Annotated in this window: 45 protein-coding genes; 29 read left to right on the plus strand and 16 right to left on the minus strand. The window is 70.3% G+C overall.

Annotated elements, in window-relative coordinates:
* The first annotated feature begins 53 nt into the window (after window positions 1-53).
* The 18 genes from ACN6LB_RS05455 (at window position 54) to ACN6LB_RS05540 (ending at window position 16,649) form a co-directional block, all read left to right on the plus strand.
* On the plus strand, window positions 54-1,211 hold the full coding sequence (locus ACN6LB_RS05455; RefSeq protein WP_445024792.1) for an LCP family protein: 1,158 nt from the start codon (window positions 54-56) through the stop codon (window positions 1,209-1,211).
* A 170-nt stretch (window positions 1,212-1,381) separates the two neighbouring features.
* Window positions 1,382-1,603, plus strand: a complete 222-nt coding sequence (rpmE, locus tag ACN6LB_RS05460) for a 50S ribosomal protein L31 (RefSeq protein ID WP_100595864.1) — start codon at window positions 1,382-1,384, stop codon at window positions 1,601-1,603.
* A 139-nt stretch (window positions 1,604-1,742) separates the two neighbouring features.
* The gene (gene prfA, locus ACN6LB_RS05465) at window positions 1,743-2,819 is read left to right on the plus strand and encodes a peptide chain release factor 1 (RefSeq protein WP_356138843.1); all 1,077 of its coding nucleotides are present in this window, start codon (window positions 1,743-1,745) and stop codon (window positions 2,817-2,819) included.
* 39 nt (window positions 2,820-2,858) lie between these two features.
* A complete protein-coding gene (gene prmC / locus ACN6LB_RS05470; protein ID WP_356138845.1) occupies window positions 2,859-3,704 on the plus strand; it encodes a peptide chain release factor N(5)-glutamine methyltransferase in 846 nt (281 codons plus the stop codon).
* Window positions 3,705-3,757: 53 nt separating this feature from the next.
* Window positions 3,758-4,405 (plus strand): L-threonylcarbamoyladenylate synthase, encoded by a 648-nt coding sequence (locus ACN6LB_RS05475; protein ID WP_356138847.1) that lies wholly within the window; start codon window positions 3,758-3,760, stop codon window positions 4,403-4,405.
* Window positions 4,402-5,067, plus strand: coding sequence for an arsenate reductase/protein-tyrosine-phosphatase family protein (locus ACN6LB_RS05480; protein ID WP_356138849.1), 666 nt, complete (start codon window positions 4,402-4,404; stop codon window positions 5,065-5,067). Before ACN6LB_RS05475 ends, ACN6LB_RS05480 begins: the two co-directional genes overlap by 4 nt.
* A 152-nt stretch (window positions 5,068-5,219) precedes the next feature.
* Complete coding sequence (locus ACN6LB_RS05485; protein WP_356138851.1) at window positions 5,220-6,488, plus strand: serine hydroxymethyltransferase; 1,269 nt, start codon at window positions 5,220-5,222, stop codon at window positions 6,486-6,488.
* Between the two features lie 129 nt (window positions 6,489-6,617).
* The gene (locus ACN6LB_RS05490) at window positions 6,618-7,976 is read left to right on the plus strand and encodes an MraY family glycosyltransferase (RefSeq protein WP_445024793.1); all 1,359 of its coding nucleotides are present in this window, start codon (window positions 6,618-6,620) and stop codon (window positions 7,974-7,976) included.
* A gap of 297 nt (window positions 7,977-8,273) precedes the next feature.
* Entirely contained in the window at window positions 8,274-8,711 is a 438-nt protein-coding gene (locus tag ACN6LB_RS05495) for a hypothetical protein (RefSeq protein ID WP_445024794.1), read from the plus strand.
* 273 nt (window positions 8,712-8,984) lie between these two features.
* On the plus strand, window positions 8,985-9,755 hold the full coding sequence (gene atpB / locus ACN6LB_RS05500) for a F0F1 ATP synthase subunit A (RefSeq protein WP_356138934.1): 771 nt from the start codon (window positions 8,985-8,987) through the stop codon (window positions 9,753-9,755).
* A 74-nt stretch (window positions 9,756-9,829) separates the two neighbouring features.
* Window positions 9,830-10,066, plus strand: coding sequence for an ATP synthase subunit c family protein (locus tag ACN6LB_RS05505; RefSeq protein ID WP_015657805.1), 237 nt, complete (start codon window positions 9,830-9,832; stop codon window positions 10,064-10,066).
* A 39-nt stretch (window positions 10,067-10,105) separates the two neighbouring features.
* Window positions 10,106-10,654, plus strand: a complete 549-nt coding sequence (locus tag ACN6LB_RS05510; RefSeq protein WP_356138858.1) for a F0F1 ATP synthase subunit B — start codon at window positions 10,106-10,108, stop codon at window positions 10,652-10,654.
* Entirely contained in the window at window positions 10,651-11,472 is an 822-nt protein-coding gene (locus ACN6LB_RS05515; protein WP_356138860.1) for a F0F1 ATP synthase subunit delta, read from the plus strand. Before ACN6LB_RS05510 ends, ACN6LB_RS05515 begins: the two co-directional genes overlap by 4 nt.
* Window positions 11,473-11,604: 132 nt before the next feature.
* A complete protein-coding gene (gene atpA / locus ACN6LB_RS05520; RefSeq protein WP_356138862.1) occupies window positions 11,605-13,194 on the plus strand; it encodes a F0F1 ATP synthase subunit alpha in 1,590 nt (529 codons plus the stop codon).
* A gap of 21 nt (window positions 13,195-13,215) precedes the next feature.
* Entirely contained in the window at window positions 13,216-14,130 is a 915-nt protein-coding gene (locus ACN6LB_RS05525) for a F0F1 ATP synthase subunit gamma (protein WP_356138864.1), read from the plus strand.
* Window positions 14,130-15,566: a F0F1 ATP synthase subunit beta gene (gene atpD / locus ACN6LB_RS05530; RefSeq protein WP_356138866.1), complete on the plus strand. Its 1,437-nt coding sequence runs from the start codon at window positions 14,130-14,132 to the stop codon at window positions 15,564-15,566. The genes ACN6LB_RS05525 and atpD overlap by 1 nt, the downstream gene beginning before the upstream one ends.
* 125 nt (window positions 15,567-15,691) lie before the next feature.
* A complete protein-coding gene (locus ACN6LB_RS05535; protein WP_356138869.1) occupies window positions 15,692-16,066 on the plus strand; it encodes a F0F1 ATP synthase subunit epsilon in 375 nt (124 codons plus the stop codon).
* Between the two features lie 136 nt (window positions 16,067-16,202).
* Window positions 16,203-16,649 (plus strand): DUF2550 domain-containing protein, encoded by a 447-nt coding sequence (locus ACN6LB_RS05540; RefSeq protein WP_356138871.1) that lies wholly within the window; start codon window positions 16,203-16,205, stop codon window positions 16,647-16,649.
* A gap of 19 nt (window positions 16,650-16,668) precedes the next feature.
* Here ACN6LB_RS05540 and ACN6LB_RS05545 read toward each other — a convergent pair whose 3' ends face one another.
* From ACN6LB_RS05545 to ACN6LB_RS05555, 3 genes are all read right to left on the minus strand, one after another.
* Entirely contained in the window at window positions 16,669-18,498 is a 1,830-nt protein-coding gene (locus ACN6LB_RS05545; protein ID WP_445024795.1) for a glycosyl hydrolase family 18 protein, read from the minus strand.
* A 117-nt stretch (window positions 18,499-18,615) separates the two neighbouring features.
* Entirely contained in the window at window positions 18,616-19,257 is a 642-nt protein-coding gene (locus tag ACN6LB_RS05550; protein ID WP_356138875.1) for a response regulator transcription factor, read from the minus strand.
* On the minus strand, window positions 19,254-20,426 hold the full coding sequence (locus ACN6LB_RS05555) for a sensor histidine kinase (protein WP_445024796.1): 1,173 nt from the start codon (window positions 20,424-20,426) through the stop codon (window positions 19,254-19,256). Before ACN6LB_RS05555 ends, ACN6LB_RS05550 begins: the two co-directional genes overlap by 4 nt.
* Before the next feature lie 150 nt (window positions 20,427-20,576).
* Here ACN6LB_RS05555 and ACN6LB_RS05560 point away from each other — a divergent pair, with 150 nt between their 5' ends.
* Window positions 20,577-21,194: a hypothetical protein gene (locus tag ACN6LB_RS05560; RefSeq protein ID WP_445024797.1), complete on the plus strand. Its 618-nt coding sequence runs from the start codon at window positions 20,577-20,579 to the stop codon at window positions 21,192-21,194.
* Here ACN6LB_RS05560 and ACN6LB_RS05565 read toward each other — a convergent pair.
* From ACN6LB_RS05565 to ACN6LB_RS05575, 3 genes are read right to left on the minus strand one after another with little or no spacing between them, the layout of a single operon-like run.
* Complete coding sequence (locus tag ACN6LB_RS05565) at window positions 21,111-21,683, minus strand: cob(I)yrinic acid a,c-diamide adenosyltransferase (protein WP_445024798.1); 573 nt, start codon at window positions 21,681-21,683, stop codon at window positions 21,111-21,113. The genes ACN6LB_RS05560 and ACN6LB_RS05565 overlap by 84 nt on opposite strands.
* Before the next feature lie 13 nt (window positions 21,684-21,696).
* Window positions 21,697-22,446: an ABC transporter permease gene (locus ACN6LB_RS05570; protein WP_445024799.1), complete on the minus strand. Its 750-nt coding sequence runs from the start codon at window positions 22,444-22,446 to the stop codon at window positions 21,697-21,699.
* A 31-nt stretch (window positions 22,447-22,477) separates the two neighbouring features.
* Window positions 22,478-23,260, minus strand: coding sequence for an ABC transporter ATP-binding protein (locus tag ACN6LB_RS05575; protein WP_445024800.1), 783 nt, complete (start codon window positions 23,258-23,260; stop codon window positions 22,478-22,480).
* 98 nt (window positions 23,261-23,358) lie between these two features.
* Here ACN6LB_RS05575 and ACN6LB_RS05580 point away from each other — a divergent pair, with 98 nt between their 5' ends.
* From ACN6LB_RS05580 to ACN6LB_RS05595, 4 genes are all read left to right on the plus strand, one after another.
* Complete coding sequence (locus tag ACN6LB_RS05580; RefSeq protein WP_356138888.1) at window positions 23,359-24,000, plus strand: TetR/AcrR family transcriptional regulator; 642 nt, start codon at window positions 23,359-23,361, stop codon at window positions 23,998-24,000.
* Between the two features lie 125 nt (window positions 24,001-24,125).
* On the plus strand, window positions 24,126-24,974 hold the full coding sequence (locus tag ACN6LB_RS05585) for a 3-hydroxyacyl-CoA dehydrogenase family protein (protein ID WP_445024801.1): 849 nt from the start codon (window positions 24,126-24,128) through the stop codon (window positions 24,972-24,974).
* A gap of 154 nt (window positions 24,975-25,128) precedes the next feature.
* Window positions 25,129-25,452, plus strand: coding sequence for an STAS domain-containing protein (locus tag ACN6LB_RS05590; RefSeq protein WP_445024802.1), 324 nt, complete (start codon window positions 25,129-25,131; stop codon window positions 25,450-25,452).
* A gap of 277 nt (window positions 25,453-25,729) precedes the next feature.
* Window positions 25,730-28,348 (plus strand): ATP-binding protein, encoded by a 2,619-nt coding sequence (locus ACN6LB_RS05595; RefSeq protein ID WP_445024803.1) that lies wholly within the window; start codon window positions 25,730-25,732, stop codon window positions 28,346-28,348.
* Window positions 28,349-28,409: 61 nt separating this feature from the next.
* On the opposite strand, the gene nucS is transcribed toward ACN6LB_RS05595, so the two are convergent.
* On the minus strand, window positions 28,410-29,081 hold the full coding sequence (gene nucS, locus ACN6LB_RS05600) for an endonuclease NucS (protein WP_356138896.1): 672 nt from the start codon (window positions 29,079-29,081) through the stop codon (window positions 28,410-28,412).
* 324 nt (window positions 29,082-29,405) lie between these two features.
* Between nucS and ACN6LB_RS05605 the strand changes: the two genes are divergently transcribed.
* A complete protein-coding gene (locus ACN6LB_RS05605; protein ID WP_356138898.1) occupies window positions 29,406-29,798 on the plus strand; it encodes an SCO5389 family protein in 393 nt (130 codons plus the stop codon).
* A gap of 120 nt (window positions 29,799-29,918) precedes the next feature.
* Here ACN6LB_RS05605 and ACN6LB_RS05610 read toward each other — a convergent pair whose 3' ends face one another.
* On the minus strand, window positions 29,919-30,947 hold the full coding sequence (locus tag ACN6LB_RS05610) for an LLM class flavin-dependent oxidoreductase (protein ID WP_356138900.1): 1,029 nt from the start codon (window positions 30,945-30,947) through the stop codon (window positions 29,919-29,921).
* A gap of 218 nt (window positions 30,948-31,165) precedes the next feature.
* Between ACN6LB_RS05610 and ACN6LB_RS05615 the strand changes: the two genes are divergently transcribed.
* Window positions 31,166-31,501 carry an ATP/GTP-binding protein gene (locus ACN6LB_RS05615; protein WP_445024804.1) on the plus strand — a complete coding sequence of 112 codons (336 nt, stop codon included), beginning with the start codon at window positions 31,166-31,168 and terminating at the stop codon, window positions 31,499-31,501.
* A 15-nt stretch (window positions 31,502-31,516) separates the two neighbouring features.
* Here ACN6LB_RS05615 and ACN6LB_RS05620 read toward each other — a convergent pair whose 3' ends face one another.
* The 3 genes from ACN6LB_RS05620 to ACN6LB_RS05630 form a co-directional block, all read right to left on the minus strand.
* Window positions 31,517-32,365: an ABC transporter permease gene (locus ACN6LB_RS05620; RefSeq protein WP_445024805.1), complete on the minus strand. Its 849-nt coding sequence runs from the start codon at window positions 32,363-32,365 to the stop codon at window positions 31,517-31,519.
* Window positions 32,362-33,648, minus strand: a complete 1,287-nt coding sequence (locus ACN6LB_RS05625) for an ABC transporter ATP-binding protein (protein ID WP_356138907.1) — start codon at window positions 33,646-33,648, stop codon at window positions 32,362-32,364. Before ACN6LB_RS05625 ends, ACN6LB_RS05620 begins: the two co-directional genes overlap by 4 nt.
* 176 nt (window positions 33,649-33,824) lie before the next feature.
* Window positions 33,825-34,706: a hypothetical protein gene (locus ACN6LB_RS05630; protein WP_445024806.1), complete on the minus strand. Its 882-nt coding sequence runs from the start codon at window positions 34,704-34,706 to the stop codon at window positions 33,825-33,827.
* A 178-nt stretch (window positions 34,707-34,884) separates the two neighbouring features.
* Between ACN6LB_RS05630 and ACN6LB_RS05635 the strand changes: the two genes are divergently transcribed.
* A complete protein-coding gene (locus ACN6LB_RS05635) occupies window positions 34,885-35,874 on the plus strand; it encodes a hypothetical protein (RefSeq protein ID WP_445024807.1) in 990 nt (329 codons plus the stop codon).
* On the opposite strand, the gene ACN6LB_RS05640 is transcribed toward ACN6LB_RS05635, so the two are convergent.
* The 5 genes from ACN6LB_RS05640 to mce form a co-directional block, all read right to left on the minus strand.
* Entirely contained in the window at window positions 35,855-36,625 is a 771-nt protein-coding gene (locus ACN6LB_RS05640) for an ABC transporter permease (RefSeq protein ID WP_356138913.1), read from the minus strand. The two genes, ACN6LB_RS05635 and ACN6LB_RS05640, sit on opposite strands and share 20 nt — an antisense overlap.
* A 2-nt stretch (window positions 36,626-36,627) precedes the next feature.
* The gene (locus ACN6LB_RS05645; RefSeq protein WP_356138915.1) at window positions 36,628-37,587 is read right to left on the minus strand and encodes an ABC transporter ATP-binding protein; all 960 of its coding nucleotides are present in this window, start codon (window positions 37,585-37,587) and stop codon (window positions 36,628-36,630) included.
* 102 nt (window positions 37,588-37,689) lie between these two features.
* The gene (locus ACN6LB_RS05650) at window positions 37,690-38,625 is read right to left on the minus strand and encodes a coiled-coil domain-containing protein (protein WP_356138917.1); all 936 of its coding nucleotides are present in this window, start codon (window positions 38,623-38,625) and stop codon (window positions 37,690-37,692) included.
* A 183-nt stretch (window positions 38,626-38,808) separates the two neighbouring features.
* Window positions 38,809-42,657 (minus strand): polarized growth protein Scy, encoded by a 3,849-nt coding sequence (scy, locus tag ACN6LB_RS05655; RefSeq protein ID WP_445024808.1) that lies wholly within the window; start codon window positions 42,655-42,657, stop codon window positions 38,809-38,811.
* Window positions 42,658-42,888: 231 nt separating this feature from the next.
* A complete protein-coding gene (mce, locus tag ACN6LB_RS05660; RefSeq protein ID WP_356138921.1) occupies window positions 42,889-43,329 on the minus strand; it encodes a methylmalonyl-CoA epimerase in 441 nt (146 codons plus the stop codon).
* A 147-nt stretch (window positions 43,330-43,476) separates the two neighbouring features.
* Here mce and ACN6LB_RS05665 point away from each other — a divergent pair, with 147 nt between their 5' ends.
* The 3 genes from ACN6LB_RS05665 (at window position 43,477) to ACN6LB_RS05675 (ending at window position 47,263) form a co-directional block, all read left to right on the plus strand.
* A complete protein-coding gene (locus tag ACN6LB_RS05665) occupies window positions 43,477-44,679 on the plus strand; it encodes an acetyl-CoA C-acetyltransferase (protein ID WP_356138923.1) in 1,203 nt (400 codons plus the stop codon).
* 50 nt (window positions 44,680-44,729) lie between these two features.
* Window positions 44,730-45,689: a methylmalonyl Co-A mutase-associated GTPase MeaB gene (gene meaB, locus ACN6LB_RS05670; RefSeq protein WP_445024809.1), complete on the plus strand. Its 960-nt coding sequence runs from the start codon at window positions 44,730-44,732 to the stop codon at window positions 45,687-45,689.
* Window positions 45,690-45,985: 296 nt separating this feature from the next.
* On the plus strand, window positions 45,986-47,263 hold the full coding sequence (locus tag ACN6LB_RS05675) for an MFS transporter (RefSeq protein ID WP_445024810.1): 1,278 nt from the start codon (window positions 45,986-45,988) through the stop codon (window positions 47,261-47,263).
* Window positions 47,264-47,374: the final 111 nt, after the last annotated feature.

The following is a 47,374-nucleotide window of genomic DNA, read 5'->3' on the forward strand; positions in this document are numbered from 1 at the left end:
CCTGACCCTGAAAGCAGGGGGTAACCGACCTTCACCTGAGGACTGAGGAGCACATGGCCGCCGAGAGCACGCCGGAGCCCGGCATACCGGGAGGGACCGGTACACCGGGAGAGCCCGGAACGAACTCCCTGCGCCCCCGCGCCAAGGGCCGTCGCCGCAAGACCCGCAGCACGCGCCGCAAGGCCCTGCTCATCACGGCCTGGACCGCCGCGGGCATCGTCGTGCTCGGCGGCACCGGCGTCGGATACCTGTACTTCAAGCTCAACGGCAACATCAAGAGCGTCGACATCAACCAGGCCCTCGGCACCGACCGGCCCCTGGACGTCGACAACGGCTCCGAGGACATCCTCGTGCTCGGCTCGGACACCCGCTCCGGCGACAACAAGAAGCTGGGCGGCGGCACCGACGACGGCAGCGCCCGCTCGGACACCGCGATGATCGTGCACGTCTACGAGGGCCACAAGAAGGCAAGCGTGGTCTCCATACCCCGCGACACCCTCGTCGACCGCCCCGCCTGCACCGACACCAAGGGCGCCTCGCACACGGCCGCGTCGGGCGTCATGTTCAACTCCGCGTACTCCACCGGCGGCGCGGCCTGCGCGGTGAAGACCGTCGAGTCCATGACCGACATCCGCATGGACCACTACGTCGAGGTGGACTTCACCGGCTTCCAGAAGCTCATCGACGACCTCGGCGGTGTGCCGATCACCACCACCAAGAACATCAAGGACGCCGACAGCCACCTGAACCTGAAGGCCGGCACGCACACGCTCAACGGCAAGCAGGCGCTCGGCCTGGTCCGCACCCGGCACGGTGTCGGCGACGGCTCCGACCTCGGCCGCATCCAGCTGCAGCAGGCGTTCATCAAGGCTCTGGTCAACCAGGTCAAGGACATCGGCGTACTGACCAGCCCGAAGAAGCTGTGGGACCTCGCCGACACCGCGACCCAGGCCGTCACCACCGACTCCGACCTCGGCTCCGTCAAGGACCTGGCGTCCTTCGCCAACGGCCTCAAGAGCATCGGCTCGTCGAAGATGAACATGGTCACGATGCCGGTCACCTACGACCCCGCGGACCCCAACCGCGTGATCGTCGAGAAGGCCAAGGCCCAGCTGGTCTGGGACGCCCTCAAGAACGACCGGGCGATCCCCCGGGCGGCCACCAAGGGCACGGCCACCGGTGACGCGAAGGGCGTCGTCAGCGCCTCCTGAGGCGCTGCGGGCCGAGGTCGCAGCCCCTTGCCGAGCGGCCGGGAATAGAACATCCGCCCCCTCGGTTTTGGGGGATGCGGCCAGTCCTGGCAGACTGGTACGTCGGCCCCGGTTCACGCCACCGCAATCCGCGGCAGCGACCCGGCGCCCTCCCGAAACTAGGAGACACCTTGAAGCGCGACATCCACCCCGAGTACGTCGAGACGCAGGTCAGCTGCACCTGTGGCGCGTCGTTCACCACCCGCAGCACGATCTCCAGCGGCACCGTCCGCGCCGAGGTCTGCTCCGAGTGCCACCCGTTCTACACGGGCAAGCAGAAGATCCTCGACACCGGTGGCCGTGTGGCCCGCTTCGAGGCCCGCTTCGGCAAGGCTGCCGCTGCCAACAAGTAGCGAGCCCACAGCGCCGGTCTTCGGCGTCCCCGGCACGGGGACGCCGGGGCCGGCGCTTTGCGGTGCAGCCCCCCAATCGTCGTAGTACCTACGTCCCAAGGCCCGCGCAGGCGCCGGGGACAGCCCATTGGAGCCGGAGATGTTCGAGGCGGTCGAGGAACTCATCGGCGAGCACGCCGACCTGGAGAAGAAGCTCGCTGACCCGTCGGTCCACGCCGACCAGGCCAACGCGCGCAAGCTCAACAAGCGCTACGCCGAGCTGACCCCGATCGTGTCGACGTACCGCTCCTGGAAGCAGACGGGCGAGGACGTCGAGACGGCGAAGGAGTTCGCCGCCGACGACCCCGACTTCGCCGCCGAGGTCAAGGAGCTGGACAAGCAGCGCGAGGAGCTCACCGAGAAGCTCCGCCTGCTCCTGGTCCCGCGCGACCCCAGCGACGACAAGGACGTGATCCTGGAGGTCAAGGCGGGCGCGGGCGGCGACGAGTCGGCCCTGTTCGCCGGCGACCTGCTGCGCATGTACCTGCGCTACGCCGAGCGCGTCGGCTGGAAGACCGAGATCATCGACGCCACCGAGTCCGAGCTCGGCGGCTACAAGGACGTCCAGGTCGCCGTGAAGACCAAGGGCGGAAACGGCGCCACCGAGCCCGGCCAGGGCGTCTGGGCCCGCCTCAAGTACGAGGGCGGCGTGCACCGCGTGCAGCGCGTGCCCTCGACCGAGTCGCAGGGCCGCATCCACACCTCCGCGGCCGGTGTCCTCGTGACCCCCGAGGCCGAGGAGGTCGACGTCGAGATCCACGCGAACGACCTCCGCATCGACGTCTACCGCTCCTCGGGGCCCGGCGGCCAGTCCGTCAACACCACCGACTCCGCGGTGCGCATCACGCACATTCCCACCGGAGTCGTCGCCTCCTGCCAGAACGAGAAGAGCCAGTTGCAGAACAAGGAGCAGGCGATGCGTATCCTGCGCTCCAGGCTCCTCGCGGCGGCGCAGGAGGAAGCGGAGCGGGAGGCCGCGGACGCCCGCCGCAGCCAGGTCCGCACCGTCGACCGCTCCGAGAAGATCCGTACGTACAACTTCCCGGAGAATCGCATCTCGGACCACCGCGTCGGCTTCAAGGCGTACAACTTGGACCAGGTGCTCGACGGTGACCTCGATGCCGTGATCCAGGCCTGCGTCGACGCGGACTCGGCCGCCAAACTGGCCGCGGCCTAAGCCTCGTACAAGACAACAGCTCAGCCCCGGAGGACCAGCGTGAACCTGCTGCTCGCGGAAGTGGCCCAGGCCACCCAGCGGCTGGCCGACGCCGGCGTGCCCTCGCCGCGCAACGACGCGGAGGAGCTCGCCGCCTTCGTGCACGGCGTGAAGCGGGGCGAGCTGCACACCGTCAAGGACACCGACTTCGACGCCCGCTACTGGGAGGTCACCGCGCGCCGCGAGGCCCGCGAACCGCTCCAGCACATCACCGGGCGCGCCTACTTCCGCTACCTGGAACTCCAGGTCGGACCCGGCGTCTTCGTGCCCCGCCCCGAGACCGAGTCGGTCGTCGGCTGGGCCATAGACGCCGTACGCGCCATGGACGTCGTGGAACCGCTCATCGTCGACCTGTGCACGGGCTCCGGCGCCATCGCGCTCGCCCTCGCCCAGGAGGTGCCGCGTTCGCGCGTGCACGCCGTGGAGCTGTCCGAGGACGCCCTGCGGTGGACCCGCAAGAACGTCGAGGGGTCCAGGGTCGACCTGCGCCAGGGCGACGCCCTGGAGGCATTCCCCGACCTCGACGGCCAGGTGGACCTGGTGATCTCCAACCCGCCGTACATCCCGCTCACCGAATGGGAGTACGTCCAGCCCGAGGCCCGGGACTACGACCCCGAACTCGCCCTGTTCTCAGGGGAGGACGGGCTCGACCTGATCCGCGGCATCGAGCGCACCGCGCACCGGCTGCTGCGCCCCGGAGGCGTCGTCGTCATCGAGCACGCCGACACCCAGGGCGGCCAGGTGCCGTGGATCTTCACCGAGGAGCGGGGCTGGGCCGACGCGGCCGACCACCCCGACCTGAACAACCGGCCGCGTTTCGCGACCGCCCGCAAGGCGATGCCGTGAGCATCCCCCAGACCCTTTTCCCACAGCAGTACGTGTACGAGGAGGCCCGCTAAATGGCACGGCGATACGACACCAACGACGCGACCGACCGCACGACCGGTCTGCGCGAGGCCGCGTCCGCCGTCCGCCGGGGCGAACTGGTGGTCCTTCCCACGGACACGGTGTACGGCGTGGGCGCCGACGCGTTCTCCTCCGAGGCCGTCACCGACCTCCTGGAGGCCAAGGGCCGCGGTCGTGGCATGCCCACGCCCGTCCTCATCGGCTCCCCGAACACCCTGCACGGCCTCGTCACGGACTTCTCCGAGATGGCCTGGGAGCTCGTCGACGCGTTCTGGCCGGGCGCCCTCACGATCGTCGCCAAGCACCAGCCGTCCCTGCAGTGGGACCTCGGGGACACCCGTGGCACCGTCGCCGTGCGCATGCCGCTGCACCCGGTCGCCATCGAGCTGCTCACCGAGGTCGGCCCCATGGCCGTCTCGTCCGCCAACCTCACGGGCCACCCCTCGCCGGAGGACTGCGACGCCGCACAGGAGATGCTCGGCGACTCCGTCTCCGTCTACCTGGACGGCGGTCCCACCCCGGGCATCGTCCCGTCGTCGATCGTCGACGTGACCGGCAAGGTGCCCGTCCTCCTGCGCGAGGGCGCACTGTCCGCCGAGGAGCTGCGGAAGGTCGTACCCGACCTCGAGGTGGCGAATTGACAGCCCCTGACGCGGGGCGTGGCATAGGCACGGGGTTCACGGGGGCCGACGGGTTCTCCGGGGGTTCCTTCCGCATCCTCCACGTCAGCACCGGCAACGTGTGCCGCTCGCCGATCACCGAGCGGCTGACCCGGCACGCCCTGGCGGACCGGCTCGGCGACCCCCTGTGGGGCGGCCTGATCGTGGAGAGCGCGGGCACCTGGGGCCACGAGGGCGCGCCCATGGAGGCAAACGCGGAGACGGTCCTCGCCGACTTCGGCGCGGACGCCTCCGGCTTCATGGGACGTGAACTGCTGGACGACCACGTCATCCGGGCCGACCTGGTGCTGACCGCCACCCGTGACCACCGACAGCAGGTCATCTCCATGGGCCACTCGGCGGGCCTGCGCACGTTCACGCTGAAGGAGTTCACCCGGCTGGTGCGCGCGATAGACCCGGCGACGCTGCCGCCGCTGAACGACGGGGTCATCGAGCGGGCACGGGCGCTGGTGCGGGCCGCCGCGGCGCTGCGCGGGTGGCTGCTCGCGCCCACCGCGGAGGCGGACGAGGTGTTCGACCCCTACGGGGCGCCGCTGCCGTTCTTCCGGTCCATCGGGGACGAGATCCACCAGGCGGTGGACCCCGTGGTCACGGCCCTCACCGGGGTGCCCGCGCGCACGTAGCCCGCCGTCCGGTGCCGCCGCGGGGGCAACACCGGGCGTCCCCGGCGCCCCGGGCCTACATTGGTCCTAAGCGACCCCGAGGAAGTGCGGGCACGCCCCCGCACCTCCCCGGAGCCGCTCGGCGCACCCCCGCTCAGGCCCCGGAGCCCACCATGTCGCTCACGCATGCTCAGGAAGCCGTACGGCCCGTCGTCCCCGGGCCCGAGTTCGACGTGCTGCGGCGGCAGGACCCGGAACTCGCCGAGATCCTGCTCGGCGAGCGGGATCGGCAGTGCACGACGCTCCAGCTGATCGCCGCCGAGAACTTCACCTCGCCGGCCGTGCTCGCCGCACTCGGCTCACCGCTCGCCAACAAGTACGCCGAGGGCTACCCCGGCGCCCGTCACCACGGCGGCTGCGAGATCGTCGACCTCGCCGAGCGCGTCGCCGTCGACCGGGCGAAGGCCCTCTTCGGCGCCGAGCACGCCAATGTGCAGTCGCATTCGGGATCATCGGCGGTCCTCGCCGCGTACGCCGCGCTGCTGCGCCCCGGCGACACCGTGCTCGCGATGGGACTGCCGTTCGGCGGCCACCTCACGCACGGCTCACCCGCGAACTTCTCGGGCCGCTGGTTCGACTTCGTCGGTTACGGCGTCGACGCCGAGACCGGGCTCATCGACTACGACCAGGTGCGCACCCTGGCCCGTACGCACCGTCCCAAGGCCCTCGTGTGCGGGTCCATCTCCTATCCGCGTCACATCGACTACGCGCTCTTCCGCGAGATCGCCGACGAGGTGGGCGCCTACCTCATCGCCGACGCCGCGCACCCCATCGGCCTGGTCGCCGGGGGAGCGGCGCCCAGCCCGGTGCCGTACGCCGACGTCGTCTGCGCCACCACCCACAAGGTGCTGCGCGGCCCCCGCGGCGGCATGATCCTTTGCGGCAGTGATCTTGCCGAGCGCGTCGACCGGGCCGTCTTCCCGTTCACACAGGGCGGCGCGCAGATGCACACCATCGCGGCCAAGGCCGTCGCGTTCGGCGAGGCGGCAACTCCGGCGTTCACGGCGTACGCCCATCAGGTGGTCGCCAATGCGAGGGTGCTGGCCGACGCCCTCGGCGCGGAGGGGCTCGTGATCACCACCGGTGGCACCGACACGCACCTGCTGGCGGCCGACCCGGCGCCACTCGGCGTCGACGGGCGCACCGCCCGCGGCCGGCTGGCGGCCGCCGGAATGGTCCTCGACACCTGTGCGCTGCCCCACGGGGACGCCCGTGGCCTGCGGCTGGGCGCGGCAGCGCTGACCACGCAGGGGATGGGCGAGGCGGAGATGGTGCGGGTCGCGGCGCTGTTCGCGGCGGTGCTCAGGGACGAGGTCGACCCGGCGAAGGCGCGTGAAGAAGTGAGGGAGCTGGCCGGAAGATTTGCGCCCTATCCCGGCTGAGGCGGGGTAGGCGCACACGTGTGCACAGCCACTCGTGCAACCATCGTCGCTACCCGGAAGTCCCCAACCGTATGCGTCCCTCGCTAGGGTGTGGGGCTGAGATGGCCGGCGAGACCTGTGGGGAAGCCCGTGCGTGAATACCTGCTGACGCTCTGCATCACGGCTGCGGTGACGTACCTGCTGACAGGGCCGGTGCGGAAGTTCGCGATCGTGGCCGGAGCCATGCCGGAAATCCGGGCGCGCGACGTCCACCGCGAACCCACCCCGCGGCTCGGCGGCATCGCGATGTTCTTCGGCATGTGTGCGGGACTGCTGGTCGCCGACCACCTGCCGAACCTCAGCGAGGTCTTCGAGAAGTCCAACGAACCACGGGCCCTGCTCTCCGGGGCGGCGCTCATCTGGTTGATCGGCGTCCTGGACGACAAGTTCGAGATCGACGCCCTGATCAAGCTCGGCGGACAGATGATCGCCGCGGGCGTGATGGTCGTCCAGGGTCTGACGATCCTGTGGCTGCCGATCCCGGGCGTGGGCCTGTTCGCGCTCACCCAGTGGCAGAGCACACTGCTGACGGTCGCGGTCGTCGTCATCACCATCAACGCGGTGAACTTCGTGGACGGCCTCGACGGTCTGGCCGCCGGCATGGTGCTCATCGCGTCGGCCGCGTTCTTCCTGTACGCGTACCGGATCTGGTACTCGTACGGCATCGAGGCGGCCGCCCCCGCCACGCTCTTCGCCGCCGTGCTGATGGGCATGTGCCTGGGCTTCCTGCCGCACAACATGCACCCCGCGCGGGTCTTCATGGGTGACTCCGGCTCGATGCTCATCGGGCTGGTGCTCGCCGCCGGCGCCATCTCCATCACCGGGCAGATCGACCCCGACGCCCTGAACCTGTTCTCCGGTTCGGAGCGCAACACCGTGCACCAGACGGTGCCCGTGTACATCCCGATGCTGCTGCCGCTGACGATCATCGCGGTGCCGGCCGCCGACCTGGTGCTCGCCATCGTGCGGCGCACCTGGCGCGGTCAGTCGCCCTTCGCCGCGGACCGGGGGCACTTGCACCACCGGCTGCTGGAGATCGGCCACTCGCACAGCCGGGCGGTGCTGATCATGTATTTCTGGTCGGCACTGATCGCCTTCGGCGCCCTCGCCTACTCGGTGAACTCGGGGGCCATGTGGATCGTGCTCGGCATCGTGGCGCTCAGCGCGGTGGGTCTCGTCCTGCTTCTGCTGCCGCGGTTCACGCCGCGCGCCCCGCGCTGGGCCGAGCACTTCGTGCCGCCGCGCTACCGGCGCCGCAGGGCGGCGGCCGCCGCCGAGGCGAGCGCGGCCTCCCTCGTGGACGGGGCAGGGGAGAGCGACTGCGACGAGGAGGACGCCCGCGAGGAGCGCACCCCGGTCGTCGCGGGAGTCTCAGGAGTCAACGGGGCGACGGCAATTGGCCCGCGTTCACGTTTCCTGGACGGGCGCAAGGCCGGATCGTCGCGCTGACCGCAAGGTAAGAATCTGACTAAGACATGACCTGCTCGTGGGAGTGCAAAGCCCCGCAATACCAGACAACTTGGCCTGGTTCTTGCACAGACGCGCAGCTTCACTCTCATGTGTGACACCGAGCACACCAACCAGGTAAAGACCTCATCAAATAGTTTGTGATACGGTTCACGAGAACCCGGGACAGAGCCGAAGGACCTTAAAGCGACGGTCCATTGGCGTGAGGTTCTCTCTCCACCCGGGACTACGCTCGTCCATGACGACACCCTGCCCCCTTCAGCAAGCGGAGTTGCCGCCATGCCGTCCAATGACGCCCGGAACCTTCTGCAGACCGCTGTGCCCACAGCAGCTGCCGGCGCGCTCGTCGTCGCCGTCAGCGGTGTGGTCGCCGGCGGCAAGGGGGCCATCGGCGCTGCGGTCGGCACGGTTCTGGCGATCCTCTTCATGGGGATCGGCCTTTACATCCTGCAATGGACGGCCAAAACGCTTCCGCAGCTGTTCCAGGCGATGGGGCTGATGCTCTACGTCGCCCAGCTCCTGCTGCTTCTGATCTTCGTCGCCGTCTTCAAGGACACGTCCCTCTTCAATCCGAAGGCGTTCGCCGTCGGGCTGGTGGTCGCGACCGTCGTATGGATGGCCGCGCAGGCACGTGCGCACATGAAGGCCAAGCTCTTCTACATCGATCCCGAACCCGAGAAGAGCGAGAAGTCCGAGAAATCAGGGTCTTCGTCGTGAGGGGTAGGGCCGGGATAAAGCCGTACGAGATCTCCTGCTATCGTCCGGTGCCAACTGCGGCATCGCGGGCGCGGGCATCTGAGCTGACGCCTGCTCAATCGCGAGGCTTGATGCCCCAAAGCCGCCCCCACATCCGTTTCACCAGTCCAGTGCCGACCAGCGGCTGCGCGCCGCGCCGACACAACGAGGTTGCCGTACCCATGCGTCACGCCGAAGGAGCCCGTGGTGAGTGCTGACCAGACCCAGCTCGCCTTTGAGTGGAACTGTCGGATCATGTCCGACAACGGCTGCGGCTTCCCGGCACCGGGCCTGCACTCGTTCCTCTTCCAGCCGATCGCCACGGTCGGAGGGTTCGAGTTCAACAAGGTGATGTTGCTCGCGCTCATCACCACCCTCTTGGTCATCACCTTCTTCACCCTTGCTTTCGGTAAGGCCAAGGTGGTCCCGGGCAAGCTGCAGATGGTGGGCGAGGCCGGTTACGACTTCGTACGCCGCGGCATCGTCTACGAGACGCTCGGCAAGAAGGAGGGCGAGAAGTACGTCCCCCTGATGGTCTCGCTCTTCTTCTTCATCTGGATCATGAACATCTGGTCCGTGATTCCGCTGGCCCAGTTCCCGGTCTCATCGGTCATCGCGTTCCCGATGGTGCTGGCCGCCATCGTCTACATCGTCTGGGTTTCGCTGACGTTCAAGAAGCACGGCTTCGTCGGCTTCTTCAAGAACGTCACGGGCTACGACAAGTCGCTCGGCGCCGTACTGCCGCTCGTCATGGTCATCGAGTTCTTCTCGAACCTGATCGTCCGGCCCTTCACGCACGCGGTGCGACTGTTCGCCAACATGTTCGCCGGTCACTTGATGCTGGTGATGTTCACCGTCGCCTCCTGGTACCTGCTGAACGGTGCGATGGTTCCGGCGGCCGGTGTCTCCTTCGTGATGACCGTCGTCATGATCCTCTTCGAGCTTTTCGTGCAGGCGGTCCAGGCGTACGTCTTCGTGCTCCTCGCCTGCTCGTACATTCAGGGCGCTCTCGCCGAGCACCACTGAGCATCCCTCCCGCAAGCCCCTAAGCGTCCGGTGGCCAACCCCCGCCGGTCCAAGAAACAGAAGGAAGATTCAGCATGGCTGCCACTGAGACCCTTGCCGCTGTCTCCGGTTCGCTCGGTTCCATCGGCTACGGCCTCGCCGCCATCGGCCCCGGCGTCGGCGTCGGCATCATCTTCGGCAACGGCACCCAGGCGCTGGCCCGTCAGCCCGAAGCTGCCGGCCTGATCCGTGCCAACCAGATCCTCGGCTTCGCCTTCTGTGAGGCGCTCGCCCTCATCGGCATCGTTATGCCGTTCGTGTTCGGTAAGTAATCACCTCTTACCTGACACGATTCGACGAAAGGCACTGATGTGATCGCCAACCTGGTTGCACTCGCGGCCGAGGAAGAGCAGAACCCGCTCGTCCCGGCCGGACCCGAGCTGCTCGTCGGCGCCATCGCCTTCGCCATCGTCTTCTTCTTCTTCTGGAAGAAGCTCCTCCCGAACATCAACAAGGTTCTGGACGAGCGCCGTGCGGCGATCGAAGGCGGTATCGAAGAGGCCGACGCCATGAAGGTCGAGGCCCAGAGCGTTCTTGAGCAGTACAAGGCTCAGCTCGCCGAGGCCCGGCACGAGGCCGCGCGTCTGCGCCAGGAGGCGCAGGAGCAGGGCGCCACGCTCATCGCCGAGATGCGGGCCGAAGGCCAGCGTCAGCGCGAGGAGATCATCGCCGCGGGCCACTCGCAGATCGAGGCCGACCGCAAGGCCGCCTCGCAGGCACTGCGTCAGGACGTGGGCAAGCTCGCCACCGACCTGGCCGGCAAGCTGGTCGGCGAGTCCCTCGACGACCACGCCCGCCAGAGCCGCGTCATCGACCGCTTCCTCGACGAGCTCGAGGAGAAGGCCGAGGCGACTCGATGACAGCGCACGGAGCGAGCCGCGAGGCCCTGGCAGCCGCACGTGAGCGTCTCGACGCGCTGACGGACAACACGTCCGTCGACGCGGCCGCGCTCGCGGAGGAGCTGGCCGCCGTCACCACGCTGCTCGACCGCGAGGTGTCGCTGCGTCGGGTCCTGACCGACCCGGCGCAGGCCGGCGAGGCCAAGGCCGAACTGGCCGGGCGCCTGTTCAGCGGCCAGGTCAGCGGGACGACCGCCGACCTGGTGGCAGGCCTGGTGCGCTCCCGCTGGTCGCAGTCGCGCGACCTGGTGGACTCCCTGGAGGAGCTCGCCGCTGTCGCCGACCTCACGGCCGCGCAGAAGACGGGTTCGCTCGACGACGTGGAGGACGAACTGTTCCGGTTCGGCCGGATCGTCGCCTCGAACACCGAGCTGCGCGCCGCGCTGACCGACCGTTCCGCCGCGAAGGCGGCCAAGGGCGAGCTGCTGCGCAGCCTGCTCGGCGGCCGTGCCGACGCGACGACCGAGCGTCTGGTGACGCGCCTTGTGACCGCGCCGCGGGGACGTAGCCTGGAGGCGGGACTCGAGTCCCTGTCCAAGCTCGCCGCCGACCGCCGCAACCGCATGGTCGCCGTCGTCACCTCGGCGGTCCCGCTGAGCGACGTACAGAAGCAGCGCCTCGGCGCCGCTCTGGCGAAGATCTACGGCCGCCACATGCACCTCAACCTCGACGTCGACCCCGAGGTCGTCGGCGGGATGCGGGTGCAGGTCGGCGACGAGGTCATCAACGGCAGCATCGCGGACCGACTCGAGGACGCCGGCCGCCGCATGGCCGGCTAGCAGCAACTCAATACGCGTTACAGCAATACGTAGTGCTTACGGCCCTGGTTGGGCCGTGCAGAGGATTCCTGGGGGCTGACCCCAGACCCCCCAAGAAAACTTCGGGCCCAACAAGGAGAGCAGGGAACCCAGATGGCGGAGCTCACGATCCGGCCGGAGGAGATCCGGGACGCGCTGGAGAACTTTGTCCAGTCGTACAAGCCGGACGCGGCCTCGCGCGAGGAGGTCGGTACGGTCACCGTCGCCGGCGACGGCATCGCCAAGATCGAGGGCCTGCCCTCGGCCATGGCGAACGAGCTGCTGAAGTTCGAGGACGGAACCCTCGGTCTCGCCCTCAACCTTGAGGAGCGCGAGATCGGTGCGGTCGTCCTCGGCGAGTTCAGCGGTATCGAGGAGGGCCAGCCGGTGCAGCGCACCGGTGAGGTGCTGTCCGTCGCGGTCGGCGAGGGCTACCTCGGCCGTGTCGTCGACCCGCTCGGCAACCCGATCGACGGCCTCGGCGAGATCGAGACCACCGGACGCCGCGCCCTTGAGCTGCAGGCCCCGGGCGTCATGGTCCGCAAGTCGGTGCACGAGCCGATGGAGACGGGCTACAAGGCCGTCGACGCGATGACCCCGATCGGCCGTGGCCAGCGTCAGCTGGTCATCGGCGACCGTCAGACCGGCAAGACCGCGCTGGCCGTCGACACGATCATCAACCAGCGCGACAACTGGCGCTCGGGCGACACGAAGAAGCAGGTTCGCTGCATCTACGTCGCCATCGGTCAGAAGGGTTCGACCATCGCCTCCGTGCGTGGCGCCCTCGAAGAGGCCGGCGCGCTGGAGTACACGACCATCGTCGCCGCCCCGGCGTCCGACCCGGCCGGCTTCAAGTACCTTGCGCCGTACACCGGTTCGGCCATCGGTCAGCAGTGGATGTACGAGGGCAAGCACGTCCTCATCATCTTCGACGACCTCTCGAAGCAGGCCGACGCCTACCGCGCCGTGTCCCTGCTGCTGCGCCGCCCGCCGGGCCGTGAGGCCTACCCGGGTGACGTCTTCTACCTGCACTCCCGTCTGCTGGAGCGCTGCGCGAAGCTCTCCGACGACCTGGGCGCCGGTTCGATGACGGGTCTGCCGATCGTCGAGACCAAGGCGAACGACGTGTCGGCGTTCATCCCGACCAACGTCATCTCCATCACCGACGGCCAGTGCTTCCTGGAGTCCGACCTGTTCAACGCCGGCCAGCGTCCGGCCCTGAACGTCGGTATCTCGGTCTCCCGTGTCGGTGGCTCCGCCCAGCACAAGGCGATGCGCCAGGTGTCCGGCCGGCTCCGCCTCGACCTCGCCCAGTACCGCGAGCTGGAGGCGTTCGCCGCCTTCGGTTCCGACCTGGACGCCGCGTCGAAGGCCCAGCTGGAGCGCGGTCAGCGTCTGGTCGAGCTGCTCAAGCAGGCTCAGTACCAGCCGATGGCGACCGAGGACCAGGTCGTCTCCATCTGGGCCGGCACCACCGGCAAGATGGACGACGTACCGGTCGCCGACGTCCGCCGCTTCGAGAAGGAGCTGCTGGAGTACCTGCACCGCAAGGAGCAGGGCCTGCTGACCTCCATCAAGGAGGGCGCGAAGATGTCGGACGACACCCTCACCGCCATCGCGGACGCCATCGCGGACTTCAAGAAGCAGTTCGAGACCTCGGACGGCAAGCTTCTCGGCGAAGACGTTCCGGCCGCGGCCAAGTGACGTAAGGAAGGGACCTGACTCATGGGAGCCCAGCTCCGGGTCTACAAGCGTCGCATCCGATCCGTCACCGCGACCAAGAAGATCACCAAGGCGATGGAGATGATCGCCGCCTCGCGTGTCGTCAAGGCGCAGCGCAAGGTGGCGGCCTCCGCGCCGTACGCGACCGAGCTCACCCGCGCGGTCACGGCGGTCGGCGCCGGTTCGAACACCAAGCACCCGCTGACCACGGAGGCGGAGACGGCGACCCGTTCCGCGGTGCTGCTCCTGTCGAGCGACCGCGGACTGGCCGGCGCCTTCAACTCCAACGCCATCAAGGCCGCCGAGCTGCTGACGGCGCGCCTTGAGGCGGAGGGCAAGGAGGTCGACACGTACATCGTCGGCCGCCGCGGTCTGGCCCACTACCACTTCCGCGAGCGCAAGGTCGTGGAGTCGTGGTCGGGTTTCACCGACGAGCCCACCTACGCGGACGCGAAGAAGGTCGCGGGTCCGCTGATCGAGGCCATCGAGAAGGAGACGGCGGACGGCGGCGTGGACGAACTCCACATCGTCTACACCGAGTTCGTCTCGATGATGACGCAGACGGCCATTGACGGCCGACTGCTGCCGCTGCGCCTCGAAGAGGTTGCGGAGGAGGCGCCCAAGGGCGAGATCCTTCCGCTGTACGAGTTCGAGCCGTCGGCCGAGGACGTCCTGGACGCCCTGCTGCCGCGGTACGTCGAGAGCCGTATCTACAACGCGCTGCTCCAGTCGGCTGCCTCCAAGCACGCCGCCACGCGCCGCGCGATGAAGTCGGCGACCGACAACGCGGGAGACCTGATCACCTCTCTCTCCCGTCTTGCCAACGCGGCCCGCCAGGCCGAAATCACCCAGGAAATCAGCGAGATCGTCGGTGGCTCCGCAGCCCTGGCCGACGCGACCGCGGGGAGTGACAAGTAATGACGACGACAGTTGAGACGGCCGTTGCCACGGGCCGCGTCGCCCGGGTCATCGGCCCGGTCGTCGACGTGGAGTTCCCCGTCGACGCGATGCCGGACATCTACAACGCCCTTCACGTCGAGGTGGCCGACCCGGCCAACGCCGGCGAGAAGAAGACGCTGACCCTGGAAGTCGCCCAGCACCTGGGTGACGGCCTGGTCCGCACGATCTCCATGCAGCCCACCGACGGTCTGGTCCGCCAGGCCGCGGTGAGCGACACCGGCACGGGCATCACCGTTCCCGTCGGTGACTTCACCAAGGGCAAGGTGTTCAACACCCTCGGTGAGGTGCTGAACTCCGAGGACAAGTACGAGGGCGAGCGCTGGTCCATCCACCGCAAGGCCCCGCGCTTCGACGAGCTCGAGTCGAAGACCGAGATGTTCGAGACCGGCGTCAAGGTCATCGACCTTCTCACCCCGTACGTCAAGGGTGGAAAGATCGGTCTGTTCGGTGGTGCCGGTGTCGGCAAGACGGTGCTCATCCAGGAGATGATCTACCGCGTCGCCAACAACCACGACGGTGTCTCCGTGTTCGCCGGTGTCGGTGAGCGCACCCGTGAGGGCAACGACCTCATCGAGGAGATGTCGGACTCGGGCGTCATCGACAAGACCGCCCTTGTCTTCGGCCAGATGGACGAGCCCCCGGGCACCCGTCTCCGTGTGGCCCTGGCCGGTCTGACCATGGCGGAGTACTTCCGCGATGTGCAGAAGCAGGACGTGCTGTTCTTCATCGACAACATCTTCCGCTTCACGCAGGCCGGTTCCGAGGTCTCGACCCTGCTCGGCCGTATGCCCTCCGCGGTGGGTTACCAGCCGAACCTGGCCGACGAGATGGGTCTCCTCCAGGAGCGCATCACCTCGACCCGTGGTCACTCGATCACCTCGATGCAGGCGATCTACGTCCCCGCGGACGACCTGACCGACCCGGCCCCGGCCACCACGTTCGCCCACCTCGACGCGACGACGGTTCTCTCCCGTCCGATCTCCGAGAAGGGCATCTACCCGGCCGTGGACCCGCTGGACTCCACGTCCCGCATCCTGGACCCCCGCTACATCGCTGCGGATCACTACACCACCGCGATGCGCGTCAAGTCGGTCCTGCAGAAGTACAAGGACCTCCAGGACATCATCGCGATCCTCGGTATCGACGAGCTGGGCGAAGAGGACAAGCTCACCGTCCACCGTGCCCGTCGCGTGGAGCGCTTCCTGTCCCAGAACACCCACGTCGCCAAGCAGTTCACCGGCGTCGACGGGTCGGACGTTCCGCTGGACGAGTCGATCACGGCGTTCAACGCGATCATCGACGGCGACTACGACCACTTCCCGGAGCAGGCGTTCTTCCTGTGCGGTGGCATTGAGGACCTCAAGGCCAACGCCAAGGAGCTCGGCGTTTCCTGAACCACGTGTTCGTGAGGGGGGCGGGGCCGCACCTCGCGGGGTGCGTCCCGTCCCCCTCCGTACGCCTATTAGACTTTGACCCAACACCCGGCATTACCGCCGGGTGGTGACCCGAGGAGCCCACCTTGGCTGCTGAGCTGCATGTCGAGCTCGTCGCCGCGGACCGCAGTGTGTGGTCCGGCGAGGCCACCCTGGTCGTCGCGCGTACCACGTCCGGCGACATCGGCGTCATGCCCGGTCACCAGCCGCTGCTCGGTGTGCTGGAGTCGGGCCCGGTGACCATCCGTACGAGCGACGGGAGGACGGTCGTCGCCGCAGTGCACGGCGGTTTCATCTCGTTCGCCGACAACAAGCTGTCGCTGCTGGCCGAGATCGCCGAGCTGTCGGACGAGATCGATGTCCAGCGTGCGGAGCGGGAGCTCGAGCGCGCGAAGGCGGAGGGCGATGCCGCCGCCGAGCGCCGCGCGGACGTCCGCCTGCGTGCGGTGGCGGTGCGCTGACCCCAGCGCACGGAATGATGTGACTCAGCCGCGGCCGGGACTGGATAAAACCAGACCGGGCCGCGGCTGAGGCGATGCGGGTGCTTTTTTCCGTTTCATTACCTGCTTTACCTAGGAGACGAGGAGGTCGGTGTCGATGGTCCTCGCTCTGACTGTGTGCGGGTTGGTAGTGGCGTTCGTCGCGGTGGGGCTGTTCGTCTTCGGCCTCCGCCGCCGGCTGATCCAGCGCTCGGGCGGCACGTTCGACTGCAGCCTGCGCTGGGACGTCCCCAAGGACAGCGACACCAACGGCAAGGGCTGGGGCTACGGAGTGGCCCGCTACAACGGCGACCGCATCGAGTGGTACCGCGTCTTCTCCTACGCCCCCCGCCCGCGCCGCGTCCTTGAGCGCTCGGCGATCGAGGTCGCGGGCCGCCGCGCCCCCGAGGGCGAGGAGGAGCTGGCGCTCCTCTCCGACGCGATCGTCCTGGCCTGTCTGCACCGCGGCACGCGCCTCGAACTGGCGATGAGCGAAGACGCGCTGACCGGATTTCTCGCGTGGCTGGAGGCAGCCCCGCCCGGACAGCGCGTCAACGTTGCTTAGTCGTTAGTCGTTAGTCGTTCTACGACAGTCCGCTGTTGATGGCGCTCACCAGCTCGCCGTTGCTGGTGTCACCGCTGAACTCCCAGAAGAACGCGCCGCCCAGGCCCTGGTTCTTGGCCCAGGTCATCTTGGTGCCGATGGTGGCCGGGGTGTCGTAGCTCCACCAGTTGCTGCCGCAGTGCGCGTACGCCGTGCCGGCGATGGTGCCGGTGGCCGGGCAGGACGTCTTGAGGACCTTGTAGTCCTCGATGCCCTGCTCGTAGGTGCCGGCCGCCGGGCCCGTGGCCGTGCCGCCCGGGGCGTCCTGGGTGACGCCGGTCCAGCCCCGCCCGTAGAAACCGATACCGATCAGCAGTTTCTTCGCGGGGACGCCCTTCGCCTTGTACTTGGCTATCGCGTCGGCCGTGGTGAACCCGGCCTTCGGGATGCCGCTGTAGGAGGTGAGCGGGGAGTGCGGGGCGGTCGGGCCCTGCGCGTCCCAGGCGCCGAAGAAGTCGTACGTCATCACGTTGTACCAGTCGACGTACTGTGCGGCGCCCGCGTAGTCGGCGGCGTCGATCTTGCCGCCGCTGGAGCCGTCGGCGGTGACGGCCGAGGTGACGAGGTTGGAGGACCCGAACTTCGCCCGCAGCGCGGACATCAGGTTCTTGTACGCGGCGGCTCCGCTGGTGTCACAGCTCAGCCCGCAGGCGTTCGGGTACTCCCAGTCGATGTCGATGCCGTCGAAGACATCGGCCCAGCGCGGGTCCTCGACCAGGTCGTAGCAGGACTGCGCGAAGGCCGCCGGGTTGGCCGCGGCCGCGCCGAAGCCGCCGGACCAGGTCCAGCCGCCGAAGGACCAGATCACCTTGAGGTTCGGGTACTTGGCCTTCAGTTCGCGCAGCTGGTTGAAGTTGCCGCGCAGCGGCTGGTCCCAGGTGTCGGCGACGCCGCTGACCGACTGGTCGGCGGTGAACGCCTTGTCGTAGTCGGCGTAGGAGTCGCCGATCGCGCACTTGCCGCCGGTGACGTTGCCGAAGGCGTAGTTGATGTGCGTGATCTTCGCGGCCGACCCGGACGTCACCAGGTTCTTGACGTTGTAGTTGCGTCCGTAGATGCCCCACTCGGTGAAGTAGCCGAGCTTGACGTTGCTGCCGCCGGTGGGCGGCGGGTCCGTGGTGCCGCCGGTGGTGTGCACGGCGACCGAGCCGCTCACCGGTCCTGTCTGGTCGGCGGTGTCACGGGCCTGCACGGTGTAGGAGTAGTCGGTGCCGGCGGTCAGACCGGTGTCGGTGTACGACGTCGAGGTCACGGTGGCGACCTTGGTTCCGCCGCGCAGGACGTCGTAGTTCTTGACGCCCTTGTCGTCGGTGGCCGCGGTCCAGCTGAGCTTCGCCGAGGTGTCGGTGATGGAGGACGCGGTCGGAGTGCCCGGCGCGGTGGGTGCGCTGTCGCCGGGGACGGTGCCGCCGCCGTCACAACTGCCGCCGTTCAGCTTGCAGTTGGAGGGCGAGCCGGGGCCTGCGCCGTTGAAGCCGAAGGAGATCGAGGCGCCGGGGGCGAGGGTTCCGTTCCAGGACTTGTTCTTGGCGGTCCAGTGGGTGCCGGAGGACGTGACGTCCGCGTCCCAGGCCGAGGTCACGGACGTACCGGAGGGGAAGTCCCACTCGACCGTCCAGGAAGCGATGCTGGTGGTGCCGGTGTTCTTGACGGTCCACTTGCCTTCGAAGCCGGTGCCCCAGTCCTGGGTCTTGGCGTACGTGGCGGTGGCCGCGGTGTCGGCGTGCGCGGGGCTCGCGAGGCCGACCAGGGCGGCGAGCGGGAGCAGGAAGGTGCTGAACCCTGCCACGGCTCTGTGTCTGAAGCGCATGCCGCGCCTCCTCGGGGGTGTAGGGGATCTGACTGAGCCATCAGGTCCACAGTGCCGCGAGAATAGAAAGGTCTGGACCATAGGTCAATAGGTCTGGACCAGTGCGCTGGTCGGACTTCAGACGCCCAACTCTTGTGCCAGCACGGCCGCTTGCACCCGGCTGCGCAGCTCCAGCTTCCCCAGCAGGCGGCTGACGTGCGTCTTCACCGTCGCCTCCGCCATGTCGAGCCGCCGCGCGATCTCCGCGTTGGAGAGCCCCTCGCCGAGGCAGGACAGCACCTCGCGCTCCCGCCGGGTCAGGGCGTCCAGGACGGTCGGATCGGCCGTCGGCTCGCGGACCGGCTTCGCCGCGAACTCGGCGATCAGCCGCCGGGTGACGGCTGGGGCGATCATTCCGTCGCCGCCCGCGACCGTGCGCACGGCGGCGATCAGGTCCTTCGCCTCCGTGTCCTTGAGCAGGAACCCGGAGGCGCCCGCGCGCAGCGCACCGAAGACGTACGCGTCGAGGTCGAAGGTGGTGAGCACGAGGACGTCCGCGAGGTGCTCGTCGACGACCTGGCGGGTGGCGGACACCCCGTCGAGGCGCGGCATCTGGATGTCCATCAGGACGATATCCGGCCGAAGTTCACGCGCGAGGGCCACCGCCTGCTCGCCGTCCGCCGCCTCCCCGACCACCTCGATGTCGAGGGCGCTGCGCAGGATGAGGACGAGCCCGGCCCGTACGGCGGACTGGTCCTCGGCGACGAGCACACGGATCATTCGGCTGCTCCTTCGGTGAGGGGGAGGGCGGCGCGTACGGCCCACAGCGCGCCGTCGGGACCGGCGGCGAGGGTGCCGCCCAGCAGGGTGGCCCGCTCCCGCATCCCGACGAGACCGGCGCCGGATCCGGGGGCGCGCGGGCCGTCCCCGTGGCCGTACGGGCTGGTGACCCGGACGTCGAGCACATCGTCCCGCTGAGCGAGGGTGACGGTGACGCGGCCCGGGCGGGCGTGCTTGAGGGCGTTGGTCAGGGACTCCTGGACGATCCGGTAGGCGGCGAGTTCGACGGGGGCGGGGACCCGGCCGTGGTCGGTGTCGAGGCGGATGTCGAGGCCGTTGGCGCGGGCGCCCTCCACCAGTGCGGCGAGTCCGTCCAGGGTGGGGACCGCGGCGGGTTCGCGGTCGTTGCCCCCCTCGCGCAGGATCCCGATCAGCCGGCGCATCTCGGCAAGCCCCTCGACGCTGTTCTCGCGGATGACGGCGAGGGCGTCCTTGGAGGTCCTGGGGTCGTCGAGCGACAGCGCGGCCGTGGAGTGGATGGCGATCGCGGACAGGTGGTTGGCGACCATGTCGTGCAACTCCCGTGCCATCCGGGCACGTTCGGCCGTCACGGCCTGGGTGCGGTCCATCTCCGCGAGCAGCGCGGTCTGTTCGGCGCGCAGCCGTTCCGCGACGGCGGTGTCGCGGTGGTTGCGGACGATCCAACCGGTGGCGGCGGGGGTGAAGGTCACCAGGCCGGTGACCGCCCCGATCAGCAGCCCCTCCGGCTTCCGCCACGCGGCGACGGGCCACACGGTCCCGATCACCGTGATCAGACCGGTGATCCAGGGGATGCGCCGGGCCGCTCCGGGCGAGCCGTACAGCACGGCCGCGTACACCAGGTCGGTGAACATCACGATGGTGGCCAGGTTGCCGCGGGTCAGCAGGTCGGCGACCAGGGCGACCGTGCCGACGAGCAGCGCGGTGCGCGGCCGCGTACGGCGCATGAGTTCGCAGCCGGCCGTGATGACCAGCGGCACGAGCACCGCCCAGCCCGCGTCGACGAGCGCCATCGGATCGTCGGGACCCCGGCTGCAGAGCCCGACACCCCACAGGAACAGTCCGCCGAGCAGTCCCCCGACGGCGATGCGCACGTCGTCGCGGTGCGGGCGGGGGAGACGGTCGGCCATGACTCCATCCAACACGGCACACCGGCACCCCGCCTGATGCCCGGGGACGGTCCGCGTCTACATCGAAGGATGCAGTCCGACCTCGTCACCGCCGACGACGAATCCGCCCGCCGCCCGCGCGAGCCTGGAAGGGCGAGAGAGGAGCGAACCGTGATCGTCGGACTGATCATCGCCTGCGAGGTGGGCTTCTGGGTGCTGCTGGCGGCGGGCCTCGCCGCCCGCTACCTGCTGAGGCTGCGCCGGACCAGTGTGGCCCTGCTGTTGTGCGAACCGCTGCTGGAGGTCGTGCTGTTCGTGGTCACCGCGGTCGACCTCAAGGACGGCGCCGACCCTGACTGGAAGCACGGTCTCGCCGCCGTCTACATCGCCTTCACCCTGGTCATGGGGCACCGCACGATCAGGTGGGTCGACGCGCACGTCGCCCACCGCTTCGCGGGCGGCCCACCGCCGGTCCGGCCGCCGAAGTACGGCACGGCCCGAGCCGTTCACGAGTGGCGGACCGCCGGGCGGTGGATCCTCGCCTCGGCGCTCGCCGCCGGACTGCTCCAGGCCGCGATCTGGTACGTCGGCGGGGACGGCGACACCGGCTCGCTGCGCCAGTGGCAGTCGAGGATGGTGTGGCTGATCGGCATCAACGTGGTGATCGCCGTCAGCTACACCGTCTTCCCCAAGCGGGCTCCGGCGTCAGCGCTCCCCGCCGGGGACCCACAACACGTCCCCGACGTCCTTGTTCGCCGTACGGGCAAGAATGAAGAGCAGATCCGATAGCCGGTTGAGGTAGGTCGCCGTGAGTGGATTCATGACCTCTCCGTGCACCTCCATCGCCGCCCACGTCGAGCGCTCCGCCCGCCGTACGACCGTGCACGCCTGGTGCAGCAGCGCCGCGCCGGTGGTGCCGCCGGGCAGGATGAAGGAGCGGAGCTTCTCCAACTGCTCGTTGAAGCGGTCGCAGTCCGCCTCCAGCTTGTCGATGTAGAACTGCTCGACGCGCAGCGGCGGGAACTCGGGGTTCTCGGCGACCGGCGTCGACAGGTCGGCGCCCACGTCGAACAGGTCGTTCTGCACCCGGGTGAGGACCTTCACGACCTCCTCGTCCAGCCCGCCGAGCGCGATCGCCGTGCCGATCACCGCGTTCGCCTCGTTGGCGTCCGCGTACGCCGAGATCCGCAGATCGGTCTTGGCGACCCGGCTCATGTCCCCGAGGGCGGTGCTGCCCTGGTCGCCGGTCCTGGTGTAGATGCGCGTCAGATTGACCATGCGTCCAGCGTAGTTACGCTCCGGCCCTGCGGAACACACGTGTGCCCACCGTCACGGCGAGTCCCGCGAAACCGACGGCGACCAGGACGCCGTACAGCATGTGATCGGTCGTGTACGAGCCGACGTACGCGTCCCGCATCGCGTCCACGACATAGCGGAACGGCACGAAGTGGGAGAGCACGTCGAGCCAGCCGGGGGCGAGGGTCATCGGGAGCATCAGGCCGGACAGCAGCATGGAGGGCATCGCCAGCGCGTTGATGGTCGGGCCGAACTCCTGCGGCGTATGCATCCGCATGGCCAGCGCGTACGACAGTGAGGCGAGCGAGACCGTCAGCAGCGCCACGAACGCGAAGCCGATCAAAATGCCGGCCAGCGGCGCCCGCAGGCCCATCAGGACGGCGGCCAGCACCAGGAGCACCGCCTGGAAGACGAAGACCGCGGCGTCGCGCAGGACCCGGCCGAGCAGCAGCGCCAGCCGGCTCACCGGCGTGACCCGCATTCGCTCCACCACCCCCTGCCCCTTCTCCAGAATAATCATGAAGCCGGCGAACAGGGCCCCGAACAGCACGAGTTGGAGCAGAAGCCCCGGGACCAGCACCTGCCAGGAGCCGGCCCGAGTCCCGAGCGGCAGACCGGTCAGCAGGGGACCGAAGAAGAGCAGGTAGAGCAGCGGCATCAGGACGCCGAAGAGCATCGCGAAGCGGGAGCGCAGGGTCTGGCGGGCATACCGCCCGAAAATGAGCGCGGTGTCGTGGAGAAGCATCTCTGGGGGGTTCCTCTGCGGCTTGTGCGGCTTATACGGCTACGGGGGTGGAGTCGGCCGGCGCAGGGCCGCGGCCGGTGATCGCGAGGAACGTGTCCTGGAGCGTCGCGTCGATCGAGCCGGCGTGAGCCAGCTTCAGTGCGCTCGGCGTGCCCTCGGCGACGACCACTCCCTTGTCGACGATCACCAGGCGGTCGGCGAGCGCGTCCGCCTCGTCGAGGTAGTGGGTGGTGAGGAAGACCGTGGTGCCGTGCTCGGCGCGCAGCCGGCGGACGAGGTCCCAGAGGTCGGCGCGGCTCGCCGGGTCCAGCCCCGTCGTCGGTTCGTCGAGGAACAGCACCGCAGGGCGGTGGGTGAGGCCCATCGCGATGTCGAGGCGGCGCCGCTGGCCGCCGGAGAGCGCGGACGTCCTGCGGTCGAGCAGCTCGGTCAGGTCCAGCTCGTGCGCCAACTCCTCGGTGCGCTCGCTCGCCTGAGCCTTCGTCAGGCGGTACAGCCGCCCCTGGGTGACCAGTTCCTCCCGGACGCTCACGCTCGGGTCGACGCCACCGGACTGCGCCACGTAACCGCAGGCGCGCCGCACCCCGGCCGGATCGCGGACCAGGTCGCAGCCCGCGACGGTGGCCGCGCCGCCGGTGGGGGCCAGCAGGGTGGTGAGCATGCGGAGGGTGGTCGTCTTGCCCGCGCCGTTCGGGCCGAGGAAGCCGAGGATCTCGCCCGGGCGGACGGTCAGGTCGATGCCGCGCACGGCCTCCACGGGGCCGCGTTTCGTCTGGAAGGTACGGGCCAGTCCGGCCGTACTGATGATTGCCATGCGCCCCAGAAAAACAGAGTCGCTGAAAATTTGCAATGACACCAAAAAATAAAGTCACCCCAAATCTTCAGCGGTCCCAGCGAAGCTACGATGGCCGCATGGCAGAAGGGCTCAGGGAGCGGAAGAAGCGGCAGACCCGGCAGTACATCTCGGATGTCGCCACGGGCCTGTTCCTGGAGCGCGGGTTCGACGCGGTGACGATCGCCGAGGTCGCCGAGGCGGCCGACGTCTCCGTCAACACCGTCTACAACTACTTCCCCGCCAAGGAGGACCTCTTCCTCGACCGCTCCCGGGGCGTCGTCGACCGGCTCGCGCGCTGGACACGCGCCCGCGGCAAGGGCGAGTCGGCCGCCGCCGCCGTGCTGCGGGAACTGCGCGACGAGGTCCAGGCGGTCTCGCCGCGGCTCGGACTGATGGACGGCTACGCCCGCTTCATGCAGGTCATCCACGACGCCCCCGGGCTGCGCTCCCGTCTGTGGGCGATCGGTCAGGAGGTCCTGATCAACCTGGAGGAGGCGCTGCGCGAGGAGACCGGCGCCCCCGCCGAGGATCCGATGCCGGGTCTGATCGCCGGCCAGATCAACTGGGTCCACCAGACGGTCATGGCCACCATCGGCCGCGAGATGATGGCGGGTCGCAACCCGGACGAAGTGTCACGCGAGGTGCTTTTGCTCCTCGACGACATGGAGGGCCTGCTGAGCGAGAAGGTCCTCAACTACGCGGTGCGGGACGCGGGGTGAGCCATCCGGTGTGATGTCCGTCAGTTGAGACGTGACGCGCATTACTTACCGGTCACACAGCACTTCACGAGCGCTAGTGTCCGCCCGAGAGGCAGTCATCAGCGGAGCGTCAGGGGAGTCGCACAGTGGCACGGAAGCTTGCCGTCATCGGAGCCGGACTCATGGGGTCCGGCATTGCCCAGGTCTCCGCGCAGGCGGGCTGGGACGTCGTGCTGCGCGATGTCACCGACGAAGCGCTGAGCCGGGGCCTCGACGGCATCAAGGCCTCGTACGACAGGTTCGTGGCCAAGGGCAGGCTCGAAGGCGCCGACGCGGACGCCGCGCTCGCACGTATCACCACCACGACCGACCTGGACGCGGTCGCCGACGCCGACATCGTCGTCGAGGCCGTCTTCGAGAAGCTCGAGGTCAAGCACGAGATCTTCCGGACGCTCGACAAGATCGTCCGCGAGGACGCCGTACTCGCCTCCAACACCTCCGCCATCCCGATCACCAAGATCGCGGCGGCCACCGAGCACCCCGAGCGCGTCGTCGGTGTGCACTTCTTCTCGCCGGTCCCGATGATGCAGCTCGTCGAGCTGGTCCGCGGCTACAAGACCAGCGACGAAGCCCTCGCCACCGCGCGGGCGTTCGCCGAGTCCGTCGGCAAGACCTGCATCGTCGTCAACCGCGACGTGGCCGGCTTCGTGACGACCCGTCTCATCTCCGCGCTCGTCGTCGAGGCGACGAAACTGTACGAGTCGGGCGTGGCGAGCGCCGAGGACATCGACCTCGCCTGCAAGCTGGGCTTCGGCCACGCCATGGGACCCCTGGCGACGGCCGACCTGACCGGCGTCGACATCCTGCTGCACGCCACCGGCAACATCTACACCGAGACCCAGGACGAGAAGTTCGCCCCGCCGGAGCTGATGCGCCGGATGGTTGACGCCGGTGACATCGGCCGCAAGAGCGGGCAGGGCTTCTACAAGCACTGAAACCGCACACGCCTCTGGGGCATCACCCCATGAGGTGAATTCGGTATCGGTTCGCTTACGGACGGCAACCTCTGCACCCTTCGGGCAGTCAGACGGTGCACTACAGAGAAACGCAGACCGACACGGAGTACGAGAAGCACTCTCGGGGAGCGATATGTACATCAGGGGCGACCACGTCGAGCTGGTCGTCGGGGGCCGCCTCGACGTCCGCAGCGCGGCGGACGCCCGTTCGGTCCTGCACACGGCCGTCGACGACGGAGCCGGCGACCTGGTGCTCGACCTGTCCGAGCTGGACTCCTGGGACGCCACCGGCCTCGGTGTGATCATGGGGGCCCACCGGCGGGCCGGGCGGTGCGGCCGACGGCTCGTGCTGCGCCACGTACCGCCGCAGATGCAACGCCTGCTGGTCGCCACCCGGCTGCACCGGATCCTCGCGATCGAGGGCGGCATCGGCGTGGAGTCGCTGCCCCGGGTGTGAACCCGGGGGCCGGGGGAGACCCGGGCGTCTCGGGAGTGACACGCAGGTCACGCACAATCCTCACGAAGCTGTGACGTCTCGGACGGCGCGGTACCCCGGCCGTTCGGAGATACTGTGCGAAGGTTTAGGGTTCGGCTGCCCGCCGCCCGACAACCCTTGAGCGGGCACCGGACCAGAAGCGACAGCGCAGTGTGCAGCAAGGCCGGGAGGGGCCAGAAACCTGCCGTCGGACTCCCGGCGACAGGACCGCACACGACGCTTTTGGGGGGCTTGGAACATGGACCCGAACAACCGGGGACCCGAAGAGTACGGCCATGACGACGACGGCCAGGCGCCCCGCGCGCGCCCGCCACGTGAACAGGCGACATCCGACTTCGGCCAGCACACACCCGCACTCGCCCGCACCGTCCAGCTCGTCTCGGGCGACTTCCTGCTGACCGTCAATCCCGTCGACGGCAGCGAGATCGAGGTCTGCCCGCCCGGCGAGCGGCCCGAGCGGCCGGTCAGGTACAGCGCCGCAGAACGCACCGAACTGGCCCGCGCGGCCCAGCCGCCCGTACCGCCGGGCGCGCCACTGCCCCGACTGCCGCTCCTGGACCGCCAGGACGAGCGCGAGCGGCTCGTACGTCTCCTCGCGCGCGGGCGCTCCGTACGGCTGACCGGGCCCGCGGGCTCCGGCCGCACCGTGCTCCTGGACGCCGTCGCCGACGACTGCGCGGACCTCGCGCCCGACGGCGTCGTACGCCTGTCCGGGTACCGGCGCACCGCGAACGACCTGCTGTACGACCTCTTCGCCGCAGTGCACAACGCACCGCTGTACCGGCCGGAACGGGACGAACTGCTCCGGCTCGTCCACGAGATCGGCGCGGTCGTCGTCCTCGACGACGTGGAGTTCGGCGCCGGCGCGCTCGACGAACTGCTCGATGCCACCCCCGAGTGCGCCTTCCTGATCAGCGCCACGCCGGACGTTCCGGCGCCGTCCGCCGAGTCGCTCCTCGAAGAGGTCTTCCTCGGCGGCCTCGACCGCAGCGGCGGCCTGGAACTCCTGGAGCGCGCCGTCGGACGCGTGCTCACCGAGGACGAGTCGAACTGGGCGGGCGACCTCTGGTTCGAGTCCGAGGGGCTCCCGCTGCGCTTCGTGCAGGCCGGGGCGCTGCTGCGACAGCGCGACCAGCTGCGCGCCGACCCGAGCGCCTTCGACGAGTTCGGCTACCTCGGGGACGCCCCCGTCGGCCCGTCGTCCGTGGACACCTCCATAGGCACGGCCGCCGACACACCCGTCGACGCGCCCTTCGAAGCCGACGCCGAGGACGCCGTACCCCTGCCCTCGCTCGCCGAGGGCGCCGCGCCCGCCGCCCTGCTGGCGTCCCGGCTCAGCGAGTCGGCGCGCGCCACCCTGAAGTTCGCGGTCGCCCTGGGCGGCGAGGTCCCGCACCAGGCGCACCTGCCCGCGCTCGTCGGCGACACCCACGCGGACGCCGCCCTCGCCGAACTCGCCAGCTGCGCGCTGGTCTCGCCGGTCGGCTCCCGCTACCGGCTCGCGGCCGGTGTGCAGGCCCAGCTGGAGGCCGCCGGGTACGCCGGCGAGGTCGCCGACCGCGCGCTCGCCGCCGCCCGGCACTACACCTGGTGGGCCGGGCACCCCTCGGTCACCCCGGAGCGGGTCTGCGCCGAGGCGGACGCCGTCCTCGCCGCGCTGACCGTGCTGGTGCCGCTCACCACGGCCCCGCTGGACGGCGAGGAGGAGAGCCCCTCCGTCGAGCTGGCCCGCACGGCCGCGCCCGCCTTCGCCGCGGGCCTGAACTGGAGTGCCTGGGAGCGCTCGCTGCGTTCCGGCGCCGAGGCGTCGAGGCTCGCCGGTGAGGTCGCCGACCAGGCCTACTTCCACCACGAACTGGGTGTCCTCGCGCTCTGCGGCGGCCGGCTCGACCGGGCGCGCGCCGAGCTGGAGGCCTCCATCGGGCTGCGCGGCGCGCTCGCCGACAAACGCGGCACCGTCGCCGGACGCCGGGCGCTCGCACTGGTCGCCGACCGCTCGGGCGCCGTCACCCCGCCCGGCGGACAGACCGCCGCGGGCGAGGAGGTGCCGGACGCGCGGTACGAGGAGTCCGCGTCGCCCCCGGGAGGCGTACCGGCCGCGTTCGGTGGACCCGCCGCCTTCGGTGGGCCCGCCTCGTTCCCGCCCGCCGAACCGCCGCCCGTCCCCGCGACGCTGGTCACGCACCGGTCCGAGCCGGGCCCCGGGCCGCAGCGCGAGGGCATGCGGGGCCGCCTGGTGAGCGGCACCCGGCGCAACCTGGCTGCCGCGGGCGCGGGCGCGCTCCTGGTCGCCGTGCTCGGCACCGTCGTGGGGCTCGGCATGACGTCCAACAACGACCAGGACCCCTCCGACAAGGTCGGCGTCAACCCGTCGGCCAGTCAGGGCACCGACGACGACAGCCTGGGCGCGGACAAGCCGAAGAAGGACAGCGACGGCGGCGGTGGCGGGGGTGCGTCGAGCACGCCCACCGACCCGGGCCCGGACGGCTCGTACGGCACCTCGGACGATCCGACGCCGACGAAGAGCACGCAGCCGTCGGACGACCCGAGCGGGACCAAGAGCCCGAGCGGTACGACGAGGCCGCCGAGCACGTCCAGGCCGCCGTCGACGTCGAGGCCGCCCACCTCGCCTCCGCCGTCGACGTCGAGGCCGCCGAGCAGTCCGCCGGCGACCTCCACGCCGCCGAGCAGTCCGCCGGCCAGCTCCGAGCCGCCGGCGTCGTCGAGCACGCCGTCGACGTCGGACTCCGCCAGCGGGCCCGCGTCGAGCGCTCCGGGGAGCAGCTCGGCCAGCGCTCCGAGCAGCAGCGCAGCCGAGACGCCGAGTGGGTCGACGAGTACCGCGTCGGTGATCTGAGCGCAGGAAAGCGAGAGGGCCGGGTCCGTGATCGGACCCGGCCCTCGCGCTTTGCCACCGGTCAGAACAGGCGCAGTTTGTCGTCCTCGATGCCGCGCAGGGCGTTGTAGTCGAGGACCGTGCAGCCGATGCCGCGGTCGGTGGCGAGGACGCGGGCCTGCGGCTTGATCTCCTGGGCGGCGAAGATGCCGCGAACCGGCGCGAGGTGCGGGTCGCGGTTCAACAGCTCCAGGTAGCGCGTGAGTTGCTCGACGCCGTCGATCTCGCCGCGCCGCTTGATCTCGATGGCGACGGTCTTGCCCTCGGCGTCGCGGCACAGGATGTCGACGGGCCCGATGGCCGTCATGTACTCGCGGCGGATGAGCGAGTAGCCCTCGCCGAGCGTCTCGATGCGGTCGGCGAGCAGTTCCTGGAGGTGCGCTTCCACGCCGTCCTTGATCAGGCCGGGGTCCACGCCGAGTTCGTGCGAGGAGTCGTGGAGGATCTCCTCCATCGTGATGATGAGCTTCTCGCCCGCCTTGTTGATGACGGTCCAGACGCCTTCATCGTCGCCGGATCCCTCCTTCAGCGTGCAGGGCGGCGACATCCAGTTCAGGGGCTTGTAGGCCCGGTCGTCCGCGTGGATGGAGACGCTGCCGTCCGCCTTCACGAGGATGAGGCGGGGGGCCGACGGGAGGTGGGCGGTGAGCCGGCCCGCGTAGTCCACGGAGCATCGGGCAATGACGAGACGCATGGTCGGCAACGCTACTCGACGGGCGGTGGTGCACGCGATTCGCCCACCTCCAAGACCGCCTCCAAGACCGTCTCCGAGCCCGTCCGAAATCCTTTCCCGGCGCCTGTTTCCGTTTGGCACATGCTGGTGGCAACTCCCGTTCGATAGTGGCTGATTGTGTGCGCACAGGGGCCCTGCTGTGCGCGCATTCTCCTGGTGCGGTCACCGTCCGTTGCTTACCGTATAAACGGGAGGTGGCGATGCGTGTACGCAGCGTGGTTGACATCGCGAGCTCCCCTATCTGTCCGGCAACCCCCGAGACCTGGGGGTGCGAGAGGAGAACCCATGTCGCTCGACGTCTCACCGGCCCTACTCGAAAAGGCCGAGCGAGGCGAGGTCGACGAAGCGGAATTCGTCGACTGCGTCCGGACCTCCCTGCCCTACGCGTGGGAGATGATCAGCTCCCTGGTGGCCCAGCTGAAGGTCGACGGCGGTGCGTTCGCCGACAACCAGACGCCTCCGCCGGACGAGCAGGCGCGTGGCCAGCTGCTGCGTGCGCTCGCGAGTGACGCGATACGCGGCGCGCTGCAGCGGCACTTCGGCGTGCGGCTGGCCTTCCAGAACTGCCACCGGGTGGCGGTGTTCCCGCTGGAGGCCTCGGTGGACGACACACTGGCACGCTTCACCTCGGTGCGCAGCCAACTGCTCAACCAGTCACCGGAGTTCCGGGACTGCTGACGCAGGGATGCTGCACGGCTTGCCGCTCCGTACGCGGGAGGTGCATCAGTACTGGGGCGGCAAGTCCCCGCGGCGCGGGTCAGGGCCCCTCCGGCTGCGGGACGGGCCGGGTCGAGGGTGTCAGCCGAGGTGGGGGAGTACCTCGGTGCCCAGCCGCCGTACGTTTTCCTCCGTGGCCGCCAGGTCCCCCGAGCCCTCGACCAGCAGGGCGAAGCGGGAGATGCCGGTCCGTTCCGAGGTGGCCGCGAGCCGGTCGGCGCACAGCCGAGGTGTTCCCACCGGGTGCAGCCCGCAGAGCAGTTCGGTGTACGCCACCGGGTCCCGCATCGCGCGGGCGCGACCGTCGATCGTCACATGGGCGTCCAGCCCCTGCTTCAGCCAGCCGGGCATCGCCTTGATCAGCGTCTCGCACGCGTCGGTGCGGCGGTCCGCGATCTGGCAGACGCCCGCGGAGACATGGGCGGCGCCGGAGATCTCGTCCCCCGGCCGCCCCGCGGCGCGTGCGTACTGCCGCCAGAGGGCGACCATTTCGGCCTTCTCCTCGTCCCCGACATGCATCCCCAGAAGCATCGGCAGCCCCCGCTCGGCCGCGAGCCGGACGCTCGCCGGTGAGGTGCAGGCGACGACGACCTCGGGACCGTCGCCGGCGCCGATCGCCTCCGACGGGCGGGGCACGACGGGGACTTCACGGAAGGCGAACCGCTCACCCATGGCAGCCACGGCCGGTTCGCGCAGCCAGCGCACCAGCAGATCGAGTGATTCCGGGAACCCCTTCTCGTACGCCGCCAGTCCCGCGCCGAAGACCTCCAGATCCACCCAGGGGCCACCGCGCCCCACTCCCAGCGAGAAGCGCCCGCCGGACGTCATGTGCAGCAGTGCGGCCTGCTCGCCGAGCGCCACCGGGTGCACGGTGGGTAGCACGCTGACCGCCGTACCGACGCGGATGCGGCGGGTGCGGCCGAGCAGTAACGCCGCGAGGGTGATCGCCGACGGGCAGGTCCCGTACGGCACGAAGTGGTGCTCGGCCAGCCAGACCGAGTCGAGACCGGCCTCCTCGGCCACCTCCGCCGACCGCACCGCGCGGTGCAGCGCCTCCCCCTGGCCCTGTCCCGGGAACTGGGCCGCCAGAACAAAACTTCCTACGCGCATTGCACTCCTGCCTCCTTGGCGCCGACACGGAGCTCCCCACCGGGCATAACCGTGTGACACGTGCCGAGGACACGGCCTGGCGGGAAGATTGGCGGATTGTCTGGAGAATGAGTCGGCGAGGGGCGATCTGTGGGGATTGGTGGAGTACGCCTACCCTGGTGCGCGCCGCGTAGGCTGGACACGGCCGCTGCCCCCTGTATAGCTCCGTGAGGTGTCCTGTGTCCCCGCGTCGCAACCGTCCGCCGAAGGGCGCCGGCTCGTCCGGCGAGAGCGCGGACGAGGACCGCTCCGGCCGCTACGGCGGCTGGCAGGCCACGGAGAGCTGGCAGGGCGAGGAGTGGAGCGTGCGCCATGTGGCGGGCGCGAGCGCCCAGGGCAAGACCTACCGCTGCCCCGGCTGCGACCAGTTGATCCCCTCCGGCGTCCCGCACGTGGTGGCCTGGCCGGAGCACTCGGGCGTCGACGAGCGCCGGCACTGGCACAAGGCGTGCTGGAACGCGAAGGACCGCCGCACCTCGCGGGTGCAGCGGTCCCGTAACGCGCCCAGGTTCTAGCCCTGTCGGCCGGCGTCACACGTCACGGCGCTCCAGCAGGACGAAGGCGCCGACGACCGCGGCGGCCGTCACCCCGGCGAGCAGACCGAGTTGCGCGCCTCCGTGGGAGCTCTCGCTGTCCAACTGGAAGATCTTGGCGAGGGCGTTGGGAGCGTTGTACTCCTGCATCTTCTCGCCGAGCTTGCGCATGCTGTCCGACATCATCAGGAACGCGGGCATGATCGCGGGCACGAGGACGACACCGAGCATCGTGGTGATCGCGCCCGCCGAGTGACGCAGCATCGAGCCCACCGCGAGCGCGAGGGTGCCGAGCAGCGACACGTACAGCGCGCCCATCAGGACCGTGCCGCTCCACGCCTTGTCCGAGGATCCGCTGTGCATCCCCGAGGTCATCAGGCCGACCAGCCCGATCGCGAAGGCCGAGACCGCGAACGCGACCCCGAAGAAGATGATCAGCTTCGCGGCCAGCACCCGGTGGCGCTGCGGCGAGGCCGTGAACGTCGTACGGATCATGCCGGTGCCGTACTCGGACGAGACCACCAGCACGCCCAGCGTGAGCAGGCAGATCTGACCGAGCATCAGCCCGAAGAAGGCCGGGATGGTGAACGGCACGTCGGTGTAGTCGTTGTCCTGGGTCTGCGCGGCGACCAGGAAGCCGATGCCGACCACCAGGAGCAGGAAGGTGCCGAGCGTCCACATGGTGGAGCGCACCGACTTGATCTTCGTCCACTCGGAGTTCAGCGCGTGGCCGAGGTGCGTGCGGGTGACCGGGATCGGCGAGGTGTACGAGGCACCGGGCGCCGTGTGCCACTGGGGGGCGCCGGGCGCGACCTGCTGCGGCATCGGGGGCTGGGGCGTGCTCATCGGGCGTCCTCGGGCTTGGTCAGGTCGGCGGCAGGGGCGGCGGCGGGTGCGGCGGGTGCCACAGGAGCCGCGGACGGCTGTGCGGGGGCCTGGGGCGCGGCCTGGGCGTACGGGTTGGCGTCCGGCGCGCCCGCACCGGCGGGAGCGCCGTAGGGACCCGCCTGGCCCGGCTGAGCGGCACCGGGGGCGCCCGGAGCCGCGTACCCGCCCGCGAAGGGCTGTCCCTGCGGCATCGCGAACGGCTGCCCGCCCTGCTGGGGCGGCGGCGGCGCGTACCAGCCCGGCTGGCCCTGGCCGGGCACCGGCATCTGCGGCTGGGGCATGGCGCCCGGCGCCGGCTGCTGCTGGAGCCCGGCCTTCTGGTCGATGGTCGAGCGGTAGTCGACGGCGCCCTGCGTCATCCGCATGTACGCCTCCTCCAGCGAGGCCTGGTGCGGCGACAGCTCCCACAGGCGTACGTCGGAGGAGTGCGCGAGGTCGCTGATGCGGGGCAGCGGCAGCCCGGTGACGCGCAGCGCGCCGTCCTGCTCGGGCAGCACCTGGCCGCCCGCCTCGGTCAGCGCGGCCGTCAGCTTCTCGCGCTGCTGGGGGTCGGTCTCCGGGGTGCGGACCCGGGCGAAGTCCGCGGAGTTGTGCGAGATGAAGTCCTTGATGTTCATGTCGGCCAGCAGCTGGCCGCGGCCGATCACGATCAGGTGGTCGGCGGTCAGCGCCATCTCGCTCATCAGGTGCGAGGAGACGAAGACCGTACGGCCCTCGGCGGCCAGGGACTTCATCAGGTTGCGGACCCAGAGGATGCCCTCGGGGTCGAGGCCGTTGACGGGCTCGTCGAAGAGCAGCACCTGCGGGTCGCCGAGCAGCGCGGCCGCGATGCCGAGCCGCTGGCCCATGCCGAGCGAGAAGCCCTTGGAGCGCTTTCTGGCCACATCCTGCAGGCCGACGACGCCGAGGACCTCGTCCACCCGGCGGGCCGGGATGCCGGAGAGCTGCGCGAGGCAGAGCAGGTGGTTGCGGGCGTGCCGGCCGCCGTGCACGGCCTTGGCGTCGAGGAGCGCGCCGACCTGGCGGGGAGCGTTCGGCAGCTTGCGGTAGGGGAAGCCGCCGATCGTCACCGCCCCGGCGCTCGGGTTGTCCAGGCCGAGGATCATGCGCATCGTCGTCGACTTGCCCGAACCGTTGGGCCCGAGGAAGCCGGTGACGGCACCCGGCCGCACCTGGAAGGAAAGGTTGTACACGGCTGTCTTGTCGCCGTAGCGCTTCGTCAGGCCGACTGCCTCGATCATGCTCCGCACCCATCGAAAAGGTCAGGACGTCGGGGCACACGCCCCCGTAAGGCTTAGGAGGATATCGGGGCGCTGACGGTTCCACTCAAGAGGAAGTAAAACAATGCAGGTCACGCGAGTTTTTTGTCAGGTACGCGTCGCGCCTGGTCAGGGGGCGAAGCGGAACCGCAGCCGCTCTACGGAAGGGAGCCCTCCATCGGCTGGAGGTCGTCGTAGAGCCGCAGCTCGGCCGAGTCGTCGACGTACGGCAGGAACTCCGTCTGGGGCAGCACCCAGCCCTCCTCGCCGAAGATCAGCGTGCCGCGCTCGCGCAGCTCCCGGTCCGCCCCGGCCCGGCGCACCCACGCCGCCGGGTCCGGGCCGAGCAGCTCCCGCAGCCGCGCCGACGAGGCGAGCAGCGAGGCGAGCAGCTCGGACTGGTCGCCGCCGCCGGGCCGCGGCCGCTCGGAAGCCGGATCGGCGAGCACCCCGTGCGCGCTGAAGTAGATGTACGCGCCGCCGAGCCGCTCCCCGGACGGCATCGTCATCTCGAACTCGTCGCCTGGGAGTATCGCCCGCCGGTAGTCCGGGAACTCGGTGTCGTCGACCGCCTTCAGCTGCGTCGAGTCCAGCCAGGCGACCACGAGCGTCGTCTCGGCGCCCCGGTCGACGTACGGCGTCCCCGCGACGTAGCCCGCCGGACTGATGTGCCCCGAGCAGCCGACGCCGATGCCGTGCACCCGCACCGGCACCATCGGCACGGTCGCCGGGATGCCGAGCCGGGTCAGCTTGTGCGCGACCTGGCCGGGCGAGGCGTTCGAGCCGACGGCGATGACCGGGTGGCGGCGGCCGGTGACGACCTGGCCGAGCTCGGCCAGCGCCTCGTCGAGCCTGCGCTGCTCCCGCTGCTCCTCCACGAACCACTCGCCCAGCCGCAGCGGCCGCACGTCGAGCTGCAGCAGCTCGTCGCCGGTGAGCAGGGAGGGCTCCGGTGTGGGGCGGCCGGGGTAGGTGAGCGGCTGCCGGGCGGGCACGTCGTTCAGGCCCAGGGCCGCGAGGCTTCGGTCCTTCGTCGTCACGGTGACGCCCTTCGAGGGGTGATCGCGCGGTGTCGGCACAGCCTTCCACGCGAGATGTACCCGGGGCGGGGCCGGATCTCGCCTCCAACGGCGGGGTTGGCCGGAACGAACACCGGGGATCATGCGGTTCTATTGTACGAGCGTTGATGAACTGGGGTACGGGGGAGATGAGTTGGGCATGCTGGGGCGGCTGAGGCCGGCGGGGAGAGGCCGGACGCACCCGCGATTCCGTACGTCAGTTCGCTGGTGGATCGCCGGACGCACGGTCCACGCCCTGCTGCTGATGACGCTCTGCGCGCTGGCCGGACTCGCCGTCGTCATCGCCGCGGTGTGGACGCTCACCGAGCACTCGGCGCGGTCCGTGGCGGAGCGGTTCTCGGACGGGGAACGGCTCTTCGACCTCAGCCTCACCGCGCTGCGCGCCTGCGTCGGCACCGACAACCTGGAGCCCGAGGCGGACAGCACCGCGCACCAGCTGCTCGCCACGCTCTCCTCGGTCACCGGATCCCTGGTGCCCGCCGTGCTGCTGGGCATCGTCCTGATCAAGATGTTCGCGCTGCGGCCGTTCGTCTGGCGGCAGCGGGCCAGCATCTCGCACGCCTGGACGGCGGACTTCCCGAGCTACTCCCGGCGCCACGCGGACAGCGACGACGCGATCATCGCCGTCCGCTTCTACAACCGCTTCGACAACCTCTCGGTCGTCGATCTGCACGCCCGGGCCCATCTGCGCTACCTGGAGCGCTCCCCGCACGACGGCAGCCTGGTCATCTACAAGCAGTGGCTGAAGGTCCTGGACGCGCAGGGCGAGCCCGCCGACGAGCGGGCCTGGCTCGCGGTCGAGCGCGGGGCGCCCTTCACCGTGTGGATTCCGGTCGGGGCGCCGGTGTCCGAGCTGCCCTTCCGCCATATCCAGGGCAACGACCTCGACGGCTCGCAGGGCGTGAAGCTCCTGGTCCGGCTTACGGCGCGGACCGTGGGCCTGGGCACCGAGGTCACCGACGAGCGCTGGTTCGACCTGGAGGCGGGCGACTTCGAGCTCGGCCGCTTCGTGCCGCTGGAGCCCGACCTGGACAAGGACGTCTGGCAGTGGCGGGGGTGGGCGGGCTTCGACGGGCTGCTGCCGCCGCAGCCCAGGGAGCCGGACGACCCTACGCGTCCCGCCTCTTGAGCAGCGCGTAGCCGCCGAGCACCGCCAGTGCCACCCACGCCACCATGATCGCGAGGCCGCCCCAGGGGCCGTAGGGCGTGTCGTCGTCGAGTGGGGTGACGACCTGCATGATCCTGCTGCCGGCCTGGTCGGGGAGGTAGCGGCCGATCTTCTTGGTGGCGGAGACGTTGCCCAGGATGTTGGAGACGAGGAAGAAGAACGGCATCAGGATGCCGAGGGAGAGCATCGGGCTGCGCAGCATCGTCGCGACGCCCATCGAGAACACGGCGATGAGGGTCATGTAGAGCCCGCCGCCGATGACCGCGCGCAGGACGCCCGCATCGCCGATCGCCGCCTTGTGCGAGCCGAGCATCGCCTGCCCGAGGAAGAAGCTGACGAAGCTGGTGACGATGCCGACGACGAACGCGAGGCCCGTCGCCACCGCGATCTTGCCGAAGAGGAACGTGCCGCGCTGCGGGACCGCGGAGAGCGAGGTGCGGATCATGCCGGTGCTGTACTCGTTGGAGACGACGAGCACCCCGAACACGATCATCGCGAGCTGGCCGAGGCTCATCCCGGCGAAGCTGATGAACGTCGGGTCGAAGGAGATCCGGTCCTTCTCGCTCATGTTCTTGAACTCGTTCTTCGACAGCAGCGAGATCAGTACGCCGAGCGCGACCGTGACCACCGCGGCGAGACCGAGCGTCCAGACCGTGGACGCGACGGAGCGGATCTTCGTCCACTCGGACCTGAGGACCTGCGTCGCCGCCATGGTCAGTCCTTCTTCCAGTCGTCGCCCCAGGACTGCGCAGCCACGGGGAGGGGCGAGTCCGTGTGCGCGTGGTACTCCACCGACTCGGCGGTCAGCTGCATGAACGCCTCCTCCAGGGAGGCCTGTTGGGGACTGAGCTCGTGCAGCACGATCTGGTGCTGCGCGGCCAGCTCGCCGATGTGCTCCGGCTTGCCGCCGTCGACCTCCAGCGTGCCGCTGCCCGACTCGACGACGGTGATCCCGGCGCCGTGCAGCACGTCGAGCAGCCGTTCGCGCTGGGGCGAGCGGATCCGGACGTAGGAGCGCGAGTTCTGCTGGATGAAGTCGGCCATGGAGGTGTCGGCGAGCAGTCGGCCCTGGCCGATGACGACGAGGTGGTCGGCGGTCAGCGCCATCTCGCTCATCAGGTGCGAGGAGACGAAGACGGTACGGCCCTGGGCGGCGAGGGACTTCATCAGGTTGCGGATCCAGTGGATGCCCTCGGGGTCGAGGCCGTTGACCGGCTCGTCGAACATCAGGATCCGCGGGTCCCCGAGCAGCGCGCCCGCGATGCCCAGCCGCTGGCCCATGCCGAGCGAGAACCCCTTGGCCTTCTTCCGCGCGACCGAGGTCAGCCCGACCGTGTCGAGGACCTCGTGCACCCGCGCCCGTGGAATGCCGTTGCTCTGCGCGAGGCACAGCAGATGGTTGAAGGCGCTGCGCCCGCCGTGCATGGCCTTGGCGTCGAGCAGGGCGCCGATGTACGTCAGCGGGTCCTTGAGATGGTCGTAGTGCTGCCCGTCGATGCGTACGTCGCCCGAGGTGGGCCGGTCGAGCCCGAGCATCATCCGCATCGTGGTCGACTTCCCGGCGCCGTTCGGCCCAAGGAAGCCCGTGACGATGCCGGGTCTGACGGAGAAGGTGAGGTTGTTGACCGCCACCTTCTCGCCGTACCGCTTGGTCAGCCCCGCAAGCTCGATCATGCGGTCACGCTAAAACGGGACGAAGCCCTCTGCCACCGGGGTGGCAGAGGGCTTCGCACTTGTTCAGGCGCTGTACGTCAGGTGTTTCAGCGGCTTCCGGTATTACCGGGACTGCTGAGCCGGAACCCCACGGGAGATCGGCTCGTCCTCGGCCGGGGTGCCGGCGGCGGCCACCGCGGCGCCCGTGAGCGTCGCGAGCATCTCGCGGACGTTCGTGAGCTGAGCGTTGATCGAGTCGCGGCGGTTGGTCAGAGCCGCCAGCTCGCGCTCGGATTCCGAACGGATCCGGTCGGCCTTGGCGTTCGCGTCGGCCACGATGTCCTCGGCCTGGCGCTGAGCCGTCTCCACCGTCTGGCGGGCGCGGCGCTCGGCGTCCGTGCGCAGCTTCTCGGCCTCCAGGCGGAGCTGCTCCGCGCGGTGCTCGATCTCCGCGAGACGCTTCTCGGCCTTGGCCTGACGGGACGCGAGGTCGCGCTCCGACTGCTCGCGGCGCTTGGCGAGGTTCGTCTCGAAGTCCGCAGCGGCCTGGGCGGCCTTGGCGCGGGTCTCCTCGAAGAGGGCGTCCGCCTCCTCGCGCTTGGACTGCGCGTCCTTCGTCGCCTCCTGACGGAGCTGCGAAGCGTCGCTCTTGGCCTTCTCGACGATCCGGACGCCTTCGTCCTCCGCCTTGGACTTGCGGTCCGCAGCGAACGATTCTGCGTCGTTGCGCACCTGCTGGGCCGCCGACTCGGCGAGCTCACGGTGCTGCTCGGATGCGCGACGGGCCTCCTCGCGCAGGTCCTTCGCCTCCTCCTCGGCGAGGCGGAGGATCTTCTCGACGCGCGCGCCGAGACCCGCGTACGACGGCTCCGCGTCGCTGACCTGGGCCTGGGCGTTCTGCGTTTCGAGGTGGAGCTCCTCGATGCGCTTTTCCAGAGCAGTGATACGAGCCAGAGCGCTGTCACGGTCGGAGACGAGCTTCGAAATGCGTTCGTCCACCTGAGCGCGGTCGTACCCACGCCGCACAAGCTCGAAGCCGTAGGGGGAAGTGTCGCTCATGGGGTTCCTGTCGAATGAGACCGGTGAGGTGATAGAGGGAATCCTAGGGGCCAAAGCGGCGTGTCATCGAGCGTATGCGTGTTTGATCTGGAGAATGACACTCCTTTTGGGTGGCTGGCTGTCGGAGCACTTGCCAGAGCCTGTGTCATACGTCCCTGGCAAGCACGCAAGGGCTGCTTCTGGCTAGCCTTCTGACGTCTTGCCACCCGAACGGGTTGCGCCCACGGCAGCGCCCGCCTTGACGCCTCCGTCCTTTCCGCCGGACGGGGCCTCAAAAGACTCCAACGCTTCCAGGACGTCCTGGACACGGGAGATCTCGGCCTGGATGTCCTCGCGGCGGCGGACCAGCACCTCCAGGTCCCGCCGGCCCTCCTCGACCGCGGCCTTGGCCTCCTGAATCGCCTCGTGCCTGATCTTCTCCGCCTCGGCGACGAGCGAACTCTTCTTCTGCTCGGCCTCCTTGAGGAGCCCCTCGGCCTTGCGGACGGCGGCGATGCGCACCTTGCTCGCCTCGGAGTTGGCCTCCGACACCAGGTCCTTCGCCTTCGCCTCGGCCTCGGCGAGCTGGTCCTCGGCGGCCTTGACCAGCGCGTCGCAGCGCTCGCCCGCCGACTTCATCGTCTCGGCGGACTCGCGGCGGGCCCGCTCGTGCAGCTCCTCGATCTCCGTCGTGATGCGGTCGCGCAGCTCCTCCGCGCGCTCCCTTATCGCGGTCGCGTCCCGGCGCGCGCCGACCAGCAGCTCGTCGGCGTCCGTGCGGGCCCGCTCCACCCGTGTGTTGCCCTCGACCGTCGCCTCGGAGACCAGCCGCTCCGCCTCGCCCCGGGCGACACCCACCATCGTGTCGGCCTGCGCCTCGGCGTCCGCGGTCGTCTTGAGGGCGGCCTGCTGCGCCTCGGAGATCAGCTTGTCGGCCTCGACCGCCGTCTCCGAGATGAGCTTGTCGACCTGCTCGGCCGCCTCGGAGCGCCGCTTGTTGGCCTCCTGGCGCGCCTCGTCGAGCGTCCGCTCCGCCTCCTCGCGCGCGGACGACGTGAGCCGCTCGGCCTCCGCCGCGGCCTCGGACTTCACCCGCTCCGCCTCGGCGCGGATCCGCTCGGAGTGCTGCTGCGCGGAGCCCACCGTGTCGGCGGCCTCGGCACGCAGCCGCTCCGCGTCCCCGGCCGCGTCCGAGATGAGCTGCTCGGCCTTCGCGACGGACTCGGCCCGCACGCGCTCGGCCTCCACGGCCGTCTCGGTCGTCAGCCGCTCCGCCTCGGAGCGCGCCTCGGTGATGAGCGTGTCCGCCTGCGTCGCCGCGTCCGAACGGATCCGGTTCGCGTCGTCCCGGGCGTCCGCGCGGGTGCGCGAGGCGTCCTGCTCGGCGTTCGCGATGGCGTCCGACGCCTCCGTACGCGCCCGCTGGGCGTACTCGGAGGCCTCCGAACGCATCCGCTCGGAGTCGGCGATCGCATCCGAAACCGTGCGCTCCGCAAGGGCCTTGGCGGCCTCCGACTCCTCGTTCGCCTCGCGCCGGATGCGGTTGCCGTCCTCGGTGGCCCGCTCCCGCTCCGCGTACGCGTCGGCGCGAACCCGGTCCGCCTCCGCCTGCGCCTCGGTCCGGGTGCGCTCCGCCACGTGCTCGGCGGCGCTGCGCAGACCCGCGATCTCCTCCTGCGCCTGCTCGTGCAGCCCGGCCACCGCGTCCCGCACCTGCTGCGCGGTCTGCTCGGCGCTCGTGACCATCTCGGTCGCCCGCCGGTCGGCCTCCTCGACCAGCCGTACGGCCTCGGTCTGCGCCTCCTCGACCCGGGTGCGCGCCGACGCGAGGAGCTCCTCGCTCTGCTCGCGGGCCCGCTCGCGCTCCTGGTCGGCCTCCTGCCGCGCCGAACCGAGCAGCTCCTCGGCCTCGCGGCGGCGCCGGGCGGCCTCCTCCTGCGCGGCCGCCAGCGTCTCGGCGCCCTCGGTCGCCAGCCGCTCGGCCGCGGCCTGCGCCTCGGTCCGTACCCGGTCGGCGGAGTCCTGGGCCTCCGACTTCAGCCGCTCGGCCTCCGCCGCGGCCTCCGAACGCAGCCGTACGGCGATGCTCTCGCCCTCGGCCCGCGACGCGGACGCGTCCGCCGCGGCCTCGTTGCGCAGCCGCTCGGCCTCCGCCTCGGCCTGCGCCTGCAGCGCCCGGATCCGCTCGGCGGACTCCGAGCGCAGCCGCTCGCTCTCCTCGGCGGCCTCGCGGCGGATCCGCTCGGCCTGCGCACGCGCGTCCGTCAGCGCCTGCTCGGCGGCGGCGAGACGCTCCTCGGCCTCCGTGTGCAGCCGGGTCAGCCCCTCGGCCGCTTCGGCCTGCCGGGCCGCTATGGCCCGCTCGGTGTCCTCGCGCAGCCCCTCGGCGGCCCGCTCGGCGTCCGCCTTGATGCCCTCGGCCTGCTCGACGATCTCGGCGCGGTGCCGCTCCGCCTCGCTGCGGGTGCGCTCCAGCGTCTCCTCGGCCTGCCGGCGCAGCGTCGTGGCGCGCTCGATGGCCTCGGTGCGGACCTTCTCGCTGTCGGCCGTCGCCGTCGTGCGCAGTTCGTCGGCGTCCGCCTTCGCCTTCGCCAGCAGTTCCTCGGCGGTCCTGGCCGCCTCCTCGATCTGCTGTACGGCCTCACGGCGGGCCTCGGAGCGGATGCGCTCGCCCTCGGCGACCGCGTCGGCCCGCAGCTGCTCGGCGTCACCGCGCAGCCTGCGCGCCTCCTCCTGCAGCTCGACGGTCTTGGCGCGGTACTCCTTGGTGTCGTCCTTGGCCGCGCCCTTGAGCTCCTCGGCGATGTCGTGCGCCTGGGCCCGCAGCCTGTCCGCCTCGGCCTCCGCCTCCGAGCGGATCCGCTCGGCCTCCTCGGAGGCCGCCTTGGTGGTCTTCTTGGCGTCCTCCGACGCCTTGTTCAGTACGTCCTCGGCGGTCCTGGCCGCCTTGGACAGCTGGGATGCGGTCTCCTCGGCGGTGAGACTGCGGGCCTTCTCCGCGGCCTCCGCGGTGATCTTCTCGGCCTCGGCACGCGCGTCCGCGACGATCTGCTCCGCCTCGGACCTGGTGGTCTCGGCCTCCTTGGTGGCCTCGCTGACCAGCCGGGCGACCTGCTCCTTCGCCGTACGCGTACGCGTCTCGTTCGCGGCCTCGGCGCTCGACAGGGCCTTGGCCGCGGCCTCCTTCGCCTCGGCGAGGACCTTCTCCGCCTCCGCCTGAGCCTCGCGCAGCGCCGTGTCGGCCGCGGTCATCCGCTGCTCGGCGGCCCGGCTCAGCTCGGTGGCCTGACGGCGGGCGGAGTCCGACTCCGTCGCCGTGGAACTGCGCAGCTGCTCGGCGTGGTCCGTGGCCTCCTGGGCCTGCGTGGACGCCGCGTTCAGCAGCCGCTCCGCGTCCGTACGGGCCCGGCGCAGCAGCGCCTCGGCCTCGGAGCGGGCGCTCTCCGCGTCGTTCGTCAGCCGCTGCCGGGCCTCCGCGGCGACCCGCTCGGCCTCCGCACGGGCGGCCGCCAGCGCCTGGTCGGCCTCGGCGCGGGACTCCTCGAGGAGACGGCGGGCCTGCGACTCGGTGCGGGCGCGCAGCTGCTCGGCCCATGCCACGTTCTCGTTGACGTGCGACTCGACGGTCTGCCGGCGCTCGGACAGCTCCTGGTCGAGCTGCTGGCGGCGGGTGACAGCCTCCTGGTGCAGCTCCGCCTGCAGGCGGGCGGCCTGCTCGGCGTGCTCCTGGAGGATGCGCTGCGTCTGCGCGCGGGCCTGGCTCAGCTCCCGCTCGGCGTCGGCGCGCAACTGCTCGGCCTGGATCTGCGCGTTGCGGAGCAGCTGCTCGGCCTGATAGCCGATGTCCGCGGTGTCGTAGGCAGGCCGGGTCGCCAGACTGCGGCGCGCCTCGTGCAGCTTGGCGCGCAGCACCTCGACCTGATAACCGAGGTCCTCGGCGTGCTGGACGGCCTTCTCCCGCTCGGTCTTCAGCCGTTCCATCTCGGCCTCGAACCGAGAGAGGTGGTCGACGTCAGCCGCCGGCTCTCGCTCCTGGCGTTCGTAGCCCCGCACTGCGCGGTCCCATCCGTCCCCTGGTCGCAAGTCTTTCCGAACGAGCTCCGTTCATCCGCCGAACGGGGCCCCCGGGGAATGGTGTCAGATCAATGGCGGAGCACGGGCTGCTGCCCCGACGCTCGTCCCCCGAAACCTGGACCCCGGCCCTCGGATCCTGGTGGAAAGGACCCGGGCCGCCCCGCGAAGGCGACGGCCGACCCCAACCCTACCGGCCCATATGTACGAGGGTCAGTGCTCAGGTGACTCAACCGGCGCCGAAGTGACCAGTTCTGTCAGAACGCCATGACAATCCTTGGGGTGCAGGAAGGTGATCCGGGACCCCATGGACCCCTTGCGCGGCTCCTCGTAGAGGACACGTACGCCCTTGTCCTTGATGTCGGCGGCCTCGGCGTCCACGTCCGCCGTGCCGAAAGCGATGTGGTGGACACCCTCACCGTTCTTGGCCAGCCACTTCGCGACGGTGGAGTCCTCGCGGGTCGGCTCCAGGAGCTGGAGGTAGGAGGCGCCGCCGTCGGACGTCTCGTTGATCTTGAGCATGGCCTCACGGACGCCCTGCTCCTCGTTGACCTCGGAGTGGAACACCTCGAAGCCGTATGTCGCCCGGTAGAACTCGACGGTCTTGTCGAGGTCGAAGCAGGCGATCCCGATGTGGTCGATTCGCGTCAGCATGGAGACAGTGCAGCGCTCCGGAGGTGGTTACGCAACGTGCGCGCGATCACACCTACAGCCCGATGACGGGTGGCGTACCGCTCAGTACATTTCCAGTAAACCCTCGTTCACTCCTCAGCTGTGCAAGCTGAAAGGGGATCGCACCTCATGTCCGGTACGAACAGCACGACCTCGGTGATCGTCGCGGGTGCCCGCACCCCGATGGGCCGGCTTCTAGGCTCCCTCAAGTCCTTCTCCGGCGCCGACCTCGGAGGATTCGCGATCAAGGCCGCCCTCGACCGTGCGGGCATCGGTGGCGACCAGGTGCAGTACGTGATCATGGGCCAGGTGCTCCAGGCCGGGGCGGGGCAGATCCCGGCACGCCAGGCCGCGGTCAAGGGCGGCATCCCGATGAGCGTCCCCGCGCTCACGATCAACAAGGTGTGTCTGTCGGGGCTCGACGCCATCGCGCTCGCCGACCAGCTGATCCGCGCCGGCGAGTTCGAGATCGTCGTCGCCGGCGGCCAGGAGTCCATGACCAACGCGCCGCACCTGCTGCCGAAGTCCCGTGAGGGCTACAAGTACGGCGCGGTGCAGATGATCGACGCCATGGCGTACGACGGTCTCACCGACTCCTTCGAGAACATCGCCATGGGCGAGTCGACGGAGAAGCACAACACGCGCCTCGGCATCCAGCGCGCCCCGCAGGACGAGTTCGCCGCGCTCTCCCACCAGCGCGCGGCCGCCGCCCAGAAGAACGGCATCTACGAGGCGGAGATCACCCCCGTCGAGATCCCGCAGCGCAAGGGCGAGGCCGTCGTCTTCAGCAAGGACGAGGGCATCCGCGCCGAGACGACCGCCGAGTCCCTCGGCAAGCTGCGCCCCGCCTTCACCAAGGACGGCACGATCACCGCCGGCACCTCCTCGCAGATCTCGGACGGCGCCGCTGCCGTGGTCGTGATGAGCAAGGCCAAGGCGCTGGAGCTCGGCCTGGAGTGGATCGCGGAGATCGGCGCGCACGGCAACGTCGCGGGTCCCGACAACTCGCTGCAGTCCCAGCCTTCCAACGCGATCCAGCACGCCTTGAAGAAGGAGGGAATCGAGGTCGAGGATCTCGACCTCATCGAGATCAACGAGGCCTTCGCCGCGGTCGCCGTGCAGTCAATGAAGGACCTCGGCGTGTCCACGGAAAAGGTGAACGTCAATGGCGGGGCCATTGCCCTCGGCCACCCGATCGGCATGTCGGGCGCCCGGCTCGTGCTGCACCTCGCGCTCGAACTGAAGCGGCGCGGCGGTGGAGTCGGCGCGGCCGCGCTGTGCGGTGGCGGCGGCCAGGGTGATGCGCTCATCGTGCGGGTACCCAAGGCCTGACACGGGCTTCATCTCCCGCCGCTGACCGAACACGACTGAACGGAGCTGTGATGCAGGACGTCTCCTCACTGGTGGCCCAGGCCAGGGAAGGCCGGCCGCGGGCCGTGGCCCGGCTGATCTCCCTGGTGGAGGGGGCGGCCCCGCAACTGCGCGAGGTCATGGAGACGCTCGCGCCCCTCACGGGCAACGCCTACGTGGTCGGGCTCACCGGATCGCCGGGCGTCGGCAAGTCGACGTCCACCTCGGCGCTGGTCAGCGCGTACCGGCGGCAGGGGAAGCGGGTCGGCGTGCTCGCCGTCGACCCGTCGTCCCCGTTCTCCGGCGGCGCGCTGCTCGGCGACCGCGTCCGGATGTCGGATCATGCCTCCGACCCCGGCGTGTACATCCGCTCCATGGCCACCCGAGGCCACCTCGGCGGCCTCGCCTGGGCCGCCCCGCAGGCGATCCGCGTCCTGGACGCGGCGGGCTGCGACGTGATCCTGGTCGAGACGGTCGGTGTCGGCCAGTCGGAGGTCGAGATCGCGTCCCAGGCGGACACGAGCGTCGTCCTGCTGGCCCCCGGGATGGGCGACGGAATCCAGGCCGCCAAGGCCGGCATCCTGGAGATCGGTGACGTCTACGTCGTCAACAAGGCCGACCGCGACGGCGCCGACGCCACCGCGCGCGAGCTGAACCACATGCTCGGCCTCGGCGAGTCCCGCGGGCCCGGCGACTGGCGCCCTCCGATCGTCAAGACGGTCGCGGCGCGCGGCGAGGGCATCGACGAGGTGGTCGAGGCCCTCGAGAAGCACCGCGCCTGGATGGAGGAGCACGGCGTCCTCACCGAGCGGCGCCGCGCCAGGGCCTCGACCGAGGTCGAGACCATCGCCGTCACCGCCCTGCGCGAACGCATCGGCGACCTGCACGGCGACCGCCGCCTGAGCGCCCTGGCGGAGCGCATCGTGGCGGGGGAGCTGGACCCGTACCGGGCGGCGGACGAACTGGTGGCAGGGCTTACGGAAGGGTCCTAGGGCGAGGCTTTCAGCCCGTCCGGCGTTTGAGGACGGGGCCGTTCAGGTCGAAAGCGGGGGAGAGGGGGCGCAGCCCCCAGGACGACGGGACGGGTAGGGGCGGAGGGGGCGAAAACCTCTGACGCCCATCCCGGCACCCGTGGCCAACTCCCCTACCCCCCTGGTACGTTGACGCACATGTTCCTCCTCGTGGCATAGGGCCCGCCCAGGCCCGCGCACGGCGAAACGGCAACAGGCCGTAGCCGGCGCGGCACCCCGGCGTCCCCTGTCCCGCCTCCAGTTGAGGAACCCCACCCATGTCTGCGCCCTCCGCGCGGCCCTCGTACGCCGCCGTCCTGCGCATCCCGCACGCCCGCCGCACCTTCACCGTCGCCCTCGTCGGCAGGCTGGCGTACGGAATCGTCTCCCTGTCCGTGATGCTCACCGTGACCCGGGCCACCGGGTCGTACGCCCTCGCCGGAACGGTGATGGCGCTGTTCGGCGCCCTGACCGTCCTGCTGTCACCGGCACGGGCGGCGCTCGTCGACCGCTACGGCCCGCGCCGGGCCCTCGTCCCCCTCGCCCTCCTCTTCGCCGGGCTCCTCGGGACGCTCGCCGCGGTCGCCTGGCGCCCGGGCGCACCGCCTGCCGTGGTGGTCGTCCTGGCCGTCGCCGCGGGCGCCGTTCCCCCGCCGCTCGGCCCCACGATGCGCTCCGTGTGGAGCGAACTCGTGCCCGACCGGCAGCTGTTGCAGCGCGCGTACAGCCTCGACGGGGTCGCCGAGGAGCTGCTGTTCGTCTCCGGTCCGCTGCTGGTCGGTGTCGTGGTCCAGGTCGCGCCCCCGGCGGCCGGTGTGGCGCTGAGCGCACTGCTCGTCGCGGTCGGCACGGTCGCCTTCGTCGGCTCCCCGGCGGTACGGAACATCGGGCCCGCCGCGGCGCGGGCGAAGTCCGCGAAGCCCGGCCGCCGGGGCGCCGCCCGTGCGCTGCGGGGCCCCGTCCTGGTGGCCGCCGGTGTCGGGATCGCCCTCGGCGGCATCGACCTGCTGGTGCTGGCCTTCGCCGGGCAACGGCACCGGGGCGACGACACCGTGGCCTGGGTGCTCGCCGCTCTGTCCGCCGGCAGCGCGGTCGGCGGTCTGCTCAACGGCGCCGTCCACTGGCGTATCGGCGCCCGGGCCCGGCTGTCGCTGACGGCCCTCGGCCTCGGTCTCGCCACGGTCCTCGCCGGCCTCGCGCCGGGCCTCGGCACGCTGGTCGCGGCGGTGGCCTGCGCGGGGTTCTTCGTCGCACCGGCCCTGACCACGGCCTACCTCGTCGCCGACGAGGCCGCCGGGGACGGGTTTCGCACCCAGGCCGGAGCCTGGGTCAACGCCGCGGTCAACGCCGGTACTTCGGGCGGCGCCGCGGTCATGGGTCTGCTGATCGGGCGGGCTCCCCTCGCCCTGTGCTTCGCCGCCTCCGGTGCCGTGGCCCTCGTGGTGGCCGCGGTGGCCGCCTGGGACGCGTGCCGGGCGGTGGCCGTACGCCCGGCCCCGCAGAGCGAGCCCGCCGCCGAGACCTACGAGGAGGAGGCGGCGACACCCACCCGCTGACCACGGCTGCGGGCGGGGCCGGGGGGGGGGGGGGGGGGGGGGGGGGGGGGGGGGGGGGGGGGGGGGGGGGGGGGGGGGGGGGGGGGGGGGGGGGGGGGGGGGGGGGGGTAG

The organism is Streptomyces sp. SAS_270 (assembly GCF_052543295.1).

Coding starts and splice junctions, on each gene's coding strand:
- ACN6LB_RS05455 (WP_445024792.1), top strand. CDS start 54: ATGGCCGCCGAGAGCACGCCGGAGCCCGGCATACCGGGAGGGACCGGT.
- prfA (WP_356138843.1), top strand. CDS start 1,743: ATGTTCGAGGCGGTCGAGGAACTCATCGGCGAGCACGCCGACCTGGAG.
- ACN6LB_RS05475 (WP_356138847.1), top strand. CDS start 3,758: ATGGCACGGCGATACGACACCAACGACGCGACCGACCGCACGACCGGT.
- ACN6LB_RS05485 (WP_356138851.1), top strand. CDS start 5,220: ATGTCGCTCACGCATGCTCAGGAAGCCGTACGGCCCGTCGTCCCCGGG.
- ACN6LB_RS05495 (WP_445024794.1), top strand. CDS start 8,274: ATGCCGTCCAATGACGCCCGGAACCTTCTGCAGACCGCTGTGCCCACA.
- atpB (WP_356138934.1), top strand. CDS start 8,985: ATGTCCGACAACGGCTGCGGCTTCCCGGCACCGGGCCTGCACTCGTTC.
- ACN6LB_RS05505 (WP_015657805.1), top strand. CDS start 9,830: ATGGCTGCCACTGAGACCCTTGCCGCTGTCTCCGGTTCGCTCGGTTCC.
- ACN6LB_RS05515 (WP_356138860.1), top strand. CDS start 10,651: ATGACAGCGCACGGAGCGAGCCGCGAGGCCCTGGCAGCCGCACGTGAG.
- atpA (WP_356138862.1), top strand. CDS start 11,605: ATGGCGGAGCTCACGATCCGGCCGGAGGAGATCCGGGACGCGCTGGAG.
- ACN6LB_RS05525 (WP_356138864.1), top strand. CDS start 13,216: ATGGGAGCCCAGCTCCGGGTCTACAAGCGTCGCATCCGATCCGTCACC.
- atpD (WP_356138866.1), top strand. CDS start 14,130: ATGACGACGACAGTTGAGACGGCCGTTGCCACGGGCCGCGTCGCCCGG.
- ACN6LB_RS05540 (WP_356138871.1), top strand. CDS start 16,203: ATGGTCCTCGCTCTGACTGTGTGCGGGTTGGTAGTGGCGTTCGTCGCG.
- ACN6LB_RS05545 (WP_445024795.1), bottom strand. CDS start 18,498: ATGCGCTTCAGACACAGAGCCGTGGCAGGGTTCAGCACCTTCCTGCTC.
- ACN6LB_RS05550 (WP_356138875.1), bottom strand. CDS start 19,257: ATGATCCGTGTGCTCGTCGCCGAGGACCAGTCCGCCGTACGGGCCGGG.
- ACN6LB_RS05555 (WP_445024796.1), bottom strand. CDS start 20,426: ATGGCCGACCGTCTCCCCCGCCCGCACCGCGACGACGTGCGCATCGCC.
- ACN6LB_RS05565 (WP_445024798.1), bottom strand. CDS start 21,683: ATGGTCAATCTGACGCGCATCTACACCAGGACCGGCGACCAGGGCAGC.
- ACN6LB_RS05570 (WP_445024799.1), bottom strand. CDS start 22,446: ATGCTTCTCCACGACACCGCGCTCATTTTCGGGCGGTATGCCCGCCAG.
- ACN6LB_RS05575 (WP_445024800.1), bottom strand. CDS start 23,260: ATGGCAATCATCAGTACGGCCGGACTGGCCCGTACCTTCCAGACGAAA.
- ACN6LB_RS05580 (WP_356138888.1), top strand. CDS start 23,359: ATGGCAGAAGGGCTCAGGGAGCGGAAGAAGCGGCAGACCCGGCAGTAC.
- ACN6LB_RS05590 (WP_445024802.1), top strand. CDS start 25,129: ATGTACATCAGGGGCGACCACGTCGAGCTGGTCGTCGGGGGCCGCCTC.
- ACN6LB_RS05595 (WP_445024803.1), top strand. CDS start 25,730: ATGGACCCGAACAACCGGGGACCCGAAGAGTACGGCCATGACGACGAC.
- nucS (WP_356138896.1), bottom strand. CDS start 29,081: ATGCGTCTCGTCATTGCCCGATGCTCCGTGGACTACGCGGGCCGGCTC.
- ACN6LB_RS05605 (WP_356138898.1), top strand. CDS start 29,406: ATGTCGCTCGACGTCTCACCGGCCCTACTCGAAAAGGCCGAGCGAGGC.
- ACN6LB_RS05610 (WP_356138900.1), bottom strand. CDS start 30,947: ATGCGCGTAGGAAGTTTTGTTCTGGCGGCCCAGTTCCCGGGACAGGGC.
- ACN6LB_RS05620 (WP_445024805.1), bottom strand. CDS start 32,365: ATGAGCACGCCCCAGCCCCCGATGCCGCAGCAGGTCGCGCCCGGCGCC.
- ACN6LB_RS05625 (WP_356138907.1), bottom strand. CDS start 33,648: ATGATCGAGGCAGTCGGCCTGACGAAGCGCTACGGCGACAAGACAGCC.
- ACN6LB_RS05635 (WP_445024807.1), top strand. CDS start 34,885: ATGCTGGGGCGGCTGAGGCCGGCGGGGAGAGGCCGGACGCACCCGCGA.
- ACN6LB_RS05640 (WP_356138913.1), bottom strand. CDS start 36,625: ATGGCGGCGACGCAGGTCCTCAGGTCCGAGTGGACGAAGATCCGCTCC.
- ACN6LB_RS05645 (WP_356138915.1), bottom strand. CDS start 37,587: ATGATCGAGCTTGCGGGGCTGACCAAGCGGTACGGCGAGAAGGTGGCG.
- ACN6LB_RS05650 (WP_356138917.1), bottom strand. CDS start 38,625: ATGAGCGACACTTCCCCCTACGGCTTCGAGCTTGTGCGGCGTGGGTAC.
- mce (WP_356138921.1), bottom strand. CDS start 43,329: ATGCTGACGCGAATCGACCACATCGGGATCGCCTGCTTCGACCTCGAC.
- ACN6LB_RS05665 (WP_356138923.1), top strand. CDS start 43,477: ATGTCCGGTACGAACAGCACGACCTCGGTGATCGTCGCGGGTGCCCGC.
- meaB (WP_445024809.1), top strand. CDS start 44,730: ATGCAGGACGTCTCCTCACTGGTGGCCCAGGCCAGGGAAGGCCGGCCG.
- ACN6LB_RS05675 (WP_445024810.1), top strand. CDS start 45,986: ATGTCTGCGCCCTCCGCGCGGCCCTCGTACGCCGCCGTCCTGCGCATC.